Source organism: Stappia sp. TSB10GB4 (assembly GCF_900185745.1).
In the GTDB taxonomy this organism is placed as follows: Bacteria; Pseudomonadota; Alphaproteobacteria; order Rhizobiales; family Stappiaceae; genus Stappia.
This window is the reverse complement of the sequence record NZ_FYAV01000021.1, coordinates 1-57,143: the sequence shown is the minus strand read 5'-3', so window position 1 is coordinate 57,143 and position 57,143 is coordinate 1. Positions and strand designations below refer to the sequence as shown.

General features: G+C 66.8%; 49 protein-coding genes and 1 pseudogene (1 of these 50 running past the window's edge). 25 read left to right on the top strand and 25 right to left on the bottom strand.

The genetic code is table 11. From position 1 onward, the window contains the following. The 4 genes from ccoG to nirK all read right to left on the bottom strand — a co-directional run. Positions 1–1,361: the 5' portion of a cytochrome c oxidase accessory protein CcoG gene (gene ccoG / locus TSB10GB4_RS01395; protein ID WP_186394259.1), read on the bottom strand. It extends 91 nt beyond the left edge of the window; 1,361 of the gene's 1,452 nt are visible here — the first part of the coding sequence; its start codon is at positions 1,359–1,361; its stop codon lies beyond the left edge, outside the window. A gap of 134 nt (positions 1,362–1,495) precedes the next feature. Next, positions 1,496–1,885: a hypothetical protein gene (locus TSB10GB4_RS01390; protein WP_244296400.1), complete on the bottom strand. Its 390-nt coding sequence runs from the start codon at positions 1,883–1,885 to the stop codon at positions 1,496–1,498. Beyond that, on the bottom strand, positions 1,882–2,730 hold the full coding sequence (locus TSB10GB4_RS01385) for an SUMF1/EgtB/PvdO family nonheme iron enzyme (protein WP_186394257.1): 849 nt from the start codon (positions 2,728–2,730) through the stop codon (positions 1,882–1,884). The genes TSB10GB4_RS01390 and TSB10GB4_RS01385 overlap by 4 nt, the downstream gene beginning before the upstream one ends. A gap of 64 nt (positions 2,731–2,794) precedes the next feature. Continuing rightward, complete coding sequence (gene nirK, locus TSB10GB4_RS01380) at positions 2,795–3,922, bottom strand: copper-containing nitrite reductase (protein ID WP_186394256.1); 1,128 nt, start codon at positions 3,920–3,922, stop codon at positions 2,795–2,797. Positions 3,923–4,070: 148 nt separating this feature from the next. On the opposite strand from nirK, the gene TSB10GB4_RS01375 reads away from it, so the two are divergent. Further along, a complete protein-coding gene (locus TSB10GB4_RS01375; protein ID WP_186389420.1) occupies positions 4,071–4,775 on the top strand; it encodes a Crp/Fnr family transcriptional regulator in 705 nt (234 codons plus the stop codon). Here the strand turns inward: TSB10GB4_RS01375 and TSB10GB4_RS01370 are convergent. After that, entirely contained in the window at positions 4,747–5,064 is a 318-nt protein-coding gene (locus TSB10GB4_RS01370; RefSeq protein ID WP_186394255.1) for a DUF6522 family protein, read from the bottom strand. The two genes, TSB10GB4_RS01375 and TSB10GB4_RS01370, sit on opposite strands and share 29 nt — an antisense overlap. 4 nt (positions 5,065–5,068) lie before the next feature. Then, on the bottom strand, positions 5,069–5,308 hold the full coding sequence (locus tag TSB10GB4_RS01365; protein WP_186389418.1) for a DUF1858 domain-containing protein: 240 nt from the start codon (positions 5,306–5,308) through the stop codon (positions 5,069–5,071). A 133-nt stretch (positions 5,309–5,441) separates the two neighbouring features. Between TSB10GB4_RS01365 and TSB10GB4_RS01360 the strand changes: the two genes are divergently transcribed. The 8 genes from TSB10GB4_RS01360 to TSB10GB4_RS01325 all read left to right on the top strand — a co-directional run bounded on the left by TSB10GB4_RS01360 (position 5,442) and on the right by TSB10GB4_RS01325 (position 12,085). Further along, positions 5,442–6,686: an NnrS family protein gene (locus TSB10GB4_RS01360; RefSeq protein WP_186394254.1), complete on the top strand. Its 1,245-nt coding sequence runs from the start codon at positions 5,442–5,444 to the stop codon at positions 6,684–6,686. A gap of 231 nt (positions 6,687–6,917) precedes the next feature. Beyond that, a complete protein-coding gene (gene napE / locus TSB10GB4_RS01355) occupies positions 6,918–7,112 on the top strand; it encodes a periplasmic nitrate reductase, NapE protein (protein ID WP_186389416.1) in 195 nt (64 codons plus the stop codon). 9 nt (positions 7,113–7,121) lie between these two features. Further along, positions 7,122–7,625 (top strand): ferredoxin-type protein NapF, encoded by a 504-nt coding sequence (napF, locus tag TSB10GB4_RS01350; protein ID WP_186394253.1) that lies wholly within the window; start codon positions 7,122–7,124, stop codon positions 7,623–7,625. Then, a complete protein-coding gene (locus TSB10GB4_RS01345; protein ID WP_186389414.1) occupies positions 7,618–7,866 on the top strand; it encodes a chaperone NapD in 249 nt (82 codons plus the stop codon). The genes napF and TSB10GB4_RS01345 overlap by 8 nt, the downstream gene beginning before the upstream one ends. Positions 7,867–7,868: 2 nt before the next feature. Further along, positions 7,869–10,370: a periplasmic nitrate reductase subunit alpha gene (napA, locus tag TSB10GB4_RS01340; protein ID WP_186394252.1), complete on the top strand. Its 2,502-nt coding sequence runs from the start codon at positions 7,869–7,871 to the stop codon at positions 10,368–10,370. Next, positions 10,343–10,828, top strand: coding sequence for a nitrate reductase cytochrome c-type subunit (locus TSB10GB4_RS01335; protein ID WP_186389412.1), 486 nt, complete (start codon positions 10,343–10,345; stop codon positions 10,826–10,828). Before napA ends, TSB10GB4_RS01335 begins: the two co-directional genes overlap by 28 nt. A gap of 3 nt (positions 10,829–10,831) precedes the next feature. Further along, positions 10,832–11,527 (top strand): NapC/NirT family cytochrome c, encoded by a 696-nt coding sequence (locus TSB10GB4_RS01330; RefSeq protein ID WP_186394251.1) that lies wholly within the window; start codon positions 10,832–10,834, stop codon positions 11,525–11,527. Positions 11,528–11,683: 156 nt separating this feature from the next. Beyond that, positions 11,684–12,085, top strand: coding sequence for a hypothetical protein (locus TSB10GB4_RS01325; protein ID WP_186394250.1), 402 nt, complete (start codon positions 11,684–11,686; stop codon positions 12,083–12,085). A gap of 92 nt (positions 12,086–12,177) precedes the next feature. Here the strand turns inward: TSB10GB4_RS01325 and TSB10GB4_RS01320 are convergent, their stop codons facing one another. Further along, the gene (locus TSB10GB4_RS01320; RefSeq protein WP_186394249.1) at positions 12,178–13,125 is read right to left on the bottom strand and encodes a D-alanyl-D-alanine carboxypeptidase family protein; all 948 of its coding nucleotides are present in this window, start codon (positions 13,123–13,125) and stop codon (positions 12,178–12,180) included. 108 nt (positions 13,126–13,233) lie between these two features. After that, positions 13,234–14,841, bottom strand: coding sequence for an EAL domain-containing protein (locus TSB10GB4_RS01315; protein ID WP_208984334.1), 1,608 nt, complete (start codon positions 14,839–14,841; stop codon positions 13,234–13,236). Between the two features lie 139 nt (positions 14,842–14,980). On the opposite strand from TSB10GB4_RS01315, the gene TSB10GB4_RS01310 reads away from it, so the two are divergent. From TSB10GB4_RS01310 to TSB10GB4_RS01300, 3 genes are all read left to right on the top strand, one after another. Continuing rightward, positions 14,981–15,889 carry a sugar kinase gene (locus TSB10GB4_RS01310; RefSeq protein ID WP_186394248.1) on the top strand — a complete coding sequence of 303 codons (909 nt, stop codon included), beginning with the start codon at positions 14,981–14,983 and terminating at the stop codon, positions 15,887–15,889. A 131-nt stretch (positions 15,890–16,020) separates the two neighbouring features. Then, on the top strand, positions 16,021–17,211 hold the full coding sequence (locus tag TSB10GB4_RS01305) for a hypothetical protein (protein WP_186394247.1): 1,191 nt from the start codon (positions 16,021–16,023) through the stop codon (positions 17,209–17,211). Between the two features lie 165 nt (positions 17,212–17,376). Continuing rightward, positions 17,377–19,434 carry a hypothetical protein gene (locus tag TSB10GB4_RS01300; RefSeq protein ID WP_186394246.1) on the top strand — a complete coding sequence of 686 codons (2,058 nt, stop codon included), beginning with the start codon at positions 17,377–17,379 and terminating at the stop codon, positions 19,432–19,434. 112 nt (positions 19,435–19,546) lie between these two features. Here the strand turns inward: TSB10GB4_RS01300 and TSB10GB4_RS01295 are convergent, their stop codons facing one another. Then, positions 19,547–21,343, bottom strand: a complete 1,797-nt coding sequence (locus TSB10GB4_RS01295; RefSeq protein ID WP_186394245.1) for an ABC transporter ATP-binding protein — start codon at positions 21,341–21,343, stop codon at positions 19,547–19,549. Positions 21,344–21,424: 81 nt separating this feature from the next. Next, positions 21,425–23,209 (bottom strand): aspartate--tRNA ligase, encoded by a 1,785-nt coding sequence (gene aspS, locus TSB10GB4_RS01290; protein ID WP_186394244.1) that lies wholly within the window; start codon positions 23,207–23,209, stop codon positions 21,425–21,427. Positions 23,210–23,429: 220 nt separating this feature from the next. Here aspS and rnd point away from each other — a divergent pair, with 220 nt between their 5' ends. After that, positions 23,430–24,662: a ribonuclease D gene (gene rnd, locus TSB10GB4_RS01285; RefSeq protein ID WP_186394243.1), complete on the top strand. Its 1,233-nt coding sequence runs from the start codon at positions 23,430–23,432 to the stop codon at positions 24,660–24,662. 97 nt (positions 24,663–24,759) lie between these two features. Here the strand turns inward: rnd and ppx are convergent, their stop codons facing one another. From ppx to TSB10GB4_RS01265, 4 genes are all read right to left on the bottom strand, one after another. Continuing rightward, complete coding sequence (gene ppx, locus TSB10GB4_RS01280; protein ID WP_186394242.1) at positions 24,760–26,286, bottom strand: exopolyphosphatase; 1,527 nt, start codon at positions 26,284–26,286, stop codon at positions 24,760–24,762. Continuing rightward, positions 26,279–28,498: an RNA degradosome polyphosphate kinase gene (locus TSB10GB4_RS01275; RefSeq protein WP_186394241.1), complete on the bottom strand. Its 2,220-nt coding sequence runs from the start codon at positions 28,496–28,498 to the stop codon at positions 26,279–26,281. The genes ppx and TSB10GB4_RS01275 overlap by 8 nt, the downstream gene beginning before the upstream one ends. Before the next feature lie 102 nt (positions 28,499–28,600). Next, complete coding sequence (locus TSB10GB4_RS01270) at positions 28,601–29,290, bottom strand: DnaA ATPase domain-containing protein (protein WP_186389399.1); 690 nt, start codon at positions 29,288–29,290, stop codon at positions 28,601–28,603. Beyond that, positions 29,283–30,422 carry an AI-2E family transporter gene (locus TSB10GB4_RS01265; protein ID WP_186394240.1) on the bottom strand — a complete coding sequence of 380 codons (1,140 nt, stop codon included), beginning with the start codon at positions 30,420–30,422 and terminating at the stop codon, positions 29,283–29,285. The genes TSB10GB4_RS01270 and TSB10GB4_RS01265 overlap by 8 nt, the downstream gene beginning before the upstream one ends. Before the next feature lie 267 nt (positions 30,423–30,689). Between TSB10GB4_RS01265 and purM the strand changes: the two genes are divergently transcribed. Together purM and purN are read left to right on the top strand one after the other, a co-directional pair. Continuing rightward, positions 30,690–31,769, top strand: a complete 1,080-nt coding sequence (gene purM / locus TSB10GB4_RS01260) for a phosphoribosylformylglycinamidine cyclo-ligase (RefSeq protein WP_186394239.1) — start codon at positions 30,690–30,692, stop codon at positions 31,767–31,769. Continuing rightward, a complete protein-coding gene (purN, locus tag TSB10GB4_RS01255) occupies positions 31,766–32,440 on the top strand; it encodes a phosphoribosylglycinamide formyltransferase (protein ID WP_186394238.1) in 675 nt (224 codons plus the stop codon). Before purM ends, purN begins: the two co-directional genes overlap by 4 nt. A gap of 19 nt (positions 32,441–32,459) precedes the next feature. Here purN and TSB10GB4_RS01250 read toward each other — a convergent pair whose 3' ends face one another. Further along, a complete protein-coding gene (locus TSB10GB4_RS01250) occupies positions 32,460–33,203 on the bottom strand; it encodes a YafY family protein (RefSeq protein ID WP_186389395.1) in 744 nt (247 codons plus the stop codon). Between the two features lie 104 nt (positions 33,204–33,307). Here TSB10GB4_RS01250 and TSB10GB4_RS01245 point away from each other — a divergent pair, with 104 nt between their 5' ends. Next, positions 33,308–34,051 (top strand): glutathione S-transferase family protein, encoded by a 744-nt coding sequence (locus tag TSB10GB4_RS01245; RefSeq protein ID WP_186394237.1) that lies wholly within the window; start codon positions 33,308–33,310, stop codon positions 34,049–34,051. A 36-nt stretch (positions 34,052–34,087) separates the two neighbouring features. Here the strand turns inward: TSB10GB4_RS01245 and TSB10GB4_RS01240 are convergent, their stop codons facing one another. From TSB10GB4_RS01240 to TSB10GB4_RS01230, 3 genes are all read right to left on the bottom strand, one after another. Next, the gene (locus TSB10GB4_RS01240) at positions 34,088–36,184 is read right to left on the bottom strand and encodes a molybdopterin-dependent oxidoreductase (protein WP_186394236.1); all 2,097 of its coding nucleotides are present in this window, start codon (positions 36,182–36,184) and stop codon (positions 34,088–34,090) included. 151 nt (positions 36,185–36,335) lie between these two features. Further along, positions 36,336–36,758: a nucleoside-diphosphate kinase gene (gene ndk, locus TSB10GB4_RS01235; RefSeq protein WP_186389392.1), complete on the bottom strand. Its 423-nt coding sequence runs from the start codon at positions 36,756–36,758 to the stop codon at positions 36,336–36,338. Between the two features lie 175 nt (positions 36,759–36,933). Next, complete coding sequence (locus tag TSB10GB4_RS01230; RefSeq protein ID WP_186394235.1) at positions 36,934–37,632, bottom strand: glutathione S-transferase family protein; 699 nt, start codon at positions 37,630–37,632, stop codon at positions 36,934–36,936. A 284-nt stretch (positions 37,633–37,916) separates the two neighbouring features. Between TSB10GB4_RS01230 and TSB10GB4_RS01225 the strand changes: the two genes are divergently transcribed. Together TSB10GB4_RS01225 and TSB10GB4_RS01220 are read left to right on the top strand one after the other, a co-directional pair. Further along, positions 37,917–39,593: a methyl-accepting chemotaxis protein gene (locus tag TSB10GB4_RS01225; RefSeq protein ID WP_186394234.1), complete on the top strand. Its 1,677-nt coding sequence runs from the start codon at positions 37,917–37,919 to the stop codon at positions 39,591–39,593. A 220-nt stretch (positions 39,594–39,813) separates the two neighbouring features. Continuing rightward, on the top strand, positions 39,814–40,947 hold the full coding sequence (locus TSB10GB4_RS01220; protein ID WP_186389389.1) for a M20 family metallopeptidase: 1,134 nt from the start codon (positions 39,814–39,816) through the stop codon (positions 40,945–40,947). Positions 40,948–41,002: 55 nt separating this feature from the next. Here the strand turns inward: TSB10GB4_RS01220 and TSB10GB4_RS01215 are convergent, their stop codons facing one another. The 4 genes from TSB10GB4_RS01215 to ugpB all read right to left on the bottom strand — a co-directional run bounded on the left by TSB10GB4_RS01215 (position 41,003) and on the right by ugpB (position 45,244). Continuing rightward, positions 41,003–42,055, bottom strand: a complete 1,053-nt coding sequence (locus tag TSB10GB4_RS01215) for a sn-glycerol-3-phosphate import ATP-binding protein UgpC (RefSeq protein ID WP_186394233.1) — start codon at positions 42,053–42,055, stop codon at positions 41,003–41,005. 5 nt (positions 42,056–42,060) lie between these two features. Continuing rightward, entirely contained in the window at positions 42,061–42,897 is an 837-nt protein-coding gene (ugpE, locus tag TSB10GB4_RS01210; protein ID WP_186394266.1) for a sn-glycerol-3-phosphate ABC transporter permease UgpE, read from the bottom strand. 8 nt (positions 42,898–42,905) lie between these two features. Next, positions 42,906–43,787 (bottom strand): sn-glycerol-3-phosphate ABC transporter permease UgpA, encoded by an 882-nt coding sequence (ugpA, locus tag TSB10GB4_RS01205; protein WP_186394232.1) that lies wholly within the window; start codon positions 43,785–43,787, stop codon positions 42,906–42,908. Positions 43,788–43,924: 137 nt separating this feature from the next. Then, positions 43,925–45,244, bottom strand: coding sequence for a sn-glycerol-3-phosphate ABC transporter substrate-binding protein UgpB (ugpB, locus tag TSB10GB4_RS01200; RefSeq protein WP_208984332.1), 1,320 nt, complete (start codon positions 45,242–45,244; stop codon positions 43,925–43,927). 429 nt (positions 45,245–45,673) lie between these two features. On the opposite strand from ugpB, the gene TSB10GB4_RS01195 reads away from it, so the two are divergent. From TSB10GB4_RS01195 to TSB10GB4_RS01170, 6 genes are all read left to right on the top strand, one after another. Then, a complete protein-coding gene (locus TSB10GB4_RS01195) occupies positions 45,674–47,155 on the top strand; it encodes a replicative DNA helicase (protein ID WP_186389386.1) in 1,482 nt (493 codons plus the stop codon). A gap of 25 nt (positions 47,156–47,180) precedes the next feature. Further along, on the top strand, positions 47,181–48,323 hold the full coding sequence (alr, locus tag TSB10GB4_RS01190; protein ID WP_186394231.1) for an alanine racemase: 1,143 nt from the start codon (positions 47,181–47,183) through the stop codon (positions 48,321–48,323). Next, positions 48,323–49,720 carry a DNA repair protein RadA gene (gene radA, locus TSB10GB4_RS01185; protein ID WP_186394230.1) on the top strand — a complete coding sequence of 466 codons (1,398 nt, stop codon included), beginning with the start codon at positions 48,323–48,325 and terminating at the stop codon, positions 49,718–49,720. Before alr ends, radA begins: the two co-directional genes overlap by 1 nt. A 141-nt stretch (positions 49,721–49,861) precedes the next feature. Next, positions 49,862–50,503 carry a CvpA family protein gene (locus tag TSB10GB4_RS01180; protein ID WP_186394229.1) on the top strand — a complete coding sequence of 214 codons (642 nt, stop codon included), beginning with the start codon at positions 49,862–49,864 and terminating at the stop codon, positions 50,501–50,503. 145 nt (positions 50,504–50,648) lie between these two features. After that, positions 50,649–52,169, top strand: coding sequence for an amidophosphoribosyltransferase (purF, locus tag TSB10GB4_RS01175; RefSeq protein WP_186394228.1), 1,521 nt, complete (start codon positions 50,649–50,651; stop codon positions 52,167–52,169). A gap of 10 nt (positions 52,170–52,179) precedes the next feature. Next, positions 52,180–52,923, top strand: coding sequence for an SDR family NAD(P)-dependent oxidoreductase (locus TSB10GB4_RS01170; RefSeq protein ID WP_186389381.1), 744 nt, complete (start codon positions 52,180–52,182; stop codon positions 52,921–52,923). 126 nt (positions 52,924–53,049) lie between these two features. On the opposite strand, the gene pssA is transcribed toward TSB10GB4_RS01170, so the two are convergent. The 3 genes and pseudogenes from pssA to TSB10GB4_RS01155 form a co-directional block, all read right to left on the bottom strand. After that, complete coding sequence (gene pssA / locus TSB10GB4_RS01165) at positions 53,050–53,949, bottom strand: CDP-diacylglycerol--serine O-phosphatidyltransferase (RefSeq protein WP_186389380.1); 900 nt, start codon at positions 53,947–53,949, stop codon at positions 53,050–53,052. Positions 53,950–53,963: 14 nt separating this feature from the next. Next, positions 53,964–54,665 (bottom strand): phosphatidylserine decarboxylase, encoded by a 702-nt coding sequence (locus TSB10GB4_RS01160; RefSeq protein ID WP_186389379.1) that lies wholly within the window; start codon positions 54,663–54,665, stop codon positions 53,964–53,966. 136 nt (positions 54,666–54,801) lie between these two features. Then, positions 54,802–55,917, bottom strand: a pseudogene (locus TSB10GB4_RS01155) (ABC transporter ATP-binding protein/permease); the annotation flags it as partial. A 74-nt stretch (positions 55,918–55,991) separates the two neighbouring features. Between TSB10GB4_RS01155 and TSB10GB4_RS01150 the strand changes: the two are divergent. Then, positions 55,992–57,050, top strand: a complete 1,059-nt coding sequence (locus TSB10GB4_RS01150; protein ID WP_186394227.1) for an IS110 family transposase — start codon at positions 55,992–55,994, stop codon at positions 57,048–57,050. Positions 57,051–57,143 lie beyond the last annotated feature (93 nt).

Genomic DNA, 57,143 nt, shown 5'->3' with positions numbered 1-57,143 from the left:
TCCGCCGTCACCGTCACCCGCAGCCGGCGGCGGCCCTTGTCGTCGAGCAGGATGGCGATGCTGTCCGCCTCTTCTCCGACATCACTGACCGAGCGCAACTCGGCCCCGTCCGCTCCCTCGACGGTGAGCGCAACCGTGCCGCCACCGCCCGCCACATGCCACACGCGCACGTCATAGGCATTGCGCAGCCGCCCGTCGGAGAGTTCCACCGCCACCGGGTTGCGCTCATGCGCGACGCTGAGCGACAGGGTCGAGCGGGTCGCGACCACCGTGACGAGGGTCGCCGCCATCGCCAGTCCGGCCAGCGCGAGGGCGAGGGTTTTTGGCCGCACGAGGCGCACCGGCTTGCGGGCTTCACCCTTGCGGCCGCGCTCGATATTGGTCCAGCTCTCGTAATCGATCAGCCCGCGCGGCCGCTCGAGCTTCTGCATGGTGGTGTCGCAGGCATCGACGCACAGCCCGCAATTGATGCAGGCAAGGTTCGGCCCCTCGCGGATGTCGATGCCCATCGGGCAGACAGTGACGCAGGCCATGCAGTCGACGCAGTCGCCCGCCGGCAGGCCGCTGGCGCGGGCCGCAGCCGCCTTCTTTGCGGACATGCGCGCCTCGCCGCGATAGTCGCGATAGGCAACGCCAAGGGCCTCCGCATCCCAGACGGCGCCCTGCAGGCGCGGCCAGGGGCACATGTAGGTGCACATCTTCTCGCGGGCGAAGCCGGCGAGCGTGTAGGTCGTCAGCGTCAGGCTCAGCACCGCGCCATAGGCGACGGTGCCGGCCTCGCCGGTGACGATCTCGCGCAGCAAGGTCGGCGCGTCGGCGAAATAGAGCGCGAAGGCCCCGCCCGTGCCGGCAGCGATCCCCAGCCAGATCGCATGCTTGGCGATGCGCCGCAGCGCCCGCGCCGGCGTCATCGGCAGATAGAGCTGGCGCAGCCGCTCGCGGCGGTCGCCCTCCAGCCGCCGCTCGACCCACAGGAACAGATCCGTCCACACGGTCTGCGGACAGAAGAAGCCGCACCAGATCCGCCCCGCAACCACGTTGGACAGGACCAGAACGAGGGTGGCGAGCACCAGGAGACCGGTCAGCAGGTAAAGCTCCTGCGGCCGCAGCTCCAGCCCGGCGAGATGGAAGCGCAGCCCAGCCAGGTCGAACAGGATCGCCTGGTCAGGCTGGCCGGGACCGCGGTCATAGCGCAGGAACGGCAGCACATAGTAGAGCGCAAGGCATAGGCCCACAGCCGCCCATTTCAGCCGGCGGAAGCGGCCGCTCACCGACTGCGGCACGACCGGCTCTCCCGGCCCGATGGCCGGCGCGGCGCCGATGCCCGGCTTGCGGTGCAGTCTGGTGGGATGAAAGGTCATTGCCGGTCTCCGTCCGCCGGCCGCCCCCCGGAGCCGGACTGCTCGTCGAGAGTCCGGACCCTAGGCAACGGGAGGCCGACGCTCTTTGTGCCGGCACAAAGAGCGGAGCGAATTGGCAGGCACCGCGCGGGACGTCACGTCTCCGTGCCGCCGCCTTCCTTGCCGGAGGCTTCCAGGCGGCCGGCCAGCATTTCCAGACACGCCGCCCCTTCCGAGGCGGTGCGGCCGATGGTGCGGAACGTATCGGCGATCAGCAGGCAGTCGTCCGGGCCGAGTTGCTCGACGGCGCCCTCGCGCAGGTCGTCGAGATAGCCGATGAAGCCGGCAAGGCGGACGGCACGGGTGCGGGCCGCCTCCATCAGCCGCCGGCGCACCCGCCGCGCCTCCAGCTCGGCAAAGAGCGAGACCGCCCGCTCCACCTGGTCCTGGCAGTCGCAGGGCAGTCCCATCTCGTGCAGCACATGGGCAAGGCGCGCCAGCACGTCCTCGTCGCCGCCGCCAAGGGCCTGCCCGCCCCCGCTCACAGGCCGATCCATGTTTTCAGCCGCCGCCATGCGCCGGGATCGTCGCGCACCAGGCGGATGCCGAGATTGGCCGGCGGAATGCCGACCGAGCAGGCACCGGCCTTGGGGTCGCGGAAGAACCCGGTCATATAGGCCCGATGGCTGCCTTGCGCGATGCGGATGCCGCAATTCTCCACCACGCTCTCGGCACCAGTCACCGGATCGAAGCGATGGCGCAGGTAGCAGCTATCGGTCCACTCCCAGACATTGCCGGCAATATCCAGCAGTCCATGCTCGTTGCTGCCGAAATGGCCGACCGGACGCGGCGTCGGGTCGACATCCGTGTTCCTTGCGCTCTCCGCCTCGTACATGGCGATCCAGCGCCGCGACGGATCGTCGGCATCAGCGATGTCGGTCAGCGCATCGTCGCGATAGCGGCTGCCGGCGGCGAGCGACCATTCCCGATCGCTCGGCAGGCGCCAGGCCTGACCGGTCGCCATGCGCAGCCAGGCCGCATAGGCGGCGGCGTCGTGCCAGTTGACGCCGGTGACCGGCAAGTCCGGGTCCTGCGCCTTGTCGAGCGCAAGGCAGGCGCCGGCCGCGACACAGCGCCCGTATTCGCCGGCGGTCACCTGGCGGCGCATGATCTCGAAGGGCTGCGTGAGCGCAATTTCCTCCAGCGGACCGTTGGTCGCCGAACGGCCGACGAGATATTCGCCGGGCTGCCGATAGAGGATGCGGCTCTCCTCGATCCGCACCGTCTCCGGCGGGCCGACGTCGGCGATGTCGGCGACGCCGGCGGCACCGGCGGCCAGCGGCAGCGACAGGGCCGCGACCAGCGGCAGGAGGGTCCGTTTCGCACGCATGATGGGTACTCCCGGGAAAGACGGGGGGCCCGCGAAAGCGGGCCACCCGTGCCTGTCTGGCCGGTTACTGCACCGGGATCGGAGCCGGGGCGCTGACCTGCATCATCAGGTCGTTGTTCCACTGCCCGTCGACCTTCACATGGCCGGTGGCGCCGAGTTCGGCCGCCTCGATCAGGTTGTGGTTGACATAGGCGTAGATGCCGGGCTGCAGGAACTCGTAGAGAGCCACCGCCGCGCTGCCGCCGCGCACGAACCAGGTCTCCAGGTCGCGCTCGGGCGCATTGGCGAACTTGCCGGTCTCCCAGACCAGATCGCCATGCCCGCCGATCAGATGCGGACGGGTGTCGCGATTGGCGCTGCTGTGGATGAACAGCACCTTTTCGCCGACCTTCGCCGTCATCGCGTTCTCGCCGGTCAGCGCGTTCTTCGAGCCGTTGAAGACCACATGCGTCGGGATCAGGCCGCGCATCACCTCCAGCGTGTCGGCATAGGACTCGCCGAGGCTGTCATAGGTCTTGTAGTTGCCGTCCTCGTCCTTGGGGATGTAGAGGTCGAACTCGCCGATCGTATAGGCCGTGTCATAGCTGACCGGCTCGCCGCGATCGTCCTTGAGGCCTTCGCGCGGCAACACCAGCAAAGTGCCGCTCATGCCGGCCACCACATGCCAGGGAACCATTCCCGGAGGCGCGCAGTGATAGACGAAGGCCCCGCTCCGCGTCGCCTTGAAGCGCAGCGTCGCCTGCTCGCCCGGATTGATCAGCGTGAGGGCGGCGCCGCCAAGCGCGCCGGTGGCGGCGTGGAAGTCGATATTGTGGGGCATCTCGTTGGTCTCGGGATTGACCAGCGTCAGCTCCACGTAATCGCCCTCATGGACAACCATGGTCGGCCCGGGCATCGTGCCGTTGAACGTCATGGCGTGGAACTTCGTTCCCTGATCGTCCACGACGATCGTCTTCTCCTCGATGGTCATGGTAAACTCGACCACCTTCGGAGCACCGGCGGCGACACGGTCGTGCTCCATCACCGCAGGCGGCGGCACCAGGGTCGCATGCACACGCTCCAGCGTCACGGTCTGATCCGGCAGGTCCAGCGCATCAAGGGTAGGATTTGCCGATTCATCTGCGATTGCCGGGACGACCGCCATCAGAGTGGCCATAGCGGTCCCGATCAGTGCGGTGCGTCTCGTGATCATGACAATGTTCCTTTCCTGTCGTCCGTCATTCTCGACAAGAAGAGGAAACACCCGTACGGAGATTTTCTTTTTGCTAAAAGGCAAACAAGCCCGGCACTGAAGTCCGGGCAAACTGCGACAAAATGGCATCTGAGGAGGGAACCACGGAATGCCACCCGCTCAACTTGACCGATCCCTGATCCGGGATCTTACGATCTTTCAGTCGATGTCGGACGAGGACCTCGACGCGGTGCTGGCCATTGCCGTCAGCCGCAGATACGCCATAGGCGCCACCGTCTTCGCGCAAGGAGAACCGGCGACCGAATTCTTCGCGCTTCTGCATGGCCGGCTGAAGGTGGTGCAGACGACACCGGACGGACAGCAGGTCGTCGTGCGCCATGTCAGCCCCGGCGACATCTTCGGCATCGCAAAGGCAATGCGCCGCACCGACTATCCGGCGACCGCCTCCGCCGTGGTCGACAGCCTCGCCCTCGTCTGGCCATCGAGCCAGTGGGACGCCTTCATCGCGCGCAGCCCGGTGCTGGCGATGAACGCCCTGCAGACGGTGGGACAGCGTCTGCAGGATGCCCACACGCGGATCAGGGAACTGTCGACCGAGGAGGTGGAACGGCGGGTGGCGCATGCGCTGCTGCGCCTGGTCAACCAGGCCGGACGCAAGACCGAGGAAGGCATTCTGATCGACTTCCCGGTAACCCGGCAGGACATCGCCGAGATGACCGGCACGACACTTCACACGGTCAGCCGGGTGATGACGTCCTGGGAGGCGCAGGGGCTCGTCTCCAGCGCCCGCAAGAAGGTGGTCGTCTGCAACGCCCACAAGCTGTTCATGCTTGCGGAGCGCTCCGACGATTGATCCGCTCGGCCGTGGGGGCACGCATCTCGCGCGGCAGCGGCCGCTCGCCGAAATCGACCAGCGAGCGGTGCAGCGGCCGCCCCTCGTCGTCGGCGATCACCGTCAGCCGGGCATTGCCGAGAAACACCTCGAGCCGCCAGGTGCCGGCATCCTCGCCGACGCCCTGATAGAGCCGGCCGGTCACATGGCCGGCGCGCAGCTTCTCGCGAAAATCGTCCGCCGACAGGCCGAATCCCTCGGCCAGCACGCCGGCATCGACGGTGAAATCGGCGGGCGCCTCAGCTTCCATTGCTTCAGCTCCCGCCGGCGATGGCGGCGTCGAGCTCGCCGAGGAAGCGGTCGAGGGGAATGCCGTGCTCGCGGCAGGCCTCCTCGACATCGTGGATGCGCGCGACCGGGCAGCCGATGCACATCATCTTGTGGCGGATGAACACGGAGATCGTCGCCCGGTAGTCGTTCATCAATTCGCCGACGAGCGTTTCCGGCCCGATCCTTCTTGCCGTTCCGCTTCTGAAATCCTGATGGCTGGACATGGGAGGACTCCCCTTGCAACGTCAGGCTTACACTAACCCCGGCCGCCTGCATCCGTCTTTGCGCGGGAGCAACGAAGGTGGCGGATTGTCCGGCTAGTCCTGCAGAGACCCCGATCTTGCAAGGACGCCGGCCATGGCCTCGCAGACCCGCTCCCTCTCCGCCAGTCCCGCTTCTGCCTCCCGCACCCTGCCGCCCCGCCATGGCACAGCCGCAGCCGCCTCTTCGCGGCAAGGCACCGACGGCTGGTGGCTCGCCGTCGCCTTCCGCCCGCTGTTCTTCGTCGCCGCGCTGCAGGCCGTCGCGGCCGTGCCCGCGTGGCTCTGGATCTACACCGCGGGCATTGCGGAGGTGGCTGGCCTGCCGGCGCTGACCTGGCACGCGCATGAGATGGTGTTCGGCTTCCTGCCGCCGATCATGGCCGGCTACCTGCTGTCGGCAACGCCCAACTGGTCCGGCCGGTTGCCGACCGCCGGCACGCCGCTGGCGCTGCTGGTCGGCCTGTGGCTCGCCGGCCGCCTGGTGCCGTTCGTTGCCCCGCTGCCGCTGGCGCTTGCGGTCGATGCCGCCTTCCCGCTGGCGGTTTCGGCGCTGCTGCTCCGGGAGATGCGGCTCGGGCGCAGCGGCCAGTCGCGCCATGGTCTGATGCTGTTCCCGGTGCTCGCCGCCGCCGCCCTCGCCCACCGGCTGTTCGGCGACGATCCGGCGACAGCCGCGATGATGGCTCGCACGGGCATCGCCGTCGCCGCGCTGCTGATCGCCGCCGTCGGCGGGCGTCTGGTTCCGAGCCTGACCCGTAACGCCCTGGCCGGGCGCGGCGCCGAACGGGTGCCCGCTCCTTACGGTCGATTCGATATTTTCGTGCTTCTCGCCACCAGCGCAGCGCTGCCCGCCTGGGTGCTGGCGCCGGATGCCACCGTCACCGGCGCGCTGCTGACCGGCGCCGGGCTGCTGAACCTTGCAAGGCTGCTGCGCTGGCGCGGCTGGTTGCTGCGTCGCGGCGATATCCTGGCCCTGCATGCCGGCTATGGTTGGCTGGTAACCGGACTGCTGCTTGCCGCCCTTGCCGCGCTGCCCGGTCTCGCCCTGCCGGCGGATGCCGCCTTGCACGCGCTCACCGCCGGGGCGATCGGCAGCATGACGCTTGCGGTGATGAGCCGCCTGGCGACGACGCGGGGACCGGGCGGATATGCCGGACGGTGGCTGTGCGGGGCGGCGCTGCTTACCGTAAATCTCGGCGCCGTCCTTCGCATCACGGCTCCGATCGCGCCAGAGCACTACCTGCCGCTGGTTGCCGCCGGCGGCCTGTGCTGGAGCCTTGCCTATCTTCTCTTCGCCGTCGCCCAGACCCGTCCGCTTCGGGCGGCTGCAATAAATTGAGCACACGCAACATTCAAATATACGTAACAATAAATATACATAGAGCAAAACAGGGATTTGCCTACGATAAAATACATATAAACGTCAATTATACTGACGTAAAATTGGGGAAAACGCGGGAGTTTCAAGAATCTTGTTTCAAAAACTGGAAATTTTACGCATTGACTCACTGGAATTGCGTCGAAAAATGGTTTTTATTCGTATGGAGACGGAGACAGAGGCGGGCACAGGATGACTGAATCCGGACAAAGCGATGCCGATGGCACCGACCGCCGCCGCTGGCGTATGGAGCTGCTGGCCTTTCTGGTCCTCGCCTTCGGCGTCTGGCCCTTCGTGGCGGTCGCCGTGGTCGGCACCTACGGGTTTGCCGTGTGGATGCTGCAGTTGATCTTCGGACCGCCGGGCCCGCCCGCGGCACTGCTTTGAGGTGCCGGCATGACCCTGCCTTTCGACGGGACACGCCGCCGCTTCCTCACCGGCCGTCCGCCTCGCCCTGACGCAACACAAATGCCGCTCCCGCCCTGGCTGGCCGCGAGTGCGCTCGACCTGTGCACCGGCTGCGGCGCCTGCGCGGCGGCCTGCCCCACCGGCATCGTCAAGATGACCGGCGAACGCCCGGCCCTGTCCTTCGCCTCCGGAGAATGCACCTTCTGCGGCGCCTGCGCCGAGGCCTGTCCGGAAGGCCTGTTCGATCGCGAGCGGGAGGCCCTGCCCTACCGGCCGCACATCGCCGCTCACTGTCTGCCGCACGCCGGCATCGACTGTCAGGCCTGCCGCGATGCCTGCCCGCAGGAGGCGATCCGCTTTCCGCCCCGTCGCGGCGGCCCGTTCCTGCCCCAGGTGACCGCCTCGCTGTGTACCGGCTGCGGCGCCTGCGTCGCGCCTTGCCCCGTCTCGGCCATCGAATTGCGCCCCGTGCCGGAGGCCTTCGATGCGTGAGGCTGCCGCTCCCCTTGTCATTTCCAGTGCCGTCGTCTCGGTCCTGCCGGACCGGCTCGACAGCGTTGCCGCAACTCTCGCCGGCCTTGCCGACGTCGAGGTGCACGCGGCCGAGGGCAGCAAGATCGTCATCGTCCTGGAAGCGCCGCGCGGCGCCGCCGGCAACCGGCTCGTCGAGATCTCCCTGCTCGACGGCGTGGTGTCCGCCAACATGGTTTTCGAACATAGCGAGGAGGTCTGACGATGGAGCTTGAGCTCTCCAGGCGCGACATGATCAAGGCGCAGGCCGCGGCGGTGGCCGCCGCCGCCGCCGGCATCGCCCTGCCCGCCGCCGCCCAGCCCATTCCCGGCGGCATCGGCACGCTGGACATCAAGTGGTCGAAGGCGCCCTGCCGCTTCTGCGGTACCGGCTGCGGCGTTATGGTCGGCGTCAAGGACGGTCAGGTCGTCACCACCCACGGCGACATGCAGGCGGAGGTCAATCGCGGCCTCAACTGCATCAAGGGCTATTTCCTGTCCAAGATCATGTATGGCGAGGACCGGCTGACCACGCCCCTGATGCGCAAGCGCGGCGGCAGCTACCACAAGGACGGCGAGTTCGAGCCGGTCTCCTGGGACGAAGCGCTCGACCTGATGGCGGAAAAGGCCAAGGAGACGCTGGCGGCCAAGGGCCCGACCGCGCTCGGCATGTTCGGCTCGGGCCAATGGACGATTTTCGAGGGCTACGCCGCCACCAAGCTGATGCGGGCGGGTTTCCGCTCCAACAATCTCGACCCCAACGCCCGCCACTGCATGGCCTCCGCCGCCACCGCCTTCATGCGGACCTTCGGCATGGACGAGCCGATGGGCTGCTACGAGGACTTCGAGCATGCCGACGCCTTCGTGCTGTGGGGCTCGAACATGGCGGAGATGCATCCGATCCTGTGGACGAGGCTGGCCGACCGGCGTCTTGGTCATGAGCATGTGCGGGTGGCGGTGCTGTCGACCTTCACCCATCGCAGCATGGACCTTGCCGACATCCCGATGATCTTCAAGCCGGGGACGGATCTGGCGATCCTTAACTACATCGCCAACCACATCATCGAGACAGGCCGCGTCAACGAGGACTTCGTGCGCGACCACGCGGTGTTCATGACCGGCCAGACCGATATCGGCTATGGCCTGCGCCCCGACAACGAGCTGGAGTTGAGGGCCGTCGGCGCCGGCGATCCGGGCAAGATGGAGCCGGCCGACTTCGAGGCCTTCCGCAAGATGGTGTCCGACTACACGCTGGAGAAGGTCTCGGCGCTGTCGGGCGTCGAGCCGGATTTCCTGCGCGAACTCGCCGAGCTCTATGCCGACCCGGACCGCAAGGTCATGTCGCTGTGGACCATGGGCTTCAACCAGCATGTGCGCGGCGTCTGGGCCAACCACATGGTCTACAATCTGCACCTTTTGACGGGAAAGATCTCCGAGCCCGGCAACAGCCCCTTCTCGCTGACCGGCCAGCCCTCGGCCTGCGGCACGGCACGCGAGGTCGGCACCTTCGCCCATCGCCTGCCGGCCGACATGGTGGTAACCAACCCCGAACACCGCAAGCAGACCGAGGAAATCTGGAAGCTGCCGCACGGGCTGCTGCCGGACAAGCCGGGCTATCATGCGGTCGAGCAGGACCGGATGCTGCGCGACGGCAAGCTCAACTGGTACTGGGTCCAGGTGAACAACAACCTGCAGGCCGCGCCCAACACCAGCCAGGAGACCTATCCCGGTTATCGAAATCCGGAGAATTTCATCGTCGTCTCAGACGCTTACCCGACGGTGACGGCACTTGCCGCCGATGTCATCCTGCCCGCTGCCATGTGGGTGGAAAAGGAAGGCGCCTACGGCAATGCCGAGCGGCGCACCCATGTCTGGCACCAGTTGGTCGATGCCAAGGGCGAGGCCCGCTCCGACCTGTGGCAGATGATGGAGTTCTCCAAGCGCTTCACCACGGACGAGGTGTGGCCCCAGGAGATCCTCGACGCCAATCCCGACTATCGCGGCAAGACGCTCTACGAGGTGCTGTTCGCGAATGGGACCGTCGACCGCTTTCCGCTCGCGCAGATCGACGCGGACTACGAGAACCAGGAGGCCAAGCACTTCGGCTTCTATGTTCAAAAGGGCCTGTTCGAGGAATATGCGGAGTTCGGCCGCGACCATGGCCACGACCTTGCGCCCTATGACCGCTACCACCAGGTGCGCGGATTGCGCTGGCCGGTGGTCGATGGCGAGGAAACCCGCTGGCGCTACCGCGAGGGTTACGATCCTTACGTGAAGCCGGGCGAAGGCGTGCGCTTCTACGGCCGCAAGGACGGGCGCGCGGTGATCCTCGCCGTGCCCTACGAGCCACCCGCCGAGGTGCCCGACGACGACTACGACCTGTGGCTGGTGACCGGCCGGGTGCTCGAGCACTGGCATTCCGGCTCGATGACGATGCGCGTGCCCGAGCTCTACAAGGCCTTCCCCGGCGCCCGCCTCTTCATGCATCCCGACGACGCCCGCGCCCGCGGCCTCAACCAGGGCAGCGAGGTCGTGGTGACCTCGCGGCGCGGTGAAATCCGCACGCGCATCGAGACGCGCGGGCGCAACCGCATGCCGCGCGGCGTCGTCTTCGTGCCGTGGTTCGACGCAAGCCAGTTGATCAACAAGGTCACGCTCGACGCCACCGATCCCATCTCCAAGCAGACGGATTTCAAGAAATGCGCAGTCAAGGTCTCCACCGCGTAGCCGCGCACGCGCTGCTTGCCGGCCTTCTCGTGTTCGCCGTCGGCCTGGCGCTGCCGGCGTTCTCCCAGGACGCGCCGCGCCTGCGCGGAACGCCCCAGCCGATGGAAAATGCTGCGGCTCCTCCGGTGGCGAAATGGATCGTCGACGACGTACGGCGGATGCGCGCCTATCCCGAGCAGCCGCCGGTGATCCCGCATTCGATCGAAGGCTACCAGCTTTCGGTCAACACCAACCGCTGCCTGTCCTGCCACAAGCGGGAATACACGGAAGGGTCCGGCGCGCCGATGATCAGTGTCACCCATTACATGGACCGCGAGGGCCAGATGCTGGCGGACGTGTCGCCGCGCCGCTACTTCTGCACCATGTGCCACGTGCCCCAGTCGGATGCCCCACCGCTTGTCACCAACCTGTTCCGCGACATGAGCGAGCTCGGCGCCCGGCCGGCCGGGAGCCGCTGAGCCATGTGGGGTCGTCTGAAGTCCCTCGCCCGGCAGGCCTGGACCATCTTCGCAAGGCCGAGCGTGCATTTCGGCCTCGGCTTCCTGACCCTCGGCGGCTTCGTCGGCGGCGTGATCTTCTGGGGTGCGTTCAACACCGCGCTGGAAGTCACCAACACCGAGGCCTTCTGCATCAGTTGCCACGAGATGAAAGACAACGTCTACGAGGAGATGACGCAGACCATCCACTTCTCCAACCGCTCGGGCGTGCGGGCGTCCTGCCCCGACTGCCACGTTCCGCACAACTGGACCGACAAGATCGCCCGCAAGATGCAGGCCTCCAAGGAGGTCTGGGGCCACCTGTTCGGCACCATCAACACGCGCCGCAAGTTCCTCGACCTGCGCCTGGAACTCGCTAAGCACGAATGGGCGCGGCTGAAGGCCAATGACAGCCTCGAATGCCGCAACTGCCATTCCTCCATCGCCATGGATTTCACCCGCCAGACAGATCGTGCCGCGGCAATCCACCAACGCTTCCTCGTCAGCGGCGAAGCGACCTGCATCGACTGCCACAAGGGAATCGCCCACCAGCTTCCAAACATGGAAGATGTGGAGCCGGGCTGGCGCGTCCCGCCGGAGTTCAGGCAACTGGAGGGCAAGGAGGAAGCGGCCCTGCGACAATTGACCGGGTATCTGTCCGATATTCCGCCCTCAAAGTGACTTTCCCGGCCGACCTTTGGCATGACCCGTCCCATCCGGCGGTTTTCGTGATAGGCTCTCGTTCCGTCGGTCCAGGACGGCAAAAAAGCGCCGGGCCGCACCGGGGAGCGAGACATGCACGGAATGGAAAGGGCCACAGGCCGGATCGCAGCGCGCGTGGCAAAGGGACTTGCGGGCCTTGCCCTCATGTCGATCCTCATCGCCACGCCGCCAGCCGCCGCCGATCACCTGCTCCCGGGCGACCGGGTCGGCTCCAACATCAACGAGATTGCCGACACGCTCGCCAAGCACGGCTACGTCACGCTGCGCTACATGAACAAGGAAGGCCGGATCGAGATCGTCGCCCGCAAGGGCAACGACACGGTGTTCCTGCTGATCGACGCGGCGACCGGATTGCTCGAAACCGCCGTCCATCAGGATGGCGAACCGCGGCTGGAGCGCCCTGTCGTCCCTGCGCCGCAGGGCGATGAGGAAAGCCGGAGACCGGCCGCCGATCACGACGCCGACGACACGATTTCCGCCCTGCCCGGTCCCGACCGGACGATCTCCCCAGCCTGATCGCACGCGATTTACCTGTCGCCCCCGAACGGCCGCAGCATCGTGGTCCGGCGTGCCCTGTTCAGCCGGGCCGGCGCCGTTTCAGCGCCCCTTCAAAGATATTGCTCGATCAGGTCCGCGACCTGGCGATCGCGCGCGCCTTCGCTCTCGCCGCCGAACACCACGGCGATGACACTGCGCCCGCCACGATGGGCGGAGGCGGCAAGGTTGTAGCCGGAATCGCGGATATAGCCGGTCTTGATACCGTCGACGCCGGCAACGCGGCCAAGCAGGTTGTTGGTCGCCCGGTGGGCGGTGCCCTCATAGGTGAAGCTGCGCGCCGTAAAGGCGCTGGCACGCCCGGCATGCCGGCTTTTCAGCGCGCGCGACAGGGTCGCCATGTCGCGCGCAGTGGTGACCTGACGCGGATCCGGCAGCCCCGAGGCGTTGACGAAACGGGTATTGCCCATGCCAAGGCTGCGCGCCTTGGCCGTCATCTGCGCGGCAAAGGCGTCCTCGGAGCCGGCAAGCGTCTCCGCGACCGCCACCGCGACGTCATTGGCCGACTTCACGGCCAGCGCCTGGATCGCCTGGGAGACGGTCAGCCGCCCCCCGACCTTCAACCCGATGCGCGCCGGCGGCTGGCTTGCCGCCTTCGCGGAGATCGACAGCGGCGTATCGAGGCCGACCCGGCCCTCGGACAGCGCATCGAACAGCAGATAGAGCGTCATCATCTTGGTGAGCGAGGCCGGGTAGCGCAGCGAATCGGCATCCGCCTCGTGCAGCACCGTCCCGGTCGCCGCATCGACGACGATGGCAGCCGGGGCACGTCGAAGCGCACTGCCCTGTGGCGCCAGTGACAGTTCCGTGCCGATCGAGGGCGCGGGAAGCACCGGCAGCGCCGCGACCTGCACGGCTCCCACCGGCTGGCGCGAGGCATGCTGCGAGGTGCTGGTGGCGGTCTGGCAGCCGCCGAGCGCGAGAGACACGGCAAGGACAAGCGCCGCGCGGCGCCAGCGGCGCGAGGTGGCGTCCCTCGCGGTGGTCAGAGCGTTCACCATTCCGGCTCCGGATGAAGGAGGCTGATCGGCGCGCACCTTATCGGATCGCGGCGCCGGGAAAAAGTCCCGCCTCGGCCGACATGACGGAAAGGGTCGAGGCGCGCGGCCTCAGGCGACCAGGGCCTTGCCCATGCCTTCCGGCAGAGCGGTGCCGCGCCCGCCGGACAGCGCCTGCGCCAGTTCGATGAACAGCTTGGCCGGCAAGGGCGGGGCGAAAATGTAGCCCTGCGCGGCGGAGACGCCGAGTTCGCGCAGGCGCTCGATCTGTTCCATCGTCTCGACGCCCTCGGCGATGATGCCCATGCCGAGATTGTCGGCGAGTTCGACCATCGTGTCGACGATGGTGGTGGAGTTGTCGTCCGTCCCCAGGCTGTCGATGAACATCTTGTCGATCTTGATGATGTCGATGCCGAGCTTCTGGAGATAGGCGAAACCGCCATGGCCGGTGCCCACATCGTCGAGCGCCACGCGCACGCCGATCGCCTGCATCTCGGCGATGATCTTGCGGGCGGTGTCCATGTTGGACAACGGCTGGCGCTCGGTCACCTCCATGACGATCTGCTGAAAGGCGATCTTCGAGCCGCCAAAGATCTCGGTGATGTCCTCGATGATCTGCCGATCCTCGAAATGTCCGGCAAACAGGTTGATCGACAGCTTGAATTCCGGATTCTGGTAATAGAGATCGCCGACCTCGACACAGGTCTTGCGCATGATCTGACGGGTCATCTCGAAGATGTGGCCCGACGTCTCGGCGAAGGTCATGAAGGCGCCCGGCGAGATCACCGACCCGTCCGGCCGCTGCCAGCGCATCAACACCTCGCAGCCGCGCAGACGGCCCGTTTCGATGTCCATCACCGGCTGATAATAGGGGATGAACTCTCCGCGCCGGATCGCCTGGACGAATTCGTCCTCCGCCTCGCTCTCCGGCCGCCAGGAGAACCAGACGCTGACCGCCACGAACAGGATCGCGAAACAGACGCAAGCGATTGCGGCGACCACCTTGAGATCGCGCACCAGATTGTCGGCGGCCGAAGCCGGCGCCGAAACGGTCGCCAGCATCGGATACTTCTCCGAAGCCACCTCGACGACCATCTCCCGCTCGCTCTCGCGGGAATTGATATGGCTGTACTCGCCCGAGCGCAGCCACGTCACCCCGTCGCCCAGCCGCAGTTCCACATGCCGGTGAGCGCGCAGGTATTCCGGCCCCGGGTCGATGGCGATCGCGACAGGCGAGATCTCCGCCAGGAGCCGGTTGCCGGTCCCGATCCGCCAGCTCACCAGGGCAACGCGCGTCCCTTCATAGACGCGCTCGCGCATGCCGATCCCGACCAGCGGAGAATCCGCCTGCAGGACGGGCAGCACGGGCTGCCCCCTGCTCGGCTGGTCCGGCACGTTGCACATCATCACGCCGCCGGTATTGACGACGCCGAGCATCTGCACGAACGGCGCCTCGATCAGACCGGCATTGAACGCTGCCCGATCATCCGCCGAACAGGTCACGTGGCCCTTCTGGTGCAACCCCTGCAACACCGACACCGCATCGCCGATTGCCTTTTCCGCGCGCAGGACATAGCGCTCGGCAATCGCCTTCATCTCCGCCTGCGCCTGTGTTACGGCGTAGGTGTTGAGCACGTAATTGGCCGCGATCAGGGGAGCGATCGCCAGAATGAGGGCGATCACCAAAGTCTTGAGAAAGCGGGTATAACGGTGCGGCACGCAGCGATCCGGCATTTGATGGAATGTCAGTATCCGCAGCTTTCGTAAATGACCCCTGAAGGCGCGGCCGCAGGAGAGAAAAAAAGCCGCCGCGCCCTGACAACAAGAGCAACCCCGGCAACGAGGAGCGCGTCAAAGCATGCAGGCCCTGTTCATTGGCCAAGCCTATATCGACATCACCTTCCTCACCGATACGCTGCCGACGGGCGACGAGAAGGCGATCGCGCGCGATTATGCGGTGAGCTTCGGCGGCAATGCGGTGACCGCCGGCTTTGCCTGCGCAAGGCTCGGCATCGCCCCGGACATCCTGTGCTCGCAGGCCGATGACTGGCTGGCCCGAATGTTCCTCGACATGGCCGCCAAATACGGCATCTCGATCCATGGACGGAAGGTGCGGGAATCCTCCCTCTCCTTCATCATGCCCAAGGACGGCAAGCGCGCCATCGTCCGCTGCCGCGACAACGATTTCCTTCACCCCTTTCCGGTGCTCAATCTTGCCGGCTGCCGGGCGCTGCATCTCGACGGCCACATGCCCGATGCCGCCCTGCACTATGCCAAGGCCGCCCGGGCCGCAGGCATCCTGACCTCGCTCGATGGCGGTGCCGTGCGCGAGAATACGGACGAATTGCTGCGCTATATCGATGCCGCTGTAGTCTCCGCCCGCTTCTGCGAGCAACTCGGTCTCGGCGTCGAGGAAACGCTGGACTACCTGCGCGAACGCGGTTGCCCGGTCGGCGGCGTCACGCTCGGAGAGGATGGCATCTTCTGGTATGAGGGCGGCAGTCCGACGCAGCGCATGGCCGCGCTTAACGTGCCCAGGGAGCGCATCGTCGACACGAACGGCGCCGGCGACGTCTTTCACGGCGCTTATATCTATTCCTGGCTGCGCAATGAAGATGCCGGCTTCGAGCAGCATTTCCGCTTCGCCCGCGCCGCCTCCGCCCACGCGATCCAGCACCTGGGCAACGAGGACAGCCTGCCGTCGCTCGCCGATGTCGAGCAGGCGATGGCGGAATGGCCGGAAAAACCTCTGGCCGCGGTCATCTAGCTGAAAAACAAACAGGCGACAAATCGCTCTGAACAATCTGAGCGCGCAGCTTGTCCTTGCGCTCCATTTGACGCATCGTAGCGGTCCGCAGGCAGGGAGCGGACACTCAAACACCACTCGGAGACGTCTGAATGACCTATCTTCCCCTTCGCCGCGTGCGCGCCCTTGCGATTGCCTGCCCGCTCCTCCTCGCGCCGCCGGCCCTTGCCTTCGATGCCTCCGGCAACGAAGTGGCGGACACGTTCTTCCAGATCATCGAAGCCGGCAAGGCGGCCGTGACCGGCTATGACAGGGTCGAGGAATCCGGCGGCAAGGTGACCATCACCGGGCTACGCGCCGCGCTCGACGACGGCGGCAAGACCACCAGGCTGACGATCGCCGAAACCTCGTTTCAGGACGCCGAAGTCGACGCCGACGGCGGCCTGACCGCCGGAGCCATGGCGATGAGCGGTGTCACCATCGAGGACCAGCAGGACGGCAATGACGTCCGCGTCACCGCCGCGCTGATCGCCATCGACGATCCGGTCCTGCCCTCGGCCGCCACGATCAAGGCCAAGGCCGACAGCGACGCGATGGCGCCCGGCTATTCGCGTGCCGAGATCACCGGCATCCTCATCGACACCGAGAAGGATGGGAAAATCCCGATCGCCAGCGTCGTCGCCGTGGTCGACGAAATGGACGGCGATCTGCCGACCGCCGGCTCGCTGACGGTGAAGGGCATCGAGATCACCGCCGCCAGCCTGGACGAGGACGGCCGCAAGTCTCTGACCGACCTCGGCTATGACAAGCTCGTGCTCGGTCTCGCCCTGGAAGCGGAATGGGACCCGGACGCCGGCGTTCTCGACATTTCCGACCTGACGATTTCCGGTGCCGAAGCGGCCACGCTGAACGCTTCGCTGACGCTCAAGGGCATGACCCGCGAGGTCTTCGCGAAGCTCGAAGCCGCCCAGGGCAACCCGGAAGAGGCCATGGGCATCATGCAGGGCCTCGAGGTGGTCAGCCTCGCCCTGCGTCTCGACAACGAGTCGCTGGTCGACCGCCTGCTCGACGCGCAGGCCAAGGAATCCGGTGCCTCGCGCGAGGAGTTCGTCGGTCAGTTGAGCGCCGCCCTGCCCATGCTGCTATCGGTGATCGGCAATCCCGACTTCCAGCAGAAGGTCGCGAGCGCAGCCACCACCTTCCTGAAGGACCCGCAGTCGATCTCCGCGACGGCGGCGCCCGCCGCGCCGGTGCCCTTCGCTCAATTGCTGGGAGCCGCAATGATCGCGCCGCAGACGCTCCCCAACCTTCTCGGCGTGACGATCGCCGCGAACCAGGACTGACGTTCCGGCGGGAGGGGCACCGCCGCGACACAGCAGCAACGATCCCGGCGCGGGCAAACCCGGCGCCGGTTTCGGTTTGAGTGACCGCTCCTCCGAGCGGATCCGCTTTCCCGATCCGATCCGCTTATCGGACAATGGACAACGCCAGATCACGGACAACGGACCATGCCCAAACCAATGCCCAGACACCTGCGCTACACCGCCACGGCCGGCGCCTTTCTCGTAAGCCTCGCGCTTGCCGCTCCCGCCACGGCGAACCCCGCCGTCGATGCCGCCGACGCCTTCCTGAAATGGGCCAAGGACAACGGCGCCAGCATCGCCGAATATGGCAGCGTCACCGAAACCGGCACCAGCGATGCCACCGTGCGCGACGCCCGGTTCGGCTGGGATCTCGCCTTCTCGATCGCCGGCGTCGACATCGACGTCGATATCCGCATCAACAGCCCCGAGACCCGGCTGATCGGCGTCACCAGGACCGATAAGGGCTACCGGCTCGACAAGTACGAGCAACCCGGCCTGCACGAGTTCCGTGTTGCCGGCGGGATGACCCAGGACGGCGTGCGCAGCGCCTTCGACGTCACCGTCAACCAGTACGATCTGGTGGCGGAAAACTACCTCCAGGTTCCGTTCGAAGCTCCGGAAGACGCCGGAAAGCCGGTTTCGCGCTTCCTGCCGGCCATCCTTGCCGGCCTCGACACCAGCGTCGAGCGCATGTTCGTGCGCCGCATGGAAACCCTGTCGAAGATGCCTGACGGCGCCGCCGGCAAGGAAACCTACGAGGGCATGACCATCACCGGTCTCGCCAACGGCCGCATCGAGGAGCAACGGGTCGAGAAGACCGTCTCGGAAACGGAAATAGTGCTGGAGCCGGGCGCCACCGGCGAGCGCACGATGCTCCGCCAGGAGGTTGGGCTGCAGGTCGTCACCGGCACCGACATCAAGCCGATCCTGCGGCTGGTCGGCATGTTGCCGGCCGAGCGTCTGACCGGCGACGAGGTCATCGCCGGCGCCAGCGTCGACGGGGTGAGCTTCTCCTTTGACGACAATGTGGTCGGCATCGGCCGCATTGCGATGGCGGGCTTGCGGGTTGCGCCCGACGCCGCCGCCTTCGATCTCGCCACTCTCGGCGACCAGGTGGCGCTCGGCACGCTGCCCGACGACGAGCCCTCCCTTGCCGCGCTCGGTGGACAGGGCCTCGACGCGATCGGGGCAATCTCGCTGGACAGTTTCGATCTCTCCGCGCTCGCCATCACATCGCCCATCGCCAACGGTGCCATTGGCGCGATCCAGGCGCGGGACGCCTCCTATCGCGGCTTTGCGGACTTCACCGTCAGCGAGCTTTCCGTGACGGCGGCGGAGAACAACACCTCGGTCGATTCCCGGCTGTTGCGGATGAGCGAGCTGCGCCTGCCGCCGCTGTCGCGCTATGTCGACGTCTTCCTCTCCTCCGCCGACAAGGACCCCGATCTGGCCCAGATCCTGTCGATCATCCCGACACTTGGCCTGCTGCAGATCGAGGGCCTCAAGGTGGCGTCGGACGAACTCCCCGCACCCGTCTCCGTGGAAAGCTATCGCCTTGCCATGAGCGACTTCATCGCTCCGATCCCGACCCGGATCGAGGCTGTGACGAAAAACGCCTCCTTCCCCATATCGCTGATCGATGAGGAGGACGCCCGCGCGCTGTTCGAGGCGCTGGACCTTGACGCGGTGAACTACTCCGACGAGAGCCGGATTGCCTGGAACCCGGACACCCAGACGCTCAGCATCGATCCGCTCTCCTTCACCATCGATGGGGGCGGCTCTCTGGAACTGCGGATGGAGATCGGCGGCATTCCGCGCCTCGCCTTCGAGAACCCCGAGCAGGCGCAGATGGTCCTTGCGACCGCCATGGTCAACAAGGCCCGCCTTGTCGTGCGCGATGCCCGGCTGATCTCGGCCTTCATCGCTCAGCAGGCGGAACCGGCCGGCCTGTCGCCGGAAACCCTGGCGCTCGGCCTCGCCGATCAGGCCGCCAACGAGATGGGGCCGCTGAAGGACACGCCCTTCGGCCAGAGCCTGCACGCCGCGCTGAAGAGCTTCCTGGTGTCGCCGGACGAACTGGTCATCACGGTCGAGCCTGCCTCGCCGGTGCCGGCCATGCAGATCATGGGCGTGCTGGCAACTGCGCCGGACACCCTGCCACAGCTCCTCAACGCGATGGTCGTTGCCAATTCCGGCCGCTGATCGCCTCGACCAGCAGCGGATCGAAACGCAAAACCCCGCCGCAGAGCCCTGCGGCGGGGTTTTCTTGTGGGTCATTGGCAGCCCGGCGGAGAGAGGTCGTCGGTCCGGTGTGTCACTGCGCCGCGCCGGCGGCGGCGCCAGTGTCGGAAAACTGCAGGTCGCACAACCTCTTGTAGAGCCCTCCGCGCGCAAAGAGCTCACGGTGGGTGCCGCTTTCGATGGCGCGCCCCCGCTCCATGACGATGATCTGGTCCGCCTCACGCACGGTCGACAGGCGGTGAGCGATGACCAGTGTCGTGCGGCCGCGCATCAGGTTGGCGAGCGCCGCCTGGATCTTGGCCTCGCTCTCGGAATCGAGTGCCGACGTCGCCTCGTCCAGCAGCAGCAGAGGCGCGTCGCGCAGGATGGCCCGGGCAATGGCGATACGCTGGCGCTGGCCACCGGACAACCTGCCGCCGCCCTCGCCCACCCGCGTGTCATAGCCCTCGTCCAGTTCCAGGATGAAGTCATGCGCATTCGCCTCGCGCGCCGCCTGCACGATCTCCTCCTCCAGGGCACCGGGTCGGCCCATGGCAATGTTGTCGCGCACCGACATGTCGAACAGGAACGTATCCTGCGACACCAGCGCGATGGAGGCGCGCAGATCAGGGATCGCGATCTCGCGGATGTCCTGCCCGCCGATGGTCACGCGGCCCGCAACCGGCTCGTAGAACCGCTCCAGCAGCGAGAAAACGGTGGACTTGCCCGCCCCCGACGGGCCGACCAGCGCGGTCACCTCGCCGGTACGGGCGGTGAAGTCGAGACCCGTCAGCGCCGGCGCCTCGCCATACTGGAAGACCACGGTCTCGAAGCGCACGTCGCCCGGCCGGAACGGCACCCCTGCCGGGCGCGGCTCCTCCTCCTCCTCCGCCGAAGCGCGGTCCAGCACCTCATACATCAGCCGCACGCCGACCATATGCGCCGAGAGATTGACATGAAGGCGGGCGAGCCGGCGGGCGGGATCATAGGCCAGCAGCAAGGCGGTGATGAAGGCGAAGAAGGCGCCGGGGTCGCTCCCGCGCTCGATGACGGCATAGCCGCCATAGAGGATCACCAGCGCGATGGCGACGCCGCCGAGCGTCTCCATGACCGGCGAGGTGCGGGCCGACAGGCGGGTCATCTTGTCGGCGCGCAAGCGCACGTCCTCGACGGCCGCATCCATGTCGCGGCGCAGCCGCTGCTCCACCGCGAAGGCCTTGACGACGCGGATGCCGGAAATGGTCTCCTGGGCGATCGACAGGATGCGGGTCAGCGAGACGAATTGCGACTTCGCCACGCGGCGCACGCGCCGCACCAGACCGGCGATGATGATGATCGCCGGGGGCATGATCACCAGCGCAATCAGGCTCATCAAGGGATCCTGGGCGATCATCACCGCGACCAGCGCGATGACGGTCAGCAGGTCCCGGCCGAGCGCCGTAACGATGAGATCGAGCGCCACGCGGGCGGCGGTCGCATTATGCGACAGCCGGGTGCCGAGATCGCCGATGCCGGAGCGCTCGAAAAAGGCCACGTCCTGGCGGGTGATCGCCTCGAACAGGCGCGACTGGGTGCGGGCGACGATGGCGTTGCCGATCTCGCCGAGAACCACCAACTGGCCATAGGTCGAAACACCCTTCACCGCGAAGATGAACATCACGAAGCCGGCGATGACCATCACCATGGTGGCATCGCGCTCCAGGAAGACCTCGTTGATGACGTCCTTCATGATCCAGGCGCTCGCCGCCGTGCTGGCGGCGACAAGCCCCATGAAGATAAAGGCCAGGATATAGCGCCACACGTAGTCCCGGGCGTTTTCCAGGACCAGCCGCCGGACCAGGAAGGGCGTGCCTTCCGGGTCGGCGAACAGGTGGGACCAGAAGCGTCTCAATGCGTCGGCCTTGTTGTTGCTGCCCCGCCGGCGGCCCGTGTCGCCGGCCTCCGCCCTGCCCTTGGGGGCTGACGTCGAACGTCAGCCCTTCTCGGGCAGATTGAGCCGGATATGCAGCTCGCGCAACTGCTTCGGATAAACGCCGGACGGCGCGCCCATCAGCAGGTCCTGCGCCTGCTGGTTCATCGGGAACAGGCTGACGTCGCGCACGTTCTTCGCCCCGACCAGCAGCATGACGATGCGGTCGACGCCGGCCGCCATGCCGCCATGCGGCGGCGCGCCGTACTGGAACGCGCGGTAGAGGCCGCCGAAGCGCTCCTCCACATCGCTCTTCGACAGGCCGACCTTCTCGAACGCCTTGACCATCAGCTCCGGCGACTGGTTGCGGATCGAGCCGGAGGCGATCTCGTAGCCGTTGCACACGAGATCGTACTGGAACGCCTTGATGTCGAGCGGATCCATGGTCTCCAGCGCCTCCAGGCCGCCCTGCGGCATGGAGAACGGATTGTGCGCGAACTCGACCTTCTTCTCGTCCTCGTCCCATTCGAAGAACGGGAAGTCGACGATCCAGGCGAGCGCGAAGCGGTCGCGGTCGACGAGATCGAGTTCTTCGCCGACGCGGGTGCGCGCCTTGCCGGCGAAGTCGGAGAACTTCTTCGGGTCGCCCGCGACGAAGAAGGCCGCATCGCCCGCCTTGAGGCCGAGTTGGGTGCGGATCGCCTCGGTGCGTTCCTCGCCGATGTTCTTGGCGAGCGGCCCGGCGCCCTCGAGAGCACCGCTCTCCTCGCGCCAGAAGATATAGCCGAGGCCCGGCTGGCCCTCGCCCTGCGCCCAGGAGTTCATCCGGTCGCAGAAGGCGCGGCTGCCGCCGGTCGGGGCCGGGATCGCCCACACGGCGTTCTTCGGGTCCTCCAGCATCCGCGCGAAGATCTTGAAGCCGGAGCCCGCGAAATGGGCACCGACATCCTGCATCTCGATCGGATTGCGCAGGTCCGGCTTGTCGCTGCCATACTTGGCGATGGCGTCGGCATAGGGGATGCGCGGGAAAGTCTCGGTGACCGGCTTGCCCTTCGCGAACTCCTCGAAGACGCCGCGCATGATCGGCTCCATCGTGGAGAACACGTCCTCCTGCTCGACGAAGCTCATCTCCAGGTCGAGCTGGTAGAACTCGCCCGGCAGGCGGTCGGCACGCGGGTCCTCGTCGCGGAAGCACGGGGCGATCTGGAAATAGCGGTCGAAGCCGGACACCATCAGCAACTGCTTGAACTGCTGCGGCGCCTGCGGCAGCGCATAGAACTTGCCCGGATGCAGCCGCGAGGGCACCAGGAAGTCGCGCGCGCCCTCCGGCGAGGACGCGGTGAGGATCGGCGTCTGGAATTCGGTGAAGCCCGCCGCCCCCATCCGCTGGCGCATCGAGCCGATGATGCGCGTGCGCGTCATGATGTTCTCGTGCAGCGTCTCGCGGCGCAGGTCGAGGAAGCGATAGGTCAGACGGATGTCTTCCGGATAGTCGGGCTCGTTGAACACCGGCAGCGGCAGTTCGCGCGCCGCGCCGAGCACTTCGAGTTCGCGGATGAAGATTTCGATCGCGCCGGTCGGCAGCGCCGTGTTCACCGTCTCGGGCGTACGCGACTTCACCTCGCCATCGATGCGGATGCACCACTCGGCACGCACCGTCTCGGCAAGCTTGAAGGCCGGCGAATCAGGGTCGACCACGCATTGCGTCATGCCGTAGTGATCGCGCAGGTCGATGAACAGCAGGCCGCCGTGATCGCGCACACGGTGCACCCAGCCCGACAGGCGCGCCGTGGCGCCGACATGGGTTTCGCGCAGTTCCCCGCACGTGTGACTGCGATAGCGATGCATGTGGTCCTCGATGGCCCGAAGTTTGAAAAAGTGGCGGCTGACAAGGCGACGCGGCTGCCGGCCGGCGCGGTGACGCGCCCGTGCACAAGCCACGGGATGGCGATAAAGTCAAGGCAGCGCGCCGGTTGGCGGCTGCCGGCGGCCCGGCGAACGAACCGGCGACAACAAGGCGGTTTCGTGGCGACAAGCGGGCAAGCATCCGCTATATCTCGCGATCACCATGCAGATCATTACAAGCACCAAACAACTGGCCGACGTATGTCGGCGCCTCGCGCAACACGATTTCGTTGCGGTCGACACCGAGTTCCTTCGCGAAACGACCTTCTGGCCGAAGCTCTGCGTCATCCAGATGGCAAGCCCGGAGGACGCGGTGATCGTCGACGCGCTCGCCGACGGTCTCGACCTGGCACCGTTCTTCGAGCTGATGCGCGACGAAAGCATCGTCAAGGTGTTCCATGCCGCGAGGCAGGACATCGAGATCGTCTATCACCTGGGCGGCTTCATCCCGCACCCGGTGTTCGACACCCAGGTCGCGGCGATGGTCTGCGGCTTCGGCGATTCGATTTCCTACGACCAGTTGGTCCATCGCATCACCGCGGTTCGGATCGACAAGTCGTCGCGCTTCACCGACTGGTCGCGCCGGCCGCTCAGCGACAAGCAGCTCGACTATGCGCTGGCCGACGTCACCCATCTGCGCGAGGTCTACCATTTCCTCAAGGCGAACCTCGCCGAACAGGGGCGCAGCCACTGGGTCGGCGACGAGATGGAAATCCTGACCTCAGAGAACACCTATCGCACCGATCCGGAGAATGCGTGGAAGCGGCTGAAGCTGCGGGTGCGCAAGCCGATCGAGTTCGCGGTGCTGCAGGAAATCGCCGCCTGGCGCGAGCGCGAGGCGCATGAGCGCGACGTGCCGCGCAACCGCATCCTCAAGGACGATGCGATCTACGAGATCGCCGCCCAGCAGCCGACCAACACCCAGGCGCTGGCTGCCCTGCGCACCATTCCGCGCGGCTTCGAGCGCTCGCGCACGGCCGACGACATCCTGGCGGCCGTCAAGCGGGCGATGGCGATCCCCAAGGACAAGCTTCCGGCCGTTCCCAAGGGCCGGGCCGCGCCCGACGGATCGGCGGCCGCCGTCGACCTGCTCAAGGTCCTGCTGAAGCTGGTCAGCGAAGCCCATGGCGTCGCCGCCAAGGTGATCGCCACCATGGAGGATCTGGAGAAGATCGCCGCCAGCGACGATGCCGATGTCGATGCCCTCAAGGGCTGGCGCCTGGGACTGTTCGGCGAGGCGGCCTTGAAGCTGAAGCGCGGCGAGATCGCCCTTGCCTTCAACGGCAAGCGCATCGTCGCCGTCGAACAGGACGAGGCCGTGCAGGCGCCGCCCAAGGCGGAAGGCTCCAAGCGCCGCCGTAACCGCCAGAAAGCCGCGGCGGACGCCGCCGAGTAGACGCGAACATCGCGAACCGTTGGCCGGGCGCCCTGCCCGGCCAACGCCCGCCGACAGTCCTTTCAGAAACTCTTTCGAAAGCCGCTTCGGCCGTGCGTCACGGCTCCAGATCGACCCGCGCCCGCAGGCCCAGCAGGCGGGCGAACTGGAGGAGGCGCTTGTTGAGGCGCTCTCCCTCGAGCGCCGTGAGTTCGCCGCGCAGCGTCAGCACCACTTCGCCATTGTCGACGGTGACCGGCACTTGCGGCAGGATGCCGGCGACCGAGGCGCTGAGCACGGACGCAACCCGCAAGGCGCCGCCGAGAATGCGGGCGCGGTCCTTGAGCCGCGTATGGGCAAGCTCGCGGATGCGGGGCCCGAGCGCATCCTCCACCAGCCCCTGGTGCCGATAGAACACCGACAGCGCCAGATAGGCGCGGCCCGCGTGATCGATGCCGACGAAGCCGGCATTGGAGATGATGTTGAGGCTCTGTTCGCCGCGATAGTCGGGATGGGCGCGCCAGCCGATATCGGACAACAGGCAGCCGGCCGCCCTGAGGCGCCGCTCGTATTCGGTCTCGTCGATGCCGACGGCCGGAAACAGGCGGTCGGTCCACTCGACCAGTTCCTCGCCATAGGCGGGCGAGCGGGAGCGCAGTTCCGACAGTTCGCGCGCCGCCTCGACCAGCGGGTCCTGCCGGCGCAGCTCCTCCGGCAGCAGGTCGAACAGCAACCCCTCGCGCAGGCCGAGCGCCGACATCACCACCTTCGAGGCCTTGGAGCGCCGCAGGACCTTTTCCATCACCGCCGCGCCGAAGGGCAGCAGCGGACGGCGAGCCCGCGAGACCACCTCGATCATGTCGAGGCTCTCCGGATCGCGCCGGGCGACGAGCTGGCAGAACTCGATCGCCTCCTCCGCGGGAATGGCATAATCGTGCATCACATGCAGCGGATAGCCGTCCTGATGCAGGTGCAGCCGGGCGAGCGAGCGCCAGGTGCCGCCGACCGCATAGAAGGGCTTGCCTGCGCCGATGGGCAGCCATTCGACATCGGCGAGCGCCTGTTCGGCGATCTTCTGCGCCTTGGCGATCTTTCCGTCCGCGTCTTCCTGCAGGCGGATGCCACCAAGCGGCAGGGTCTGGCCGCGTCCGATCTCGTCCTGCTTGATCTCCACCAGTTCGAGGCTGCCGCCTCCCAGGTCGCCGACGATGCCATCGGGCCGCCAGATGCCGGAGATAACGCCATAGGCGGCAAGCCGCGCCTCGTCTCGTCCCGACAACAGACGCACGGGCGTGCGACAGATCTGCTCGACGGCGACCAGAAACTCCTCGCCGTTTGCGGCATCGCGCGTCGCGGCCGTGGCCAGGATGTGCAGATCGACGACGCCGATCTGGTCGCACAGCCGGCGGAACCGCACCAGCGCCCGCCGGGCCTGCTCCGTCGCCTCGGCCGACAGTCGTCCGGTGGCGCCAACGCCGCGGCCCAGCCCCGCCAGCACCTTCTCGTTGAACAGCACCGTCGGGGTGCGTGCGTGCCTTTCGTAGACGACGAGGCGGATCGAGTTCGATCCGATATCGATGACGGCGATCGGTCCGCTGCCGTTCAGACGGCCGCGGACCTGTGCATGCTTTAGGCTGTCAGCCACGCTTCCTCGGCTCCGCGAAGGGTTTCGGACTGTGGCTGCGCAGCGACTTGCCACGGCCGGAGAGCGACGGATTCGTCATGAAATACTGGTGGGCGTTGAAGGGTTTCTCGCCCTTGCCGAGATGCACGCGTTCGTGCCCCCCATCGGGCAGCAGCCGCCAGCTCTGCTGGTTGTCCTTCAGATTGGCGACCATGATCTGATCGAGCACCTGTTCGTGCACCGTCGGTGTGAGAAGCGGCGTCAGCGTCTCCACCCGCCGGTCGATATTGCGCGGCATCAGGTCCGCCGAGCCGATATAGACGACCGCATCCGGCGAGGGAAGCCCATGACCGTTGCCGAAGCAGAAGATGCGGCTGTGCTCCAGGAACCGGCCGATGATCGACTTCGCGCGAATGTTCTCAGACAGGCCAGGAATGCCGGGACGCAGGCAGCAGATGCCGCGGATCACCAGGTCGATCCGCACGCCTGCCTGGCTCGCCTTGTAGAGCGCGTCGATGATGCCGGGATCGACCAGCGAGTTCATCTTCATCCAGATCTGCGCCGGACGCCCGGCGGCCGCATGCTCCGCCTCGTTCGCGATCAGCCGGAGGATGCCGTCGCGCAGCGTCACCGGCGACACCATCATGTGTTCCAGCTCCACCGGCTCGGCATAACCGGTGATGAAGTTGAAGATCTTGGCGACCTCCCGGCCGATGCGCGGATCGGCGGTGAAATAGGACAGGTCCGTATAGATGCGCGCGGTGATCGGGTGGTAGTTGCCGGTGCCGAGATGGCAGTAGGTGCGCAGCTCGCCATGCTCGCGGCGAACCACCATGGAGAGCTTGGAGTGGGTCTTCAGCTCCAGGAAGCCGAAGACGACCTGCACGCCGGCCCGCTCCAGATCGCGGGCCCAGCGGATATTGGCCTCCTCGTCGAAGCGCGCCTTCAGCTCGACCAGCGCGGTGACCGATTTGCCGGCCTCCGCCGCCTCGACCAAAGCCTTGACGATCGGCGAATTGCTGGACGTGCGGTAGAGCGTCTGCTTGATCGCCACCACATCCGGGTCCTGCGCCGCCTGCCGCAGAAACTGCACCACCACATCGAAGGACTCGTACGGATGGTGGACGATGATGTCCTTCTGCTGGATCGCCGCGAAACAATCGCCGCCATGCTCGCGGATACGCTCGGGAAAGCGTGGCGAGAACGGCTCGAACTTGAGATCCTCGCGGTCGATGGAAACGAGCTGCGACAAGTTGTTGAGCGCCAGCAGCCCATCGACCATGAAGACCTCGTCGCCGGTCGCGCCAAGCGCCTCGGCGACGAAGTCGCGCAGTGACTGCGGCGTCGTCTCCTCGATCTCCAGACGGATCACCGACCCCCTGCGACGGCGCTTCAGCGCGCTCTCGAACAGGCGCACGAGATCTTCCGCCTCCTCCTCGATTTCCAGGTCGGAATCGCGGATCACCCGGAACGCCCCCTTGCCGCGAATATGATAGCCGGGGAACAGGCGGGTGATGAACAGGCCGAGCGCATTCTCGATGGTGATGTAGCGATCGCCATGTTCGTGGTCCGAACTCGGCAGACGCACGAAACGGTCGAGCTGGGCGGGAATGCGCAGCAAGGCGGTCATGCCGCGTCCGCCCTTTTCCGGCGCCAGTTCCAGCACCAGCGAAAAGCCCAGATTGGCGATAAACGGGAAGGGATGCGCCGGATCGATTGCCAGCGGCGTCAGCACCGGGAAGATATGCGCGAGGAAATAGTCCTCCAGCCACTGCAGATCCCGCGGGCTGAGATCCGGCCCGTCGACGATGGCGATGCGTTCGGCGGCCAGCAGCCTGTGCATCTCGCGCCACACGCTCTGCTGCTCGATCTGCAGCGACAGCACCGCGGCAGAGATCCGCTCCAACTGTTCGCCCGGCGTCAGGCCATCGATCGAGCGGGTGGCGACCCCCTCGCGCTGCTGGGCGCGCAGGCCGGCGACGCGCACCATGAAGAACTCGTCGAGATTGTTCGCCGAGATCGACAGAAAGCGCAGGCGCTCCAGCAGCGGATGGGAGGTGTTCTCCGCTTCCTCCAGCACCCGGCGGTTGAACTGCAGCCAGGAGACCTCACGATTGATGAACCGGCTTGGATGATCGGCCAGCGCCTCGGCCGCGTCCGACACGGGTTGTGCCGGCCGCGCCTGTGCCGGAGATGCGTCCGGATCCTTCGGGTTCACGCTGGTCTCGTTCATGCCTGCCTCCTGCGGACCGGATCGCGCCGGTCACCTGTCATCGCTGTCGTCGGCGACCATAGCGGATTGATTTGACGGATTTGCATCACCCGGCAAACAGTGTCAGCCAACAGGGTCCCGCTCCGCCAGCACCGCCGCCGCGAGCGGCCGCGTGATCCGCCGGCCCGCCGACAGCGATGCCCTGTCGAGCCGGTCGACCAGCGCCTGCGCCGCCGCCACCGAGCGCTCCATGCGCACCGCGAGGAAGTCTATCACGGCCGGATCGATGTCGATCTGCCGATCGGCGAACAACTTGACCAGCACCCGCCGCAACAGGTCGTCATCCGGCTCCTGGATCTCCACCGGCGTCGCGGCGCGCAGGCGGGAGGCAAGATCGGGCAGCCGCAGCCCCCAGGATTGCGGCCAGCTCCGCGAGGTCACCAGCAGGCTGCCGCCCTTGTCGCGAAGGGCGTTGAAGAGATGGAACAGCGCCGTCTCGTCGAAGCCCGCATGCGCATCCTCCAGCGCCACGGCGCCGCTACGGGCAAGCTCCTCGACCTGCTCGCGGCGCAGCTCCGAGGCCGGCAGGATCGCCGCTCCGCTAGCCGCCTGCCAGACATGGGCGAGATGGGTCTTGCCCGACCCCACCGGGCCGGCGAGAAGCGCGGCCTGCGACGGCCAGTCGGGCCAGCCGTCGATCAGGGCGAACGCAGCCCGGTTGGAGGCTCCGAGCAGGAAATCGTCGCGCCCGAAAGCCGCCTCATGCGGCAGGATCAGCGGCAATTGCGTGCCGCCGCGCAGCCTGTCAGCCATTGCCCCCCTCCACGTGCTCCGGCGCAGCGGACACTTCTCCGGGATCGCCCGGTACGCCGCTGGCCATCAGCGTACCCTCTCCGGTGTACAGCGTGCTCGCCATGTACTGGGACAGCGCGAAGCGGGTCAGCACACCGATCATCGCTGCCGCCGGCACCGCGATCAGCATGCCGACGAAGCCGAACAAGTAGCCGAAGGCGAACAGCGCGAACATCAGCCAGACAGGATGCAGGCCGACATTGTTGCCCACCAGCTTCGGCTGCAGGATGTTGCCTTCCAGGAACTGGCCGACAGCGAAGATCGCCAGCACCACCGCGACCATCGGCCAGTCCGGCCAGAACTGCACCAGCGCAACGCCGAGGGAAACGACCAGGCCGAGCGTTGCCCCGACATAGGGAATGAAGCTGACGAGGCCGGCGCCGATGCCGATCAGCAGGCCGAAATTGAGCCCGACCGCCGCAAGCCCGACCGCATAGAATGCGCCGAGCAGGAAGCAGACGCTGACCTGGCCGCGCACGAAACCGGCGACCGCGCGGTCCATCTCGCGCGCCAGGCGGCGCACCGTGTCCTGATGCTGGCGCGGCAGCCAGCCATCGATCCGCGTCACCATCCGGTCCCAGTCGAGCAGCAGGTAGAAGGCGACGACCGGCGTGACGACGAAGAGCGAGATCACCGACAGCAGGGCCTGTCCGCCGTTCCACACCGACTTCAGCAATCCGCCGATCCAGCCGGCTCCCTCGCCCAGCAGGCTGCCGACATTCGCCTTCAGATCCTGCCCGCCGATACCCAGCAACTCGAAGACACGGCTGCCGAACCCGGTGGTGATCAACTCCTGCAAGGAACTGACCAGACCAGGAAAGGCCTGCAGGAAGGAGGCGAGCTGGTTGCCGAGCACCGGCAGCAGCAGCAGCAGGACCACCACGAAGGCGAGCACGAAAACCACCAGGATGACGATGGTCGCCCCCAGACGCGGCAGGCCGACGGCCTCCAGCCGGTCGGCCACGGGATCCAGCAGATAGGCGAGAGCCATGCCGGCGACAAACGGCAGCAGGATCGGGCTGAACAGATAGACGAAGGCCGCGAACAGCGCGAAGGACGCCAGCCAGAAATAGATTTGCCGCTTGAGCGTCACGAGAACCCGTCTCCTGCCCGACCGTCGGGCCATTCCACCGCGTTCCCAGCAGATAGGCAGCCGCGCCGCGGAGCGTCAAGCAGGCCCTCGGCAGAGCTCCGCCATTTTCCCGGTTCACCACAGGCCGAACATCCCGCCGTGAAGCCGTCAGCCAGTCCCCTGCCTCGATGGCTGGACGCCTGTGCAAACAGGGCCCGGTTTCGCTTGCATTCCGGCGCTTCTGTGTTTGTATGCGCGCCCTGTACGGCTTTCGGAGACACGACCAGCATGAGCGAGGCGACCCCCTCCCCCAAGAACGGCCTGAGCTATGCCGACGCGGGCGTCGACATCGACGCGGGCAACGCCCTCGTGCGGCGGATCAAGCCCTTCGTGAAGGCGACCGCCCGTCCCGGCGCCGACAGCGAGATCGGCGGGTTCGGCGGCCTGTTCGACCTCAAGGCCGCCGGCTTCACCGATCCGATCCTCGTCGCCGCCAATGACGGCGTCGGCACCAAGCTCAAGATCGCCATCGACAGCGGCGCCCATGCGACCGTCGGCATCGATCTCGTCGCCATGTGCGTCAACGATCTCGTCGTGCAGGGCGCCGAACCGCTGTTCTTCCTCGATTATTACGCCTGCGGCGCGCTTGACGTCGAGGTCGCCACCGACGTGGTGAAAGGCATCGCCGAGGGCTGCCGCATCTCCGGCTGCGCGCTGATCGGCGGCGAGACCGCGGAAATGCCGGGCATGTACGGCAAGGGTGACTATGATCTTGCCGGCTTCGCCGTCGGCGCGGCCGAGCGCGGCGCCCTGCTGCCGCGCGGCGATATTGCGGACGGCGACGTGCTGCTCGCCCTCGCCTCCTCCGGCGTGCATTCCAACGGCTTCTCGCTGGTGCGCAAGATCGTCGAACAGTCCGGCCTCGACTGGAGCGCTGCCGCCCCCTTCGCGCCCGGCGCGACCCTCGGCGAAGCGCTGATGACGCCGACCCATATCTATGTGAAGCCGCTGATGGCAGCGCTCAAGGCCGGCGCCGGCATCAAGGCACTTGCCCATATCACCGGCGGCGGCCTGCCGGAAAACCTGCCGCGCGTGCTGCCCGACCATCTCGGTGCCCGCATCGACCTGTCCGCCATCTCCGTTCCGCCTGTCTTCGGCTGGCTGGCCAAGGCCGGCGGCGTCGCCCAGTCGGAGATGCTGCGCACCTTCAACTGCGGCGTCGGCATGGTCGTCGCCGTTTCGGCCGAGACCGCTGACGAGGCGATCGCGATCCTGACCGCCGAAGGCGAGACGGTGAGCCGCATCGGCACGCTTGGCCCGCGCACGGGTGACGAGGCCGTGATCTTCGACGGAGCCTTGATGCTTTGACCTCTGCCCCGTCCACCTCCGGTCGCAAGCGCACGGCGATCCTCGTCTCGGGGCGCGGATCCAACATGACGGCCCTGCTGTCGGCGGCGGCCGACCCGGCCTTCCCGGCCGAGATTGTCGCGGTGATCGCCAACGTCCCCGACGCGCCTGCCCTCGACAAGGCGCGCGCGGCCGGCATCGAGGCCCTCGCCGTCAGCCATCGCGGCCAGGGCGGACGGCAGGCTTTCGAGGAGAAGCTCGACGCCGAACTACGCAACCGCAACGTCGACCTCGTCTGCCTCGCCGGCTTCATGCGCATCCTGACGCCCTGGTTCGTGGAGCGCTGGCACGACCGCCTGCTCAACATTCACCCGGCGCTGCTGCCGGCCTTCAAGGGCCTCGACACCCACGCAAGGGCGCTGGCGGAAGGCTGCCGCCTGCACGGGGCGACGGTGCATTTCGTCCGCCCGGAGATGGATGCCGGGCCGATCATCGCGCAAGGTGCGGTGGCCGTGCTCGACGAGGACACGCCGGCAACGCTCGGCGCGCGGGTGCTCGAGGTTGAACACCGCATCTACCCGCAAGCGCTTGCCCTTGTTGCGGCCGATGCCTTCGAGATCGACGGAATGCGGGTGCGGCTGAAATCCGGCGCGGATACGGCCCAGGCGCCGCTCATCGCGCCGAAGGGCTGAACCCAGATCCTCCGCCGACTCAGCCGGCGGCGCGGCATCCTACGGCGTCTTCGTTCGCCGCCGCTGCGTCTCTGGCTCTCGCTTCCTCCATACGGTGTCTTCGCCACTCCGCGTAGAGCCGCTTGCGGCCGCGCGGCGGGCGCGCCTCCAGCACCGTCATTTCCAGCATTCGGTCGGTGCGGAAGTTGCGATAGTCCTGCCGCAACTCGCACCAGGCGGCCAGCACCCGAGCATGCTCGAAAAAGGCCAGCACGATCGGCCAGACCACGCGGCGCTCGGGCGGACGCTCCGGAACCTGATAGAGGATCTCGACCTTCCGCTCCAGTCTCAGCGCCTCCCGCAGCCGCGCCAGCTCGATCCGGTCGCCCGGCAGCTCGCAGGGCGGCGGCGCATAGAGCGGTGCGTCCAGGAAGCCGTCGCGCAGGCCGTCCGGCAGAACCGTCGCGATCTTCGCGACGGCATCGCGCGCGGTGCGCCGGATCGCCGCATCGCCGCGCCCCTCCACCATGCGCAGGCCGAGCATGACAATCTCCAGTTCCTCCGCCGTGAACATCAGCGGCGGCAGGTCATAGCCTTCCTCCAGCACGTAGCCGACACCGGCCTCGCCAACCACCGGCACGCCGGACGCCTGCAGCGCGGCGATGTCGCGATAAAGGGTGCGGAGCGAGACTTCGAGCTCGGCGGAGATGGCCGCGCCGCTGACCGGCCTGCGGTACCGGCGCAGGATCTGGAGCACCTGCAGCAACCTGTCGGCACGACGCATCGCTTCTCCTTCCGCGAACACACTGCCAAACGATGCTGACAGTATGCTGTCAGGAGGAGCCGCCTACAAGACTCGGGCCAGACGCAACCCCAGGAGATGCCGCCATGCTCGTTCTCGTCAACTTCCCGCCCGCCCCCGACATTCGCAGCCTCTCGCCCTTCTGCTACAAGGCGGAAGCCCTGCTGGCGCTGGCCGGCTGCGATTATCGGATGGAACCGACCATCGATTTTGCTGCGCTGCCTCACGGCAAGGTCCCGGTGCTGAAGGATGGCAGCCTCATCATTCCCGACAGTTCGCTGATTCAGCGTCACCTCGAGCGCCATCACGGTCTCGCCGTCGACGAAACGCTGACCGGTGTCGAACTGGCCATGGCCGAAGCGTTCCGCCGTATGGTCGAGGAACACCTGCGCTGGACCATGGTCCATGCCCGATGGATCGATCCTGCCGGCGAGAAGATGATCCTTTCCATCGCCCTTGCCCAGGTCCCGGAAGAAATGCGGCGGGACGTTCTGAACGCCAGCCGGGAGAACATCAGCCGGACGCTGCATGCGCACGGCCTTGGCCGGCACACGCCGGACGAGATCTACGCCTTCGGCCGCGCGGGTCTTGACGCCATCGCCACCTTTCTGGACGACAAGCCCTTCTTCATGGGCGACCGGCCGACCACGGTCGATGCCAGCGTTGTCGGCGTCGTGCTCAACATCCTCGCGAGCGACATCGACACACCGCTGATGCGCCATGCGGCGGCGATCCCGACGCTGGCCGATTATGCCTTGCGGTTCGAGCGCACGGTGTTCGGCCCGGCAGCACGCATCCCCGCCACCCTGCGCGGCGAACGGGCGGCCTGAGACCGCCCACCTCCGCCTTGCTACGGGTGCGCGCGGTCAGTCCTTGCGCACCCACACGGCGATGTCGTGAAACGCCGCACCGCCATAGGGCGCCACGGCGTCGGCCCCCGTCAGCGTGTTGATGCCCCGGCGGTCCGGATAGGCCTCGTTCGGCCAGATCCCCTCCGCCACCACGACGCCGGGCTTCAGCCCCTCGGTCAGGCGGGCATGCAGGATCACCGCGCCGCGACGATTGCCGATGCGGATGCGGTCGCCGTCAGTGATCCCGTACCTTTCGGCATCCTGCGGCCCGATCATCAGCTCCGGTCGCCCTTCCTTGTCGCGCGAGGACGCGGTCTCGTTGAAGGTCGAGTTGAGGAAAGAGCGCGCCGGCGAGGTGGCGAGGCGGAAGGGATGCTCCTCGTCCGCCACCTCGTTTACCGCCCAGTGGTCGGGCAAGGCCGGCATGTCGGCGAACGGACCCATCGGTCCGTCATTGGGCGCCGGCACCTTCGGCCAGTCGGGCTTGAAGCGGAACTTGCCGTCCGGCCAATTGAAGCCGTCGAGATAATGCGCAGTCCGGAAGTCGGGCTGGCAGTCGACCCAACGATCACGCTCGATCGCCTCCAGCGAGCCGAAGCCGGAGGCCTTCAGCATCCAGTCGATGTGCTCGCGCGCGCTCATGGCAAAGCCCTGATGCTCGGCCGCGCCGACCCTGCGGGCGATCTCGTTGAGCACGTAGAGGTTCTCCCGGGTCTCGCCCGGCCCCTCCGCAAGCTTTGGCCCCAGCAGCAGATACTGGTGCCCGCCGCCCTTGTAGATGTCGTCATGCTCGAGAAACTGCGTCGCCGGCAGCACCACGTCGGCCATCATCGCCGTCTCGGTCATGAACTGCTCATGCACGCAGACGAAGAGATCCTCGCGGGCAAAGCCCTGCTTCACCAACTCCTGCTCGGGCGCCACCGACACCGGATTGGTGTTCTGGATCAGCATCGCCGTCACCGGCGGCCCATGCCGCAACGCTTCGGCATCGCCCGTCAGCACCCGGCCGATCTGGCTCTGGTCGAGCTGCCGCACCGCCGGATCGATCAGCGAATGGCCCTCGATCATCGACTTGTCGAGCGTATAGATCGCGCCGTTGTTATGGAACGCACCGCCGCCCTCATACTGCCAGGCGCCGGTCACAGCCGCGATGCAGGAGGCCGCATGCATCGACACCGCGCCGTTGCGCTGGCGGGTGAAGCCATAGCCAAGACGGAAGAAGGTGCGCTTGGTCTCGCCGACCATCCGGGCGAAGAGTTCGATCTCCTCCACCGAAAGGCCGGTGATCGCCGCCGCCCATTGAGGCGGGCGCTGCGCGACATGCGCCTCAAGCTCGTCCGGGCAGTCGGTGTAGCGGGCAAGGTAATCGTGGTCCGCATAGCCGTCGCGGAACAGCACATGCATCACCGCGCAGGCGAGCGCGGCGTCCGTGCCAGGCTTCAGCACAAGACCGAGATCCGCCTGTTTCACGGTCTGGGTCGGGTAGACGTCGATGGCAACGATCTTCGCCCCGCGCGTCTTTCGCGCGGTGATCGCATGGGTCATCACGTTGACCTGGGTGGAGACCGGGTTGGTGCCCCAGATCACCACCATGTCGGCGACCGCCATCTCGCGCGGATCGGGTCCGGCAAGCCGGCCCGTTCCGGCGATATAGCCGGTCCAGGCCATGTTGGTACAGATCGTGTCGAACTGGCGAGAATAGCGCTTGGCATGACGCAGACGGTGGATCGAGTCCCGCTGCACCAGGCCCATCGTGCCGGCATAGTGGTAGGGCCACACGGCCTGGGGCCCATGCTCGGCTTCGGCCTTGAGGAAGGCGGCCGCGACCAGGTCCAGCGCCTCCTCCCACGACACCGGCTCGAAGCGGCCTTCCCCCTTCGCCCCGACGCGCTTCAACGGCCGCGTCAGCCGATCCGGATGGTAGAGCCGGTCGGAATACCGCGCGACCTTGGCGCAGATGACGCCGGCTGTATAAGCGTTGGCCCGTGCGCCCCGGAGCCGTCCGATCCGCCCGTCGGCAAAGAGTTCGACCTCCAGCGCGCAGGTGGACGGGCAGTCATGCGGACAGGCGGAGGCCTTCAGGATGGGGTCGGTGGCAACAGGAGCGTTCATGCGTCTCTCGCGGGCAGGGGGAACGGCGCCAAGGCTCGCCCTGCCGCCGCCATCATGTCAAGGACCGGTCGCCGGACAAACGAAAGGGCCGGCGCGACGGCCGGCCCTTCCAGATCTCGTTCGGTGCGCTGCCGCGAGGCGACCCGCAGCCTTAGCCGACGATTTCGGTCTCGGAGAACCAGTAGGCGATCTCCTGGGCGGCGGTGTCCGCGCCGTCGGAGCCGTGCACCGAGTTCTCGCCGATGTTCAGGGCAAAGGTCTTGCGGATGGTCCCCTCGTCGGCATTGGCCGGGTTGGTGGCGCCCATCACTTCACGGTTCTTGGCAATGGCGTTCTCGCCTTCCAGAACCTGCACGACGGTCGGCGCCGAGCACATGAACTCGACCAGTTCGCCGAAGAACGGACGGTCCTTGTGCACCGCGTAGAAGCCCTCGGCCTCGCGGCGCGACATCCACACGCGCTTGGAAGCGATGACGCGCAGGCCGGCATCCTCCAGCATCTTGGTGATCGCGCCGGTCAGGTTGCGGCGCGTCGCGTCCGGCTTGATCATCGAAAAGGTACGCTCGATCGCCATCAGTCGTTTTCCCGTTGTTGTCCGGCAGGACCTCGCGCCCTCGCGGGCCCCGCCCGTCCGCGCCTTGATGCCGGACGATCCATGATCTCGGTGCGCCCGTGAGCGGGCGCGCCATGCGTATAGCCGGGGATGGACGCCCCCGCAAGGCGCAAGGGTCGCTGTTTTCCGCTGTTTTTCAGATCGATCGGGCCGCCGGCACGCTGCGTCCGAAGCCGGCGAAGAGATCGAGGCAGCGCTCTCGCCACTGTGCAACCGGCGTGTCCGGCTCAAGCAGTTCGAACGGGCTCGCGATCCGCGCCCATTGCAGCGTCCCGAAAAGCAGGTAGTCGCCGTGCAGGGGCGCCTCGCCGCCGATAAACGGCTGGCTCTTCAGCATCAGGTGCAGCGGCAGCAGCACGGTGGCAAGATCGGCACGGCGCGCCTCGCGCCCGGCCTGCACCTCCTCCAGGCTCATGCCGAACCGCACTTCGCGCGTCTCGCGAAAGTAGGCCTGGTCGGCCGGAGCCAGGATGTCCCAGATGTCCTTGACGATGAGCCGCGCGATCAGCGCGCTCACCGAGCCGTTCACCCAACCCTCGACGAGCTTCGCCGCAGCCCGTCCGCCTGTCCCGCCGAACAGGCTCGGCCGGTCCGGATAGGCATCTTCCAGATAGGTGGCGATCGCCCAACTGTCGCAGATCGTCCTGTCGCCGTCGACGAGGATCGGCACCGTCCTGCCGGCTTCCGGCGCGATCGCCGGGATCTCGGTGAACGGCTTCGGCCGACATTCGAAATCGAGCCCCTTGTGCTTGAGCGCCATGCGGATGCGCCAGGCATAGGGGCTGAAGGGGCGGCCCGCATCGGCGCCGCACAACTCGTAAAGAACAAGGCTCAAACTGTTCCCTCCCCTCGTCATCGGATCGCAACGCACTGTCGGAGCAGACCTTATAGCCCACATTGCACCCGGCCAAGCCGCGACGGCTGTTTGCCCCCCGCCGGCGACACCCCAACCCAGACGTTCAAATACAGAAATTACCCACAATCAGAGATTGAAAAATGAAGTAGATGACGTATGGGCAAGAACTGAATCTCATTTGTTTCTCCGGAATATTTACCGGTAATTCAGTAGTTCCCCTTACCTATTGCGACATCTTCACTGTCTCGAGGTCGCCTCCCGCCATGTCCATCAAACAGAAAATGCTGACGCTTGTCGCCGGCACACTGGCAGCCCTGCTTCTCGTCGCAGGCGTCCAGATCTATTCGCTCTACGGCTCGATGATGCACGACCGCCGCGAACTGGTTCGCACCCAGGTTGAGACTGCGGCCAGCCTCGTGGCCGCCATTGCCGAGGAAGCAAGGCAGGGGCGGATGAGCGTGGAGGAAGCCCAGGCGCTCGCCAAGTCCATGCTGCGCACCATGCGCTTCAACGGCACCGACTATTTCCTCGCGATCGACGCGAGCCCCGCCGACCAGGGCACGGTACTCGCCCATCCCAACACCGCGCTGGAAGGCAAGAACATGTGGTCGTCGCGCGACGAAAACGGCGTCGACTTCGTGAGCAGCCAAGTCAACGCATCTCGAAATGGTGGCGGCTATACCGAGTTCATGTTCCCCCGCCTCGGCGAGACGGTTCCTGCGCCGAAGATCGCCTATTCGCTGCCCCACGCACCTTGGCAGTGGACGATTTCCACGTCGCTCTATGTCGACGACGTCACCAGTGCCTTCTACGGCAAGCTGCTGACCAGCGCCCTGTGGATCCTGCCGCTCATCGCCCTGATCGGCGTGGCTGCCTTGCTGCTGGCCAACAGCATCAGCCGGCCGATCGCCGCGATCACCGAGGCCATGCGCCACCTCGCCCAGGGCGACCTCTCGGTCTCCGTGCCGGGCGCCGGCCGCAAGGACGAGATCGGCAAGATGGCAGACGCGACCGAAGTGTTCCGCGATGGCATGCTGCGCGCGCAGGACCTCTCCTCCGCCCAGGTCGAGGAGCAGCGGGCGCGTGAGCAGCGGGCGCAGCGCATCGAGGAGATGACCCGGCGCTTCGACGAGAGCGCCACCGCCCTGCTGACCGCGGTGACCTCCTCGGCCGGCAATATGGAGCAGAACGCCCGCTCCATGGCCGACATCGCCGAAAGCACCAATGCCCGCTCGACGACGGTCGCGACCGCCGCCCAGCAGGCCGCGGCCAATGTGCAGACCGTCGCCTCGGCGACCGAGGAACTGTCGTCGTCGATCTCCGAGATCGGCTCGCAGGTCTCCAAGTCGTCGCAGATCGCCTCGCAGGCGGTCGGCGAGGCACAGCGCACCGACAGCCAGATCCAGGGCCTTGCCAATGCCGCCGAGAAGATCGGCCAGGTGGTCAGCATGATCGCCGCCATCGCCGAGCAGACCAACCTGCTGGCGCTGAACGCGACCATCGAGGCGGCCCGCGCCGGCGAGGCCGGGCGCGGCTTCGCCGTCGTCGCCGCCGAGGTCAAGGAGCTTGCCTCCCAGACGTCCAAGGCAACCGAGGAGATCACCTCCCAGATCACGGCGATCCAGAGCGAAACGCGCATCGCCGTCGGCGCGGTGCAGTCGATCGGACGTACGGTCGAGGAGATGAACGCCATTGCCGCCGCCATCGCCGCCGCCGTCGAGGAACAGGGTGCGGCAACCGGCGAGATCGCCCGCAATGTCGAGGAGGCCTCGCGCGGCACGCAGGAGGTCACCTCGAACATTCTCGGCGTCTCCCATGCCGCCAGCGACACCCGCAGCGCCGCCGGCGACGTGGCATCGGCCGCCGCCGCCGTGAACCGGGACGCCGCCGCCCTCAAGCGGGAAGTCGAGAGCTTCCTCACCGGCGTTCGCGCCGCCTGAGCAGGCCTCCGCCTCCCAGGCCTCCACCTCTCTGGGCGGAAGGAGCAAACGTGAAGCGTCGGCCCTCGGGCCGGCGCTTTTTTCGTCCCACGACGCTACGGCTTCGGTTGCTCGCAAGCCGTGCCGTCCCACCCATCGTCATTGCCCCTCGCTAACAGCGAAACAGCGGGCTAACATGACGCCCCCACCCGATTTTCTTTCACATCGCATGAGGATAGACATGAAGCCGTCGTCGGAGGAGTTGCTCGCCGGCCTGCTTGACTGGGTACGCATCGAGACGCACACGCCGGATGTCGAGGGGCTCAACCGGCTGATGGATCTCGTCGCTGCGCAGGCCGAGGCGTTCGGCGCCACCACCGAGCGCTTTCCCGGCCGCGACGGCCATGGCGACCACCTGCTGGTGCGCTCACCCTGGGGCGACCACTCCGCGCCTGGCATTCTCTTCCTGTCGCATCTCGACACCGTTCACCCACGCGGCACCATCGACAAGGACCTGCCGATCCGCATCGAAGGCGACCGCTGTTACGGTCCCGGCATCTGCGACATGAAGGGCGGCGCCTATAACGGCCTTGCCGCCATGCGCAAGGTCGCGGCCGACATCAAGGCCGGGGCCACGCCCCCTGCCCTTGCGGTCAGCATCCTCTTCACCTCGGACGAGGAGGTCGGCAGCCCGACCTCGCGGCCGCTCATCGAGCGGCTCGGCGGTGCAGCCAAATACGCCCTCGTGACCGAGCCCGCCCGCAATGGCGGCCATGTGGTCACCGCCCGCAAGGGCGTCGGCCGTTTCACGCTGAAGGTGGAGGGCCGCCCCGCCCATGCCGGCGCCCGTCATTGGCAGGGCCGCAGCGCGGTGACCGAGCTTGCCCACCAGATCATCGCGCTGGAGGCGATGACCGACTATGACCGCGAGATCACCGTCAATGTCGGCGAGATCCGCGGCGGCAGCGGCACCAATGTCGTTCCGCAATTCGCGAGCGCCGAGATCGACCTGCGCGTACCGACGCTCACGGCGGCCGAGGAGATGGTCGCCCGCATTACCGGCCTTGCGCCGAAAACGCCGGACACCAGGCTGACGATCACCGGCGGCATGAATCGCCAGCCGTTCGAGCAATCGCCGGCCAGCAAGGCGCTGTTCGACCATGCGGCGGGACTGGCCGCCGAAATCGGCTTCGAGCTGATCGGCGAGACGACCGGCGGCGGCTCGGACGGGAATTTCATCGCCGACAAGGTGCCGACGCTCGACGGGCTCGGGCCCGACGGCGACGACGTCCACACCCTCAACGAGCACATCCTCATCCCCTCCTTGGGCGAGCGGATGCAGCTCATGGTCCGGCTGATCGAAACGCTGGAGTGAGGACGAAGACGGACGGCCGGCGCCAATCGAGCGCCGGCCGGACTTGTTGTCCAGGTCAATCGGGCAGCCGTTTCCCGTCGGCGCCGAAATAGTGCAGATGCTCGGACGTGCAGGACAGATGCACCCGCGCGCCGGCCGCCGGAACCTCGCGCCCGCCCTCGATGCGCACGATCATCCGCTCGCCGTCGTCGAGTTCCACATGGGCCAGTGTTTCCGCCCCGAGAGCCTCGGCGATCATCAGCTTGCCCGACAGCACCGCCTCGCCTGCCGAGCAGAAGGCAAGGTGCTCCGGCCGCACGCCAACCGTGTCGAGCTTTCCAGCCGCCCCGCCGGTCTCCGTCACCTTGCGCAGGAGGCCGCTTGCCGCAAGCCGCGCCGCCTGCAGGAAGTTCATCGGCGGCGAACCGATGAAGCCGCCGACAAAGACCGTCGCCGGCTTGTGATAGACGGCGAGCGGCGTGCCGACCTGCTCGGCATTGCCGCCGTTCATGACGATGATGCGGTCGGCCATGGTCATGGCCTCGACCTGATCGTGGGTGACATAGAGCGAGGTGACGCCGAGGCGGCGCTGCAGCGTCTTGATCTCCACGCGCATCTGCACGCGCAGCTTGGCATCGAGGTTCGACAGCGGCTCGTCGAACAGGAAGACCGATGGCTTGCGCACGATCGCCCGGCCCATGGCGACACGCTGGCGCTGGCCGCCGGAAAGCTGGCGCGGCTTGCGGTCGAGATAGGGCTCGAGTTCCAGCATCTTCGCCGCCTGCGCGACCCGTTCGGCGATTTCCGCCTTGGGAACGCCGGCGATCTTCAGGCCGTAGGCCATGTTGTCGAAGACGGACATATGCGGATAGAGCGCGTAGTTCTGGAACACCATGGCAATGTCGCGCTCGCGCGGTTCCAGATCGTTGACCACCCGGTCGCCGATGCGGATCTCGCCCGCGGTGATGGTCTCCAGCCCCGCCACCATCCGCAGCAAGGTGGACTTGCCGCAGCCCGACGGCCCGACGATGACGATCAACTCGCCATCGGCGATTTCCGCGTCGACCCCGTGGATGACCTCGGTGGGGCCGTAGGACTTGCGGACATTCGAAAAACCGATCTTCGCCATGGAACCTATTTCTCGCTTTCCACGAGCCCCTTTACGAAGAGCCCCTGCATGAAGATGACGACGGCGACGGGCGGCAGCATCGCGAGCAGCGTCGTCGCCATGATCACCGGCCAGTTGGCGATGTCGTCGCCGGACGGGAACATCTGCTTGATGCCCATCACGATGGTGTTCATCTCCGGCTTGGTGGTGATCAGCAGCGGCCAGAGATACTGGTTCCAGCCGTAGATGAAGAGGATCACGAACAGCGCGGCGATGTTGGTCCGCGACATCGGCAGCAGGATGTCGAGGAAGAAGCGCACCGGCCCGGCCCCGTCGACCCGCGCCGCCTCGATCAACTCGTCCGGAACGGTCAGGAAGAACTGGCGGAACAGGAAGGTCGCGGTCGCCGAGGCGACCAGCGGCAGGATCAGGCCGGTATAGGAATTGAGCATTCCGAACCCGGCGACGACCTCGTAGGTCGGCACGATGCGCACCTCGACGGGGAGCATCAGGGTCAGGAAGATCATCCAGAAGAACGCCATGCGGAACGGAAAGCGGAAATAGACGATCGCATAGGCGGAGATGATCGAGATCACGATCTTGCCGATGGTGATGCCGAGCGCCATCACGCTGGAATTGAACAGCATCAGCAGGACCGGCGAGTTGACGCCCCGCGTCAATGCGGCCGTGTAGTTCTCGATCAGATGCGGCCCGGGAATGAGCGGCATCGGCGGACGGGCGATTTCCGGCTGCGTCACCGTCGAGGCGACGAAGGCCATGTAGATCGGAAAGCAGATGATGGCGATGCCGATGATCAGCCCGAGATGGGTCAGCCAGATGCCGAGCCCGCGTTTTTCGACCATGCCGCTCATCAGTAATGCACCTTGCGTTCGATGTAGCGGAACTGGACCACCGTCAGCAGCCCGACCACGAAGAGAAGGATGACCGACTGGGCCGCCGACGAGCCGAGGTCCTGGCCGACGAAGCCGTCGGAAAACACCTTGTAGACGAGGATCGTCGTCGCCTGCTGCGGGCCGCCGCCGGTGATCGTATGGATGACGCCGAACGTCTCGAAGAAGGCATAGACGACGTTGACCACCAGCAGGAAGAACGTGGTCGGCGACAGCAGCGGGAAGACGATGGTCCAGAAGCGGCGGGCAAAGCTTGCCCCGTCGATGGCCGCCGCCTCGATCACGCTTTTCGGGATCGCCTGCAGGCCGGCCAGGAAGAACAGGAAATTGTAGCTGATCTGGCGCCAGGCGGACGCGACGACGACGAGGCCCATCGCCTCATCGCCGTTCAGCACATGGTTCCAGTTGTAGCCCATCGCCTTCAGATACCAGGCGACCAGGCCGACATTGGGATTGAACATGAACAGCCACAGCACGCCGGCGACCGCCGGGGCCACCGCATAGGGCCACACCAGCAGCGTCTTGTAGGCGCTTGAGCCCTTGATCACCCGGTCGGCCATCACCGCCAGCCAGAGCGCGGCGCCCATCGACACCACCGTAACCAGGGTCGAGAACACCACCGTGGTCTTGAACGAGGCGAGATAGTAGCGATCGCGCAGCAGGAACTCGAAATTGCCGAAGCCGACGAACTGCGAGGACAGGCCGAAGGGATCGGGGATATAGGCCGATTGGTAGATCGCCTGGCCCGCCGGCCAGAAGAAGAAGACGAGCGTCACCAGGATCTGCGGCGCGAGCAGCAGATAGGGCAGCACCCGGTTGTTGAAGACGACGTGTTTGTGCATGGCGCACGATCCCGGCTGGTCAGCCCGGCAGCCTCGCCGACGGGCGAAAACGGCCCGGCGGATCGCCGGACCGTTTCCCGTTTCTCGGGGTGGGCGCGGAAGCGGGCGCGCCGTGCTTCCGCGGCCGTTTCAGGAGATCAGCGGTTGGCCTGCTCGAAGCGGCGCAGCAACTGGTTGCCGCGTTCCACGGCCGTATCCAGCGCGTCCTTCGCCGACTTGTCGCCAGCCCACACCGCTTCCAGTTCCTCGTCGATGATGCCGCGGATCTGGTCGAAGCTGCCCAGCCGCAGGCCCTTCGAGTTGGCCGTCGGCGCCTTGCCGGTCATCTGGATGACGGCGATGTCCGTGCCCGGATTGGCCTCGTAGAAGCCGGACGCCTTGGTCGTGTCGAAGGCGGCATAGGTGATCGGCAGATAGCCGGTGTCCTGGTGCCACTTGGCCTGGATTTCGGCCGACGACAGGAAGTTCAGGAACTCGGCAACGCCGGCATATTCCTCGGCCTTGTGGCCGGCCATCACCCACAGCGAAGCGCCGCCGATGATCGTGTTGAGCGGCGCGGCCTCGACCGAAGCCCAGTACGGCAGCGGGCGGATCTCGAAGGCGAACTGCGCCTCGGCCTTCACGCCGGCATAGCCGGCCGAGGATTCGGTGAACAGCGCGCATTCGCCGGCGCGGAAGCGGGCACCGCTTTCGTTGCGACGACCGGCATAGATGAACTTGCCGTCCTTGGCCCACTGGCCCATCGCCTCGATATGGGCAACCTGAACGGGACCGTTGAAGGTCAGTTCGGTGTCGGTGCCGGCGAAACCGTTCTCCTTGGTGGCGAACGGAGCGTCATGATAGGCCGACAGGGTCTCCAGATGCACCCAGCTCTGCCAGGCGGTCGTCAGCGGGCAGGCCGCACCGGCAGCCTTCAGCGTGTCCAGCACCTCGCCGACCTTTTCCCAGGTGGTGAGGTCGACGTCCGGGGCGATCCCGGCCGCCTGCAGGGCGTCACTGTTGACGTAGAGAACCGGGGTCGAGGAGTTGTAGGGGAACGACAGCATCTCGCCGGCAGTGGTGGTGTAGTAGCCGGCGACGGAGGCGAGATAGGCGCTCTGGTCCATCGGCTTGCCGGCCTCGGCCATCAGCTCGTAGACCGGCTTGATGGCGCCCTTGGCGGCCATCATCGTGGCGGTGCCGACTTCGAAGACCTGAAGGATGTGCGGCTGCTCGCCGGCGCGGAAGGCGGCGATGCCGGCATTCAGCGCCTCGGAATAATTGCCCTTGTGCGAGGCGACGACGACATAGTCGCTCTGCGAGGCGTTGAACTTCTCGACTTGCTCGTTCAGCAGATCGGCGAGTCGGCCGGTAAAGGCATGCCACCACTGGATCTCGGTGGCAGCGAAGGACGCGGTGGTGCTGCCGGCAAGCATCGTTGCGGCGACCAGACCGGCCAGGGTCTTGCGATAAACCATGTTTTGCTCTCCCAAAGCTCGGGCAACCGGCCCGACATGCGGTTCTGGTCAACACGGCTTCCGGCATGGAAGGCGCGTTGAACGAAACTCTCCGCATTTCGTATTTGTTTCATATGAACGCCTTATGTCGCTCACATGAACATTAAGCGACACTTCCATGACGGACGCAAGAGCCCGTTTGCACGTATGGAATCGCCGATCCGCCCCGTTCCCCCAGCGCCTGCGGACAAGGCGGTCAAACTCCTGTCATGCGCGGGGTCAAGGCCGCTGTCAGGCCCTTTGCCGGCGGAACGAAGTCGGCTCGCCACGTCAACCGGACGGCGGCGTTTTCCCCGTTCCTTTCGTGGAAATCCTGCTGCCCGGGTTTTGCGCTTCCCCCCTCCTTCCGCCTCCGCTAGGAACAAGGGCTGAGAAGGGAAAACAGGCGTCATGAAGGCTACCGTTCCGGCGAACGACACCAGCGCCGCATCGATGCGCGTTGCCCCGCACAATGCGGAGGCCGAGCGCCAGCTTCTGGGCGCCATCATCGTCAACAACGAGACCTATTACCGTGTCTCCGACTTTCTCGAGCCGGACCACTTCTTCATCGCCCCGCACCGGGAGATCTACGAGAAGGCCGGCCAGCTTATCCGCGCCGGCAAGGTCGCCTCGCCGATCACGCTGAAGACCTTCTTCCCGCAGGACGCCCGCATCGCCGATATGTCGGCGGCGCAATACATCCTGCGGCTCGCCGCCGACGCCGCCTCCGTCATCAATGCGGAAGACTACGGCCGGGCGATCTACGACCTCGCCATCCGCCGGAACCTCATCCGCATCGGCGAGGACATGGTCAACATCGCCTTCGACGCGCCGATCGACATGCCGCCGGCAGCCCAGATCGACGATGCCGAGCGGCGCCTGTTCGAACTGGCGGAAAAGGGTCGCACGGATACCGGCTTCGTATCCTTCGGCGACGCGCTGACCGCCACCATCGAAATGGCGGCCGCCGCCTTCCAACGCGAGGGCGCGCTGTCGGGCATCGCCAGCGGGTTGCGCGATCTCGACGCGCTGATGGGCGGGCTCCAGCCCTCCGACCTCATCGTGCTCGCCGGCCGCCCGGCCATGGGCAAGACCTCGCTCGCCACCAACATCGCCTACAATGTCGCCGAGGCCTACATGGCCGAGGAACAGCCGGACGGCTCGATGAAGACCGTCAATGGCGGCGTCGTCGGCTTCTTCTCGCTGGAAATGTCGGCCGAGCAGCTCGCAACCCGTATCATTTCCGAGCAGACCGAAATTTCCTCCTCGAAGATCCGCCGCGGCGACATTTCCGAGCACGACTTCGAGAAGCTCGCCGCCGCCGCCCAGACCATGCAGCTCGTCCCGCTGCATGTGGACCAGACCGGCGGCATCTCCATCGCCCAGCTCGTGGCCCGTGCCCGCCGCCTCAAGCGCCAGCGCGGCCTCGACCTGCTGATCGTCGACTATATCCAGCTCCTCACCGGCTCGCAGAAGAACAGCGGCAACCGCGTCCAGGAGATCACCGAGATCACCACCGGGCTGAAGGCGCTGGCGAAGGAGCTGCATGTGCCGATCATCGCGCTCTCCCAGCTCTCCCGCCAAGTGGAATCGCGCGACGACAAGCGCCCCATCCTGTCGGATCTGCGCGAATCCGGCTCGATCGAGCAGGACGCCGACGTGGTGCTCTTCGTGTTCCGCGAGGAGTATTACCTGGGCAAGACGATGCCTGAGGAAGGCACCGAGGACTTCGTCAAGTGGGAGGAGAAGCTTGACAGGGTGCGCAACCGGGCCGAAGTGATCATTGCCAAGCAGCGTCACGGCCCGACCGGCACAGTGAACCTGCACTTCCAGGGCGAGTTCACCCGCTTCTCCGACCTCGCCGATCCGGACCGATTCCCCGAGCCGCATTGACGCGGCCAGAGCCTGGACCAGGGATGTGACCGAGACCCACTCCGGCGCCAGCGCCACAGATCCCGGCGACAACGGCCGCATCACCGTCGACCTCGCCGCGCTTGCCGCCAACTGGCGCCGGCTCGCCGGACAGCTCGACGAGGGCACGGCCTGTGGCGCCGCAGTCAAGGCCGACTGCTACGGCCTCGGCGATGCGCCTTGCCTGCAGGCGCTGTGGATCGCCGGCTGCCGCAGCTACTTCGTCGCAACGCCGCAGGAAGGCGCCACCGTGCGCCGCCACCTGCCCGACGCCGTGATCCATGTGCTCAACGGGCTCTATCCCGGCGCAGCAAGCTTCTACGCCGCCAACGGCCTGCGCCCCTGCCTCGGCTCTCCGGACGAGGTCGCCGAATGGCGGGCGGCAGGCGCGCCCGGCCCTGCCGCGCTCCATGTCGACACCGGCATCAGCCGTCTCGGACTGACGGCGGAGGAAGCCGAGGCGGTGGCCGGCGGCCCGCCGCTCGACCTCGCGCTGATCATGTCGCATCTTGCCTGTGCCGATGTGCCGGGCAACCCGATGAACCAGGCGCAACTCGCCCGGTTCCGCGCTCTTGCCGATCTCTTTCCCGGCGTCCCGCGCTCGCTTGCCAATTCCGCCGGCATCTTCCTTGGCCCGGACTTTCATTTCGAGCTCGCCCGCCCCGGCATCGCCCTCTACGGCGGCCAGGCCTCGGCGCTGGAGGAAAGCCGGCTCGATCCCGTCGTCACGTTGGAGGCGCGCATCCTGCAGGCCCACACGCTGCGCAAGGGCGGCGCGATCGGCTATGGCGCGACCTTTATCGCCCCCCGCGACATGCGTGTCGCCATGGTCGCCGCCGGCTATGCGGACGGGTTCCTGCGCGCGGCCGGCTCCACCGACACAAAGACAGGTGCCGAAGCCTGGCTTGCCGGCCACCGCCTGCCGGCACTCGGCCGCATCTCGATGGACATGAGCGCCTTCGATGTCAGCGAGGTTCCGGAAGGGATCGCCGTCCGCGGGGCCTTCGTCGAACTGTTCGGCCGCAATGTCGCGGTCGACGACACGGCGGCCCGTGCCGGCACCATCGGCTACGAGCTGTTGACATCGCTCGGGCCCCGCTTCGCCCGCCACTATGTCGGCACGCCCTCCGACAGCGGGACCCCTGCCTGATGGCCAAGCGCGGCACCGCCTATGTCTGCCAGTCCTGCGGAGCGGTCACGTCCAAATGGGCCGGCCGCTGCGAGAGCTGCGGCGAGTGGAACACGCTGGTCGAGGAGCGCAGCGGCGGCGGGGTCGGCGGCTCGCCGACGGCAGCAAGCCGCAAGCGCGGCCGCGTCGTGCCTCTTGTCGGCCTTGCCGGGGAGAGCGACACGCCGCCGCGCGTCGAGACCCGGGTGGGCGAACTCGACCGGGTCACCGGCGGCGGCTTCGTGCGCGGTTCGGCGCTACTCGTCGGCGGCGATCCGGGCATCGGCAAATCGACATTGCTGATCCAGGCCGCCGCCCGGATCGCCCGTCTCGGTCACCGCGCCGTCTACATCTCCGGCGAGGAGGCGATCGACCAGGTGCGCCTGCGTGCCGCCCGCCTCGGCCTGTCCGATGCGCCTGTCGGCCTGGCGGCGGAGACCAGCGTCGAGGACATCCTCGCCACGCTCACCAGCGGGCCGCCGCCGGCCATCGTCATCATCGATTCGATCCAGACCCTGTGGTCGGAGATGGTCGATTCGCCGCCCGGCACCGTCACCCAGGTCCGCGCCTCCGCCCAGGCGCTGGTGCGTTACGCCAAGTCGAGCGGGGCGACGGTGATTCTCGTCGGCCATGTCACCAAGGACGGCCAGATCGCCGGCCCCCGCGTCGTCGAGCATATGGTCGACGCCGTGCTCTATTTCGAGGGCGACGGCGCCCACCAGTACCGCATCCTGCGCTCGGTGAAGAACCGCTTCGGCGCCACCGACGAGATCGGTGTCTTCGAGATGACCGACAAGGGGCTGGCCGAGGTCGCCAATCCCTCGGCGCTTTTTCTCGGCGAACGCTCGGGCCGCACGCCCGGATCCGCCGTGTTCGCAGGGCTGGAGGGTACCCGCCCGCTCCTGATCGAGATCCAGGCGCTGGTCGCCCCCTCGCCGCTCGGCACCCCTCGGCGGGCCGTCATCGGCTGGGATAGCGCCCGCCTTTCGATGATCCTTGCGGTGCTGGAGGCGCGCTGCGGTGTGCGCTTCGCCCAGAACGACGTCTATCTCAACGTTGCCGGCGGCTTGCGGGTCAGCGAGACGGCCGCCGATCTTGCCGTTGCCGCAGCGCTCATCTCCTCTCTCAGCGGGGTTGCCCTTCCCGCCGATTGCGTCTATTTCGGCGAGGTCAGCCTCTCGGGGGCGGTCCGCGCGGTTTCGCAGGCGCAAAGCCGCCTCAAGGAAGCCCGCAAGCTCGGCTTCACCTCGGCCTTCGTGCCGGAATCGAATGCCGGAGACGGTGCGAGCGAGGGCGGCCCGGTGACGGGGCTGAGCGAGCTTGCGGATCTGGTCGCCCAGGTGGCGGCGCGATCCGCGGGCGCCTCCGAGCGGGACTAGGTCCGGCCCGGACGAGACCCGACAGCCGGCAGCGCCCGATCGCTGCACGCGCCGGGCAAGGCAGTAAACACCGCGGCCGACCCACGCGGAGAACTGGGTCGACAGGGCGTCTAGCGACGCGATCAGGGACCAGGCCGAGCGATGCCGATCACGCTTCTCGACGGAATCCTTCTCGTCATCATGTTCCTGTCGGCCATTCTGGCCATGATCCGCGGCTTCGTCCGCGAGGTCCTGTCCATCGCCTCGTGGATCGCGGCGGCCGTCGCCGCCTTCTACCTGCACGGTCACGTCGTTCCCTTCGTGCGCCAGTACATCAACAACGACAATGTCGCGCTCGGCGTCGCCGCCGCCGCCGTGTTCCTGCTGACGCTGATCATTGTCAGCTACATCACGATGCGCATTTCCGACTTCGTGCTGGACAGCCGCATCGGCGCGCTCGACCGCACGCTCGGCTTCGTCTTCGGCGCGCTGCGCGGGCTGCTGCTTGTCGTCGTCGCGATGATGTTCTTCAACTGGTTCGTGCCGCAGGACCAGCCGGCCTGGATCGCCACGGCCAAGTCGAAGCCGGTGCTCGACACGATCGGCACCCGGCTCGTCAACGCCCTGCCGGAGAGCCCCGAGAACACCATCCTCAACCGCATCCGCAACCGGCCCGAACCCGCCCCCGCCGGCCCGCAGGACGCCCCGCCGGCCGACGCGCCTGCGACCGAGGATCAGGGCTATACCGACAGCGAGCGCCGCAGCATCGAGCAGTTGACGACCTCGGGTTCGTCCACCAACTAAGGCGCATCCGCTCAAAACGGATCGCACCATATGACCGAGTTTCCCTGTGCCACGGACGGACCGCAAGCCGGTGCCGTCCCTGGCGCGTTTTGAAGGCCCGTTGCGCAACCGCCCCGCAGCGCACGGGCAACCAGGAGCCAAGGCCATGGCCTACGCCGATAATCAGACCGCCCCCGATCACGCTGCAAGCCCTAACCGCGACACCGCCAGGGATTTCTGGCGCGAGGAGATCGAAGGCGACCGCCTTCACGAGGAATGCGGCGTGTTCGGCATTCTCGGCCATGACGATGCCGCCGCGATCACCGCGCTCGGCCTGCACGCCCTGCAGCACCGCGGCCAGGAAGCTGCCGGCATCGTCACCTTCGACGGCAACCAGTTCCGCTCCGAGCGTCATCTCGGCCTCGTTGGCGACCACTTCTCCGATGCCGAAACGATCCGTCGCCTGACGGGTCCCTACGCGATCGGCCATGTGCGCTACTCGACCTCCGGCGAGACCATCCTGCGCAACGTCCAGCCGCTCTTCGCCGAACTTGACGGGGGCGGCATCGCCGTCTGCCACAACGGCCACTTCACCAATGCGATGACGCTCCGGCGCAAGCTCATCAAGGACGGCGCGATCTGCCAGTCGACCTCCGATTCGGAAGTCGTGCTGCAGCTCGTCGCCCGCTCGCGCAAGGACAAGATCGTCGACCGCTTCATCGATGCCATCATGCAGATGGAAGGCGCCTTCTCGCTGGTCGCGCTGACCCGCAAGAAGCTGATCGGCGCCCGCGACCCGTTCGGCATCCGCCCGCTCGTGCTCGGCGACCTCAACGGCGCGCCGATCTTCGCCTCGGAGACCTGCGCGCTCGACATCATCGGCGCCAAATTCATCCGCGAGGTCGAGAACGGCGAGGTGATCGTCTGCACTCCCGGCGGCATCGAGAGCTTCTTCCCCTTCGGACGCCGCCCGGCCCGGCCCTGCATCTTCGAATACATCTATTTCTCGCGCCCCGATTCGATCCTCGGCGGGCGCAGCGTCTACGATGTGCGCAAGGAGTTCGGCCGTCAGCTCGCCCTGGAAACCGCGGTCGAGGCGGACGTCATCGTCCCCATTCCGGATTCGGGCGTTCCGGCGGCGCTCGGCTTCGCCGATGCGTCCGGCATTCCCTTCGAGCTCGGCATCATCCGCAACCACTATGTGGGCCGCACCTTCATCGAGCCGACCCAGCAGATCCGCACCCTTGGCGTCAAGCTGAAGCACTCCGCCAACCGCGCCCAGATCGAGGGCAAGCGCGTCGTGCTGGTCGACGACAGCCTGGTGCGCGGCACCACCTCGCTGAAGATCGTGCAGATGATCCGCGACGCCGGCGCCCGCGAGGTGCACTTCCGTCTCGCCTCGCCGCCGATCCGCTTCTCCGACTATTACGGCATCGACACGCCGGTGCGCGAAAAGCTGCTGGCGGCGAAATACAGCCTCGACGAGATGCGCAACTATATCGGCGCCGACACGCTCGCCTTCCTCTCCGTCGACGGCATCTACAAGGCGATCGGCTATGAGGGGCGCAACAACGAGGCGCCGCAGTTCACCGACCATTGCTTCACCGGCGATTATCCGACGCCACTCACCGACATGGCGCAGGACGGGGATCTCACCCACATGCCTCGCCTCGTCGAAGTAGGATGACAGGCAGCACATGACCAAACGCTTCGAGGGACGGGTTGCCGTCGTCACCGGCGCCTCGCGCGGCATCGGTTATTTCACCGCCAAGGCGCTGGCGGCCGAGGGGGCGCATGTGATCGCGCTCGCCCGCACGGTCGGCGGCCTTGAGGAACTCGATGACGAGATCCGCTCCACCGGCGGCCAGGCGACGCTGGTGCCGGTCGATCTGACCGACTACGACGCCCTCGACCGGCTCGGCGCGGCCATCCACGAACGCTGGGGCAAGCTCGACGTCCTCATCGGCAATGCCGGCATCCTTGGCGGCCTGTCGCCGCTCGGCCACGTCACCCCGCGCATCTGGGACAAGGTGATGGCGATCAACGTCACCGCCAACTGGCGGCTGCTCCGCTCGTTCGACCCCTTGCTGCGCCAGTCGGATGCCGGGCGCGTGCTGTTCCTGTCTTCCGGCGCCGCCCACAAGTGCAAGGCCTATTGGGGGCCCTATTCCGTCTCCAAGGCCGCCCTGGAAGCGCTGGTGCGCACCTATGTCGCCGAGACCGCCCAGACGCCGATCACCGGCATGCTGGTCAATCCCGGTCCCGTGCGCACCGCCATGCGGGCCGAGGCGATGCCGGGCGAGGATCCGCAGACCCTGCCGCATCCTTCGGAACTTGCCCCGGCGCTGCTCGATTTCGTGGCACCGGACAACACCGCCAACGGTAAGCTGTTCGATTTTCCGTCCAGGCAGTTGCGGGACTTTGTTCAAGTCGCCTCATAACGTGAGCCGACGGCCCTCAACCCTGGAAAACTGTCAAGACTGACAAGGTCTCCGACCTGAATCGAAAAGCCCTGCGTCTGACGCAGGGCTTTTCCGTTCCGGTGGCTTACCTTCGCAAGTCCCGGCTTACGGCGCGTCGTCCTTGTCGCTCTCGCCGAGATGATCGAGGTCGGTCTCCTCGTCATCGTCGCCCTTGTCCGCTCCGGCAGCGCCCTCCACGACAGGCTCCGCCTTGCGATAGCGCTGATACCAGTGCCAGGCGAAGGGGATCGACACCAGATAGGCCGCCGCCCCCAGGGCCAGCATCTCGAACGGATAGCTCACCAGCAGGGCCACCAGGAACACGGCGGCCACAAAAAGCGGCAGCACCAGATCGCGGCGCACGCGGGTGCCCAGCTTCTTGCCGGAGAAGGTCGGCAATCTGCTGACCATCAGCAGCGCAATCGCCACCACATAGAGCGCCACGGCCGGAGCCAGTTCCGGCCAGTGCGGCAGGATGCCGACGAATTCGAGATAGACGGGGAACAGCACGCTCAAGGCGCCGGCCGGCGCCGGCACGCCGGTGAAGAAATTCACCGCCCAGGCCGGTTTGTTCGGATCGTCGATCGACACGTTGAAGCGCGCCAACCGCAGGGCGGCGGAGATCGAGAAGATCAGCGCCGCAATCCAACCGATCGAACTCACCTCCTGCAGCAGCCACGAATAGAGGATCAGGGCCGGAGCGACGCCGAAATTGACGAAATCGGCGAGGGAATCGAGCTCGGCGCCGAACTTCGACGTGCCCTTGAGCAGCCGTGCCACCCGTCCGTCCAGCGCATCCAGCACCGCGGCGATGACGATGGCGCCGATGGCATAGTCCCAGCGCTCCTCCAGCGCCATGCGGATGGCGGTGAGGCCGGAACACAGGGCGAGCAGGGTCACCAGGTTGGGCAGGATCAGGCGCAGCGGCACCCGGCGGAACCGCGGGGCACGGCCACGCCGGCGGCGTGTCGGACCGGGATCGTAAGGGGCGAAGGGACCTGTCATCTGCGACTGCTCGCTCAACTGACGCGGGTCAGGACGGTGCCGCGCGTTTCGGCGCCAAGTTCCGCAACAACGGTCTCGCCGCCCACCATGGTCTGGCCGACGGCCACCTTCACGCCGGCGTTGTCCGGCAGGTAGACATCGAGACGCGAGCCGAAACGGATCAGTCCAAACCGCTCCCCCGCGCCGATGTTCTCGCCCTCGCGCACGAAACAGACGATGCGCCGCGCCACGAGGCCGGCGATCTGCACCACGCCGATCCGGGTCTCGCCGCTCTCGATGACCAGGCCGTTGCGTTCGTTCTCCTCGCTTGCCTTGTCGGATTCGGCATTGAGGAAACTGCCGGCACGATAGGCGACGCGGGTGATGCGGCCACCATAGGGGGCACGGTTCACGTGGCAGTTGAAGACATTCATGAAGATGCAGACGCGCATCATCGGCGCGCTGCCGAGATCCAGTTCCGGCGGCGGCACCGCCTGCCCCACCTGGCAGACCACTCCGTCGGCGGGCGAGACGACAATGTCGTCGTCGATCGGCGTCACCCGCTGCGGATCGCGGAAGAAATAGGCGACCCAGGCGGTCAGGATCAGGCCGATCCAGAACACCGGAGAGGAAAACCAGCCGATGATCAGCGTCGCCGCGCCGGCTCCGGCAACGAAGGGCCAGCCTTCACGGTGGATGGGGACGAAGGTCTTGGTGATCGTATCGGTCAGCGACATGAGCGGTTCCGTTTGTGGCGGCCCGTCGCGAAACACATGTCCCGCAGACAGGGTGAACCCGCCCCTTGTGCACCGGAGCGGGCCGGAAAATCAATCCATGCCGGCATCGGGTTCCGCTTGAAGCGCCCTTCTCCCCCTATTCCGCCGGCACGTCCTCGCCGGCGCGCGCGCCCCGGACGACGAAACCGTCGCTGTCGGCGGTTGCCGCCCGCAGCCGCTCCTCCGCCTCGCTCGCCTCCTGCTGACGCGCCCACATGGAGGCATAAAGCCCCTCCCCGGCCAGCAGGTCCTGGTGACGTCCGCGCTCGACGATGCGCCCCTGCTCCAGCACCAGGATCTCGTCGGCATTGACCACGGTCGACAGCCGATGCGCGATCACCAGTGTCGTGCGGTTGCGCGAGACCTGGTCGAGCGCGGCCTGGATCTCCCGTTCCGTGTGCGTATCGAGCGCAGAGGTTGCCTCGTCGAGGATCAGGATCGGCGGCGCCTTCAGGATCGTGCGGGCGATCGCCACGCGCTGCTTCTCGCCGCCCGAAAGCTTGAGCCCGCGTTCGCCCACCTCCGTGCGATAGCCGTCCGGCAATGCCTCGATGAAGTCGGCAATCTGCGCCATGCGGGCCGCCTCGCGTATGTCCGCCTCACTCGCCCCGGGCCGGCCGTAGCGGATGTTGTAGGCGATCGTGTCATTGAACAGCACCGTGTCCTGCGGAACCATGCCGGTCGCCCGGCGCAGGCTCTCCTGCGTCACGTCCCGCACGTCCTGCCCGTCGATGGTGATGCGCCCGCCGCTGACGTCGTAGAAGCGGAACAGCAACCGCGAGATGGTCGACTTGCCGGCCCCCGAAGGCCCGACGATGGCGACCGTCCGCCCGGCCGGAACCTCGAAGCCGATGCCCTTCAGGATCGGCCGGTTGGCATCGTAGTGGAAGGCCACATCCTCGAAGCGCACGGTGCCACCCGCGACGGCGAGCGGCGCTGCGCCCGGCCGGTCGGTGATCTCCGCCGGCTGACCGAGCAGTTGAAACATCGACTCCAGGTCGGCAAGGCCCTGGCGGATCTCGCGATAGAGAAACCCGATGAAGTTGAGCGGGATCGACAGTTGCAGCAGCAGCGCGTTGATCATCACGAAGTCGCCCAGCGTCTGCGTGCCGGCCATCACCGCGCGCGCCGACATAACCATGCAGATCGCCGTGGCAACGCCGAGGATCACCGCCTGGCCGAAGTTGAGCCAGGCCAGCGAGGTCCAGGTCCGTTGGGGTGGACGGCCCCCATCCGGCGTCGTTTTGCGCCAAGATGATGGTCCCAACACATCGAAGGAGCCGCCCAATGAACGAGATTACGCGCATCGGCATGGACACGTCCAAGCATCTCTTCCAACTCCACGGGGTTGATGCCGCCGGAGAGACGGTGCTGCGCAGGCAACTGCGCCGCGGGCAGCTTGAAGCGTTCTTCACGAGCTTGCCGCCGGCGCGGGTGGTGATCGAGGCCTGCACCGGCGCCCACCACCTGGCGCGCCGGCTGCGAAGCTGGGGCCACGAGCCCCGGCTGATCGCGCCGCACCGCGCCAAGCCCTATGTCGGGCGCAACAAGAACGACGCGGCCGATGCGGCCGGACTGTGCGAGGCGGGCGGGCGTCCTGGCATGCGCTTCGTGCCGGAGAAGAGCCCCGAGCAACAGGCCCGGCTGATGCTGATGGGCGTGCGCGCCAGCCTGATCCGGGCGCGCACCCAGGTTGCCAACGCGATCCGCGGCTATGCGGCCGAGTTCGGGCTGATCGCGCCCAAGGGGCTGTGCCGCATCGAGACGCTGCTGGAGCAGGTGGCGAGCGACCCCGCCCTGCCGCCGCTCGCCCGCAAGCTGTTCGCGCTGCAGGGCGAGCAATATGCCGCGCTGGCGCCGGCGCTTGCAAAGGTCGAGGCGGAGCTCGAAGCGTTCGTGCGCGACGACGACCTCGCCCGGCGGCTTAAGGCGATCCCTTCGGTGGGACCGGTGGGCGCGGCCTTGTTGACGATCAAGACGCCGGATCCGCGCGTGTTCGCCTCGGCCCGCGGGTTTGCGGCCTGGATGGGAGCGACGCCCAGGGACCATTCGAGCGGGGGCAAGCAGCGGCTGGGCGGGATCACCCGCGCCGGCGACGAGGCCCTGCGCGCGGTGCTGGTGGCGGGGGCGATGGCGGTGATCCGGCAGGCGCTGCGCAGCGGCAAGGCCAGCCCGTGGCTGGCACGCATGTTGGCGCGCAAGCCGGTCAAGCTCGTCGCGGTGGCGCTCGCCAACAAGACCGCCCGCATCGCCTGGAAGATGATGGTGAGCGGGGAGCGCTACGATCCCACGCGCGCCGCCACAGCCGCCACCGCCGCCGCCACCACAGCCACAGCACCGGCGTGACCGAAACCGCCGCACCGGAATGACAAACACGCCCGGCCACGCCGGCCGGGCTTGAGGGAGCGGCAAGCCGAGAGGGAGATGGAGCGTTCGATC

Coding starts and splice junctions, on each gene's coding strand:
- TSB10GB4_RS01320 (WP_186394249.1), bottom strand. CDS start 13,125: ATGGTGAACGCTCTGACCACCGCGAGGGACGCCACCTCGCGCCGCTGG.
- TSB10GB4_RS01330 (WP_186394251.1), top strand. CDS start 10,832: ATGTGGGGTCGTCTGAAGTCCCTCGCCCGGCAGGCCTGGACCATCTTC.
- TSB10GB4_RS01195 (WP_186389386.1), top strand. CDS start 45,674: ATGAAGGCTACCGTTCCGGCGAACGACACCAGCGCCGCATCGATGCGC.
- pssA (WP_186389380.1), bottom strand. CDS start 53,949: ATGACAGGTCCCTTCGCCCCTTACGATCCCGGTCCGACACGCCGCCGG.
- TSB10GB4_RS01275 (WP_186394241.1), bottom strand. CDS start 28,498: ATGAACGAGACCAGCGTGAACCCGAAGGATCCGGACGCATCTCCGGCA.
- nirK (WP_186394256.1), bottom strand. CDS start 3,922: ATGATCACGAGACGCACCGCACTGATCGGGACCGCTATGGCCACTCTG.
- TSB10GB4_RS01215 (WP_186394233.1), bottom strand. CDS start 42,055: ATGGCGAAGATCGGTTTTTCGAATGTCCGCAAGTCCTACGGCCCCACC.
- TSB10GB4_RS01360 (WP_186394254.1), top strand. CDS start 5,442: ATGGCCTCGCAGACCCGCTCCCTCTCCGCCAGTCCCGCTTCTGCCTCC.
- TSB10GB4_RS01305 (WP_186394247.1), top strand. CDS start 16,021: ATGACCTATCTTCCCCTTCGCCGCGTGCGCGCCCTTGCGATTGCCTGC.
- TSB10GB4_RS01345 (WP_186389414.1), top strand. CDS start 7,618: ATGCGTGAGGCTGCCGCTCCCCTTGTCATTTCCAGTGCCGTCGTCTCG.
- radA (WP_186394230.1), top strand. CDS start 48,323: ATGGCCAAGCGCGGCACCGCCTATGTCTGCCAGTCCTGCGGAGCGGTC.
- purM (WP_186394239.1), top strand. CDS start 30,690: ATGAGCGAGGCGACCCCCTCCCCCAAGAACGGCCTGAGCTATGCCGAC.
- ndk (WP_186389392.1), bottom strand. CDS start 36,758: ATGGCGATCGAGCGTACCTTTTCGATGATCAAGCCGGACGCGACGCGC.
- TSB10GB4_RS01180 (WP_186394229.1), top strand. CDS start 49,862: ATGCCGATCACGCTTCTCGACGGAATCCTTCTCGTCATCATGTTCCTG.
- ugpE (WP_186394266.1), bottom strand. CDS start 42,897: ATGGTCGAAAAACGCGGGCTCGGCATCTGGCTGACCCATCTCGGGCTG.
- TSB10GB4_RS01375 (WP_186389420.1), top strand. CDS start 4,071: ATGCCACCCGCTCAACTTGACCGATCCCTGATCCGGGATCTTACGATC.
- TSB10GB4_RS01365 (WP_186389418.1), bottom strand. CDS start 5,308: ATGTCCAGCCATCAGGATTTCAGAAGCGGAACGGCAAGAAGGATCGGG.
- TSB10GB4_RS01240 (WP_186394236.1), bottom strand. CDS start 36,184: ATGAACGCTCCTGTTGCCACCGACCCCATCCTGAAGGCCTCCGCCTGT.
- TSB10GB4_RS01310 (WP_186394248.1), top strand. CDS start 14,981: ATGCAGGCCCTGTTCATTGGCCAAGCCTATATCGACATCACCTTCCTC.
- ugpA (WP_186394232.1), bottom strand. CDS start 43,787: ATGCACAAACACGTCGTCTTCAACAACCGGGTGCTGCCCTATCTGCTG.
- TSB10GB4_RS01270 (WP_186389399.1), bottom strand. CDS start 29,290: ATGGCTGACAGGCTGCGCGGCGGCACGCAATTGCCGCTGATCCTGCCG.
- TSB10GB4_RS01385 (WP_186394257.1), bottom strand. CDS start 2,730: ATGCGTGCGAAACGGACCCTCCTGCCGCTGGTCGCGGCCCTGTCGCTG.
- TSB10GB4_RS01335 (WP_186389412.1), top strand. CDS start 10,343: ATGCGCAGTCAAGGTCTCCACCGCGTAGCCGCGCACGCGCTGCTTGCC.
- TSB10GB4_RS01150 (WP_186394227.1), top strand. CDS start 55,992: ATGAACGAGATTACGCGCATCGGCATGGACACGTCCAAGCATCTCTTC.
- TSB10GB4_RS01160 (WP_186389379.1), bottom strand. CDS start 54,665: ATGTCGCTGACCGATACGATCACCAAGACCTTCGTCCCCATCCACCGT.
- TSB10GB4_RS01220 (WP_186389389.1), top strand. CDS start 39,814: ATGAAGCCGTCGTCGGAGGAGTTGCTCGCCGGCCTGCTTGACTGGGTA.
- TSB10GB4_RS01225 (WP_186394234.1), top strand. CDS start 37,917: ATGTCCATCAAACAGAAAATGCTGACGCTTGTCGCCGGCACACTGGCA.
- napE (WP_186389416.1), top strand. CDS start 6,918: ATGACTGAATCCGGACAAAGCGATGCCGATGGCACCGACCGCCGCCGC.
- TSB10GB4_RS01250 (WP_186389395.1), bottom strand. CDS start 33,203: ATGCGTCGTGCCGACAGGTTGCTGCAGGTGCTCCAGATCCTGCGCCGG.
- TSB10GB4_RS01245 (WP_186394237.1), top strand. CDS start 33,308: ATGCTCGTTCTCGTCAACTTCCCGCCCGCCCCCGACATTCGCAGCCTC.
- ugpB (WP_208984332.1), bottom strand. CDS start 45,244: ATGGTTTATCGCAAGACCCTGGCCGGTCTGGTCGCCGCAACGATGCTT.
- purF (WP_186394228.1), top strand. CDS start 50,649: ATGGCCTACGCCGATAATCAGACCGCCCCCGATCACGCTGCAAGCCCT.
- aspS (WP_186394244.1), bottom strand. CDS start 23,209: ATGCATCGCTATCGCAGTCACACGTGCGGGGAACTGCGCGAAACCCAT.
- napF (WP_186394253.1), top strand. CDS start 7,122: ATGACCCTGCCTTTCGACGGGACACGCCGCCGCTTCCTCACCGGCCGT.
- TSB10GB4_RS01300 (WP_186394246.1), top strand. CDS start 17,377: ATGCCCAAACCAATGCCCAGACACCTGCGCTACACCGCCACGGCCGGC.
- TSB10GB4_RS01170 (WP_186389381.1), top strand. CDS start 52,180: ATGACCAAACGCTTCGAGGGACGGGTTGCCGTCGTCACCGGCGCCTCG.
- TSB10GB4_RS01370 (WP_186394255.1), bottom strand. CDS start 5,064: ATGGAAGCTGAGGCGCCCGCCGATTTCACCGTCGATGCCGGCGTGCTG.
- rnd (WP_186394243.1), top strand. CDS start 23,430: ATGCAGATCATTACAAGCACCAAACAACTGGCCGACGTATGTCGGCGC.
- napA (WP_186394252.1), top strand. CDS start 7,869: ATGGAGCTTGAGCTCTCCAGGCGCGACATGATCAAGGCGCAGGCCGCG.